The organism is Nitrospira calida (assembly GCF_976986435.1).
This window is the reverse complement of the sequence record NZ_OZ335950.1, coordinates 2788154-2845824: the sequence shown is the minus strand read 5'-3', so window position 1 is coordinate 2845824 and position 57671 is coordinate 2788154. Positions and strand designations below refer to the sequence as shown.

At 57.8% G+C, this 57671-nt stretch carries 54 protein-coding genes (1 of these 54 cut by a window edge); 41 read left to right on the top strand and 13 right to left on the bottom strand.

Annotated elements, in window-relative coordinates; translation table 11 throughout:
- The 9 genes from ACWHTU_RS14010 to ACWHTU_RS13970 form a co-directional block, all read left to right on the top strand.
- Positions 1–593 carry the 3' portion of a molybdenum cofactor guanylyltransferase gene (locus ACWHTU_RS14010; RefSeq protein ID WP_447859995.1) on the top strand. The gene continues 61 nt to the left of window position 1, outside the view, so only the last 593 of its 654 coding nucleotides appear in the window; its start codon lies beyond the left edge, outside the window; the stop codon is at positions 591–593.
- 123 nt (positions 594–716) lie between these two features.
- On the top strand, positions 717–1652 hold the full coding sequence (locus ACWHTU_RS14005; RefSeq protein ID WP_447859994.1) for a glycosyltransferase family 9 protein: 936 nt from the start codon (positions 717–719) through the stop codon (positions 1650–1652).
- Between the two features lie 60 nt (positions 1653–1712).
- On the top strand, positions 1713–3467 hold the full coding sequence (gene argS / locus ACWHTU_RS14000) for an arginine--tRNA ligase (RefSeq protein WP_447859993.1): 1755 nt from the start codon (positions 1713–1715) through the stop codon (positions 3465–3467).
- Between the two features lie 27 nt (positions 3468–3494).
- Complete coding sequence (gene tgt, locus ACWHTU_RS13995) at positions 3495–4694, top strand: tRNA guanosine(34) transglycosylase Tgt (RefSeq protein ID WP_447859992.1); 1200 nt, start codon at positions 3495–3497, stop codon at positions 4692–4694.
- The gene (gene yajC / locus ACWHTU_RS13990; protein WP_447859991.1) at positions 4691–5008 is read left to right on the top strand and encodes a preprotein translocase subunit YajC; all 318 of its coding nucleotides are present in this window, start codon (positions 4691–4693) and stop codon (positions 5006–5008) included. The genes tgt and yajC overlap by 4 nt, the downstream gene beginning before the upstream one ends.
- A gap of 36 nt (positions 5009–5044) precedes the next feature.
- Complete coding sequence (gene secD / locus ACWHTU_RS13985) at positions 5045–6688, top strand: protein translocase subunit SecD (protein ID WP_447859990.1); 1644 nt, start codon at positions 5045–5047, stop codon at positions 6686–6688.
- A 17-nt stretch (positions 6689–6705) separates the two neighbouring features.
- On the top strand, positions 6706–7623 hold the full coding sequence (gene secF / locus ACWHTU_RS13980; protein ID WP_447859989.1) for a protein translocase subunit SecF: 918 nt from the start codon (positions 6706–6708) through the stop codon (positions 7621–7623).
- A gap of 91 nt (positions 7624–7714) precedes the next feature.
- On the top strand, positions 7715–10894 hold the full coding sequence (locus ACWHTU_RS13975) for a PAS domain S-box protein (RefSeq protein WP_447859988.1): 3180 nt from the start codon (positions 7715–7717) through the stop codon (positions 10892–10894).
- Positions 10891–12342 carry a sigma-54-dependent transcriptional regulator gene (locus tag ACWHTU_RS13970; protein WP_447859987.1) on the top strand — a complete coding sequence of 484 codons (1452 nt, stop codon included), beginning with the start codon at positions 10891–10893 and terminating at the stop codon, positions 12340–12342. The genes ACWHTU_RS13975 and ACWHTU_RS13970 overlap by 4 nt, the downstream gene beginning before the upstream one ends.
- 2 nt (positions 12343–12344) lie before the next feature.
- Here the strand turns inward: ACWHTU_RS13970 and ACWHTU_RS13965 are convergent, their stop codons facing one another.
- The gene (locus ACWHTU_RS13965) at positions 12345–13418 is read right to left on the bottom strand and encodes a WD40 repeat domain-containing protein (protein ID WP_447863369.1); all 1074 of its coding nucleotides are present in this window, start codon (positions 13416–13418) and stop codon (positions 12345–12347) included.
- A 247-nt stretch (positions 13419–13665) separates the two neighbouring features.
- Here ACWHTU_RS13965 and ACWHTU_RS13960 point away from each other — a divergent pair, with 247 nt between their 5' ends.
- The 14 genes from ACWHTU_RS13960 to ACWHTU_RS13895 all read left to right on the top strand — a co-directional run bounded on the left by ACWHTU_RS13960 (position 13666) and on the right by ACWHTU_RS13895 (position 27486).
- Entirely contained in the window at positions 13666–14667 is a 1002-nt protein-coding gene (locus ACWHTU_RS13960) for a hypothetical protein (protein WP_447859986.1), read from the top strand.
- 42 nt (positions 14668–14709) lie between these two features.
- Positions 14710–15321 carry a 4Fe-4S dicluster domain-containing protein gene (locus ACWHTU_RS13955; RefSeq protein WP_447863368.1) on the top strand — a complete coding sequence of 204 codons (612 nt, stop codon included), beginning with the start codon at positions 14710–14712 and terminating at the stop codon, positions 15319–15321.
- A gap of 222 nt (positions 15322–15543) precedes the next feature.
- Complete coding sequence (locus ACWHTU_RS13950; RefSeq protein WP_447859984.1) at positions 15544–16506, top strand: TorD/DmsD family molecular chaperone; 963 nt, start codon at positions 15544–15546, stop codon at positions 16504–16506.
- A gap of 94 nt (positions 16507–16600) precedes the next feature.
- A complete protein-coding gene (locus ACWHTU_RS13945; protein ID WP_447859983.1) occupies positions 16601–17554 on the top strand; it encodes an ethylbenzene dehydrogenase-related protein in 954 nt (317 codons plus the stop codon).
- 12 nt (positions 17555–17566) lie between these two features.
- Positions 17567–17755: a hypothetical protein gene (locus ACWHTU_RS13940; protein WP_447859982.1), complete on the top strand. Its 189-nt coding sequence runs from the start codon at positions 17567–17569 to the stop codon at positions 17753–17755.
- Positions 17756–18169: 414 nt separating this feature from the next.
- Entirely contained in the window at positions 18170–19663 is a 1494-nt protein-coding gene (locus tag ACWHTU_RS13935) for a B12-binding domain-containing radical SAM protein (protein ID WP_447859981.1), read from the top strand.
- Positions 19664–19763: 100 nt separating this feature from the next.
- Positions 19764–20882 (top strand): hypothetical protein, encoded by a 1119-nt coding sequence (locus tag ACWHTU_RS13930; RefSeq protein ID WP_447859979.1) that lies wholly within the window; start codon positions 19764–19766, stop codon positions 20880–20882.
- A 24-nt stretch (positions 20883–20906) separates the two neighbouring features.
- Complete coding sequence (locus ACWHTU_RS13925) at positions 20907–21719, top strand: tetratricopeptide repeat protein (protein ID WP_447859978.1); 813 nt, start codon at positions 20907–20909, stop codon at positions 21717–21719.
- 28 nt (positions 21720–21747) lie between these two features.
- Positions 21748–22035 (top strand): twin-arginine translocase TatA/TatE family subunit, encoded by a 288-nt coding sequence (gene tatA / locus ACWHTU_RS13920; protein WP_447859977.1) that lies wholly within the window; start codon positions 21748–21750, stop codon positions 22033–22035.
- Positions 22036–22080: 45 nt separating this feature from the next.
- Positions 22081–23337 (top strand): NHL domain-containing protein, encoded by a 1257-nt coding sequence (locus ACWHTU_RS13915; RefSeq protein WP_447859976.1) that lies wholly within the window; start codon positions 22081–22083, stop codon positions 23335–23337.
- 91 nt (positions 23338–23428) lie between these two features.
- Positions 23429–24250, top strand: coding sequence for an ethylbenzene dehydrogenase-related protein (locus tag ACWHTU_RS13910; protein WP_447859975.1), 822 nt, complete (start codon positions 23429–23431; stop codon positions 24248–24250).
- 160 nt (positions 24251–24410) lie between these two features.
- Positions 24411–24833, top strand: a complete 423-nt coding sequence (locus ACWHTU_RS13905) for a hypothetical protein (protein WP_447859974.1) — start codon at positions 24411–24413, stop codon at positions 24831–24833.
- Between the two features lie 34 nt (positions 24834–24867).
- On the top strand, positions 24868–26172 hold the full coding sequence (locus ACWHTU_RS13900) for a multiheme c-type cytochrome (protein ID WP_447859973.1): 1305 nt from the start codon (positions 24868–24870) through the stop codon (positions 26170–26172).
- 69 nt (positions 26173–26241) lie between these two features.
- Positions 26242–27486 carry a multiheme c-type cytochrome gene (locus ACWHTU_RS13895; protein WP_447859972.1) on the top strand — a complete coding sequence of 415 codons (1245 nt, stop codon included), beginning with the start codon at positions 26242–26244 and terminating at the stop codon, positions 27484–27486.
- Positions 27487–27494: 8 nt separating this feature from the next.
- Here ACWHTU_RS13895 and ACWHTU_RS13890 read toward each other — a convergent pair whose 3' ends face one another.
- Positions 27495–27749, bottom strand: a complete 255-nt coding sequence (locus tag ACWHTU_RS13890) for a hypothetical protein (RefSeq protein WP_447859971.1) — start codon at positions 27747–27749, stop codon at positions 27495–27497.
- Positions 27750–27995: 246 nt separating this feature from the next.
- On the opposite strand from ACWHTU_RS13890, the gene ACWHTU_RS13885 reads away from it, so the two are divergent.
- The 5 genes from ACWHTU_RS13885 (at position 27996) to ACWHTU_RS13865 (ending at position 36129) form a co-directional block, all read left to right on the top strand.
- Positions 27996–30056, top strand: coding sequence for a sodium-translocating pyrophosphatase (locus ACWHTU_RS13885; protein ID WP_447859970.1), 2061 nt, complete (start codon positions 27996–27998; stop codon positions 30054–30056).
- 137 nt (positions 30057–30193) lie between these two features.
- Positions 30194–30394, top strand: a complete 201-nt coding sequence (locus ACWHTU_RS13880; RefSeq protein ID WP_447859969.1) for a ubiquitin-like protein Pup — start codon at positions 30194–30196, stop codon at positions 30392–30394.
- Positions 30395–30665: 271 nt separating this feature from the next.
- On the top strand, positions 30666–32369 hold the full coding sequence (gene recJ, locus ACWHTU_RS13875; RefSeq protein WP_447859968.1) for a single-stranded-DNA-specific exonuclease RecJ: 1704 nt from the start codon (positions 30666–30668) through the stop codon (positions 32367–32369).
- A gap of 8 nt (positions 32370–32377) precedes the next feature.
- On the top strand, positions 32378–34558 hold the full coding sequence (locus ACWHTU_RS13870; protein ID WP_447859967.1) for a RelA/SpoT family protein: 2181 nt from the start codon (positions 32378–32380) through the stop codon (positions 34556–34558).
- A 59-nt stretch (positions 34559–34617) separates the two neighbouring features.
- On the top strand, positions 34618–36129 hold the full coding sequence (locus ACWHTU_RS13865; RefSeq protein WP_447859966.1) for a cyclic nucleotide-binding domain-containing protein: 1512 nt from the start codon (positions 34618–34620) through the stop codon (positions 36127–36129).
- A 17-nt stretch (positions 36130–36146) separates the two neighbouring features.
- On the opposite strand, the gene ACWHTU_RS13860 is transcribed toward ACWHTU_RS13865, so the two are convergent.
- The gene (locus ACWHTU_RS13860) at positions 36147–36653 is read right to left on the bottom strand and encodes a DUF192 domain-containing protein (RefSeq protein ID WP_447859965.1); all 507 of its coding nucleotides are present in this window, start codon (positions 36651–36653) and stop codon (positions 36147–36149) included.
- Between the two features lie 132 nt (positions 36654–36785).
- Between ACWHTU_RS13860 and ACWHTU_RS13855 the strand changes: the two genes are divergently transcribed.
- A complete protein-coding gene (locus tag ACWHTU_RS13855; protein ID WP_447859964.1) occupies positions 36786–36971 on the top strand; it encodes a hypothetical protein in 186 nt (61 codons plus the stop codon).
- A 132-nt stretch (positions 36972–37103) separates the two neighbouring features.
- Complete coding sequence (locus tag ACWHTU_RS13850) at positions 37104–37706, top strand: flavodoxin family protein (RefSeq protein WP_447859963.1); 603 nt, start codon at positions 37104–37106, stop codon at positions 37704–37706.
- A 123-nt stretch (positions 37707–37829) separates the two neighbouring features.
- Here ACWHTU_RS13850 and ACWHTU_RS13845 read toward each other — a convergent pair whose 3' ends face one another.
- Positions 37830–38042, bottom strand: a complete 213-nt coding sequence (locus ACWHTU_RS13845) for a (2Fe-2S)-binding protein (RefSeq protein ID WP_447859962.1) — start codon at positions 38040–38042, stop codon at positions 37830–37832.
- Between the two features lie 174 nt (positions 38043–38216).
- Entirely contained in the window at positions 38217–40034 is a 1818-nt protein-coding gene (locus tag ACWHTU_RS13840) for a M3 family oligoendopeptidase (protein WP_447859961.1), read from the bottom strand.
- A gap of 136 nt (positions 40035–40170) precedes the next feature.
- On the opposite strand from ACWHTU_RS13840, the gene ACWHTU_RS13835 reads away from it, so the two are divergent.
- On the top strand, positions 40171–40512 hold the full coding sequence (locus ACWHTU_RS13835) for a hypothetical protein (RefSeq protein WP_447859960.1): 342 nt from the start codon (positions 40171–40173) through the stop codon (positions 40510–40512).
- A 51-nt stretch (positions 40513–40563) separates the two neighbouring features.
- On the top strand, positions 40564–41421 hold the full coding sequence (locus ACWHTU_RS13830; RefSeq protein WP_447859959.1) for a hypothetical protein: 858 nt from the start codon (positions 40564–40566) through the stop codon (positions 41419–41421).
- Between the two features lie 20 nt (positions 41422–41441).
- Here the strand turns inward: ACWHTU_RS13830 and ACWHTU_RS13825 are convergent, their stop codons facing one another.
- Entirely contained in the window at positions 41442–41756 is a 315-nt protein-coding gene (locus ACWHTU_RS13825; protein WP_447859958.1) for a tetratricopeptide repeat protein, read from the bottom strand.
- Between the two features lie 122 nt (positions 41757–41878).
- Here ACWHTU_RS13825 and ACWHTU_RS13820 point away from each other — a divergent pair, with 122 nt between their 5' ends.
- From ACWHTU_RS13820 to ACWHTU_RS13795, 6 genes are all read left to right on the top strand, one after another.
- Complete coding sequence (locus tag ACWHTU_RS13820; RefSeq protein ID WP_447859957.1) at positions 41879–42823, top strand: histone deacetylase family protein; 945 nt, start codon at positions 41879–41881, stop codon at positions 42821–42823.
- Positions 42820–44109, top strand: coding sequence for a hypothetical protein (locus tag ACWHTU_RS13815; RefSeq protein WP_447859956.1), 1290 nt, complete (start codon positions 42820–42822; stop codon positions 44107–44109). Before ACWHTU_RS13820 ends, ACWHTU_RS13815 begins: the two co-directional genes overlap by 4 nt.
- A 31-nt stretch (positions 44110–44140) precedes the next feature.
- Complete coding sequence (locus ACWHTU_RS13810) at positions 44141–45019, top strand: sulfurtransferase (RefSeq protein WP_447859955.1); 879 nt, start codon at positions 44141–44143, stop codon at positions 45017–45019.
- Positions 45020–45128: 109 nt separating this feature from the next.
- Positions 45129–45482: a small metal-binding protein SmbP gene (smbP, locus tag ACWHTU_RS13805; protein WP_447859954.1), complete on the top strand. Its 354-nt coding sequence runs from the start codon at positions 45129–45131 to the stop codon at positions 45480–45482.
- Between the two features lie 108 nt (positions 45483–45590).
- Entirely contained in the window at positions 45591–46382 is a 792-nt protein-coding gene (locus ACWHTU_RS13800; protein ID WP_447859953.1) for a nitrilase-related carbon-nitrogen hydrolase, read from the top strand.
- A gap of 46 nt (positions 46383–46428) precedes the next feature.
- The gene (locus ACWHTU_RS13795; protein WP_447859952.1) at positions 46429–47007 is read left to right on the top strand and encodes a YqgE/AlgH family protein; all 579 of its coding nucleotides are present in this window, start codon (positions 46429–46431) and stop codon (positions 47005–47007) included.
- 77 nt (positions 47008–47084) lie between these two features.
- On the opposite strand, the gene uvrA is transcribed toward ACWHTU_RS13795, so the two are convergent.
- The 6 genes from uvrA to ACWHTU_RS13765 form a co-directional block, all read right to left on the bottom strand.
- On the bottom strand, positions 47085–49970 hold the full coding sequence (gene uvrA, locus ACWHTU_RS13790; RefSeq protein WP_447859951.1) for an excinuclease ABC subunit UvrA: 2886 nt from the start codon (positions 49968–49970) through the stop codon (positions 47085–47087).
- Positions 49971–50260: 290 nt separating this feature from the next.
- Positions 50261–50533, bottom strand: a complete 273-nt coding sequence (locus ACWHTU_RS13785) for a hypothetical protein (protein ID WP_447859950.1) — start codon at positions 50531–50533, stop codon at positions 50261–50263.
- A 259-nt stretch (positions 50534–50792) separates the two neighbouring features.
- The gene (locus tag ACWHTU_RS13780) at positions 50793–51131 is read right to left on the bottom strand and encodes a DUF3147 domain-containing protein (protein WP_447859949.1); all 339 of its coding nucleotides are present in this window, start codon (positions 51129–51131) and stop codon (positions 50793–50795) included.
- A 171-nt stretch (positions 51132–51302) separates the two neighbouring features.
- Positions 51303–52316, bottom strand: coding sequence for a ribonuclease Z (locus ACWHTU_RS13775; RefSeq protein WP_447859948.1), 1014 nt, complete (start codon positions 52314–52316; stop codon positions 51303–51305).
- 81 nt (positions 52317–52397) lie between these two features.
- On the bottom strand, positions 52398–53030 hold the full coding sequence (locus ACWHTU_RS13770; RefSeq protein ID WP_447859947.1) for a CPBP family glutamic-type intramembrane protease: 633 nt from the start codon (positions 53028–53030) through the stop codon (positions 52398–52400).
- Positions 53031–53130: 100 nt separating this feature from the next.
- Positions 53131–54690, bottom strand: a complete 1560-nt coding sequence (locus ACWHTU_RS13765; RefSeq protein WP_447859946.1) for a TolC family protein — start codon at positions 54688–54690, stop codon at positions 53131–53133.
- A 108-nt stretch (positions 54691–54798) separates the two neighbouring features.
- Here ACWHTU_RS13765 and ACWHTU_RS13760 point away from each other — a divergent pair, with 108 nt between their 5' ends.
- Entirely contained in the window at positions 54799–55185 is a 387-nt protein-coding gene (locus ACWHTU_RS13760; protein WP_447859945.1) for a hypothetical protein, read from the top strand.
- 14 nt (positions 55186–55199) lie between these two features.
- On the opposite strand, the gene ACWHTU_RS13755 is transcribed toward ACWHTU_RS13760, so the two are convergent.
- Positions 55200–56735: a M28 family peptidase gene (locus tag ACWHTU_RS13755; RefSeq protein ID WP_447859944.1), complete on the bottom strand. Its 1536-nt coding sequence runs from the start codon at positions 56733–56735 to the stop codon at positions 55200–55202.
- 288 nt (positions 56736–57023) lie between these two features.
- Here ACWHTU_RS13755 and ACWHTU_RS13750 point away from each other — a divergent pair, with 288 nt between their 5' ends.
- Together ACWHTU_RS13750 and ACWHTU_RS13745 are read left to right on the top strand one after the other, a co-directional pair.
- Complete coding sequence (locus ACWHTU_RS13750; protein ID WP_447859943.1) at positions 57024–57323, top strand: hypothetical protein; 300 nt, start codon at positions 57024–57026, stop codon at positions 57321–57323.
- A gap of 121 nt (positions 57324–57444) precedes the next feature.
- Complete coding sequence (locus ACWHTU_RS13745) at positions 57445–57618, top strand: hypothetical protein (RefSeq protein ID WP_447859942.1); 174 nt, start codon at positions 57445–57447, stop codon at positions 57616–57618.
- The last annotated feature ends 53 nt before the right edge of the window (positions 57619–57671 follow it).

The following is a 57671-nucleotide window of genomic DNA, read 5'->3' as shown; positions in this document are numbered from 1 at the left end:
GGAAAAGCCGACGCATGGGATGCGACAAGCGATTCCTCGAGGTCGGCGGGAAAACCCTGCTTGACCATGTTTTGGAGACCATGGGAGCGCTCTTTGCCGAGATTATCCTTGTACTTTCGGAGGAAACGCCGGTTTTGAAGCGGTTGCGTTGGCGCACGGTGACCGACTTGATTCCGCAATCCGGAAGCCTGGGCGGGCTTTACACAGGGCTATATTGTGCGACCTATCCCCGTGTGTTCGCTGCTGCTTGCGATATGCCGTTTCTTAACGACAAGGTAATTCGTTATATGGCGGCCTTGAATGAGGGTGCGGACGTCGTCATGGCTCGCCTGACGACGGGACTTCAACCCATGCATGCGCTGTACTCGAAGCGTTGTCTTGGTCCGCTCGAGGCAATGGCCCGTGCAGGCAATCTGAAAATGCAAAGCCTGGTCTCCTTAACAGAGCTGAACGTGCGGCTGGTTCAAGAGGACGAACTCATTGGGCTCGATCCACACTTGTTGTCGTTTCAGAACGTCAACACGCCAGCTGACCTGGAAGCTGCAAGGGCGCTCTTCACGGAACGTCAACTCAGGCAATCCGGACAAAGCTAAACACAAGGTTCGCCCGTGCTTCGGACAATTCTTTTGGTGCATCCTGGGGGGCTCGGAGATGTGATTCTGGCTTTGCCCGCCATTCGTGCCTTGAGGAGGGCTTACCCGGGGCATGCATGCGGAATGCTGACCTGCCGCGAGGTGGGAAATCTGTACTGTCGGGCTGGCGAGGTCGACCGGAGTTTCTCGCTTGAATCGAGTTTCTTGGCACAGCTGTTCGCCGGACCGGAATTCGTCACTCCGGATTTTCAAGACTGGTTGGTCCGATGTGACGAGGCGGTGTGTTGGATGAGCGATACGACCGGCTGTGTCAGGTCTACGCTCCAGGCTTTCGGCGTTCGCCGTGTGATCGTTCAGTCTCCTCGAGTATCCGATCATCCGCCGATGCACCAGAGTGATCGATTACTCCGCGCCATTCGGTTGGATTTTGTGGAAGGTGTTGCCGGGGAAAGAAATGACAGGAAATTGAATCTTCCCCATGATGTCATTGAAGGCGCACGTAAATGGCTCAAAGAGGCGGGCGTTCGCGACGGTCATCCGGTCGTCGCGGTTCATCCCGGGAGCGGCAGCCGACATAAATGCTGCCAGCCGGCCGTACTTGCAAAGATCGTGGATTTATTAGCAGCGGATGCGAAGGTTCCGATCTTGATCCAGGGACCGGCGGATGCGGACATGGTCAGGTTAGTGTGCAATCAAGTTTCAAAACCGCTTGAGGTTATCCGGAACCTTGATCTGCTCACGGTTGCCGGAATTCTTGCACAGGCCGTTCTTTATATCGGTCATGATTCCGGCATCACCCACTTGGCTGCCGCTCTTGGTGCTCCGACCGTTGCGCTGTTCGGTCCGACGGACAGACAGCGGTGGGCGCCTCGAGGATCCAATGTAAAAGTCATTACCGGCAATGCCTGTCAGTGTCGAACATGGGAAACCGTTCAACAGTGCACGCGTAAACCCTGTCTTGAGATTTCTGCGGAGCGGGTTATTGCGACGTGCATGGACCTCTTGAGCGGTCTTCCCTCGACGACTAAGCCTGCGCCGCTGCCTTGTCACGTCTTGTAAGGTGTGCTAGATTGCCAGTTTGGTTTTTCCTTGATTCTTGCCGGGTTAGAGGATTCCGACGTGCCCCTTGATATTGTCAGACGGAAGGTACAGAGGGCGCTTAGCGATGCGCTCTTTGAAGCGAAACGCAAAGGACTGCTGAAAGGAGACTCTTTCCCAGCCATTACGCTTGAGGCGCCAAAGCGACCCGAGTGGGGGGATTTGGCATCGACTGTCGCCATGACGCTCGCCGCATCCGAGCAGCGCATGCCACAAGATATCGCCCAAATTATCGTCGACAATATCCCGCAACGTGAAGCTCTCTTTGAACGGATTGACGTTGTCCGTCCGGGGTTTCTCAATCTCACTGTCAAGCGGGACGTGTGGCTGCAAGTGCTGGCGGAGATCGAAGAACAAGGAGAGGCCTATGGTTCCACCGATCTGGGTCAAGGACGCCAGGTGCTTGTCGAGTATGTCAGTGCCAATCCGACGGGACCGCTGCATGTCGGTCATGGTCGAGGAGCAGCAATCGGACAGGCGATTGTGAATCTTTTGCGGGCGACAGGTCATCGCGTCGTGAGCGAATACTACATCAATGACGCAGGACGGCAGATGAAACTGCTAGGAGCCTCGGTTTATGCCCGCTATGGAGAACTGTGCGGCCGGATCATGAGATTTCCCGAGGACGGCTACCAAGGAGCCTACATCCAAACGGTAGCAACCCATGTGAAGGAACAAATTGGAACGACCTTGCTCGATCTGCCGGCCGACCTCGCCGAAGAGCGAATCAAGGACTTGGCCTATCGTGAACTCTTAGGCTGGATTCGAAAAGATCTTGAGGCGTTTGGAATCGCCTTTGAGTCGTGGTTTAGCGAAGCTGCGTTGTTGTCGGCCGGCGCAGTGGAAAAGGTCCTGCAAGAACTGCGAGAGAGAGATCTGCTCTTCGAGAAGGACGGGGCTTGGTGGTTCCGTTCATCCAAATTTGGCGACGAAAAGGACCGGGTGGTCAGAAAACAGGACGGAGAATATACGTACCTAGCCGCAGACATGGCGTATCATCGTGACAAGCTCGCTCGGGGATACGACCTGCTGGTCGACGTATGGGGCGCCGATCATCACGGCTATATTCCACGTATGCAGGCCGTCCTCGAAGCCTTTGGCTATCCGAAGGATCGCCTACGGGTTGTCCTCGTGCAGATGGTAAACCTCCTGAGAGGCGGGCGCAAGGTGGAAATGTCAAAGCGCGCCGGCGAGTTCATCACCCTGCGCGAGGTGATTGACGAGGTTGGGGCGGATGCCGCAAAGTTTTATTTTCTGATGCGCCGGCCCGATACGCATCTGGATTTCGATCTGGAACTGGCGAAGCAGCAAACCGCGGATAATCCCGTGTACTATGTGCAGTATGCCCACGCCAGGATCGCAAGTCTGTTTCGGGTGGCCACTTCGCGGGGCGTTCCAATACCGCATCCGAGCCGGGCGGAATTGGGACTCTTACGCGACTCGGACGAATTGGGTTTGATCCGTAAGCTGTCGGCCTATCCGTCCGTTGTTCAGGGCAGCGCGGTGGCCTTGGAGCCTCATCGTCTCACGTTCTATCTGCAAGAACTGGCCGGTCTCCTACACAACTTTTACTACAAGCACCGTATCCTCGCTTCCTCGGATGAGGGCGAAGCGCAGGATGATGGAGCGAAATGTGACAGCGATTCAGCGTCGCGACAGCGTGAGCGGGTGACGCCGGAACTGACGGCTGCCCGATTAGTGCTTATGCAAGCTGTCCAGCAAGTGCTGCGCAACGGACTGCAGCTTTTGGGCATATCGGCGCCGGACCAGATGTGATCCCCTTCTGCTCGAGCACCTGATGGTATGATCGACTTTGCGGTAATCCGCACGGACATGGGCGGCAAGGCCAGACTCGGTAGGTTGACGACGAGCCGAGGAACTGTGGCGACGCCCGCCTTTATGCCGGTGGGGTCACTGGGCACCGTCAAAGGGGTGGACCCGGATGACCTGCGCCGTCTGGGTTTTGGGCTCATCCTGAACAACGCATACCACCTTTACCTCCGACCGGGCCACCAGGTTGTCGCGGATATGGGTGGACTGCATGCTTTCACCGGATGGTCTGGTGCCATTCTGACGGACAGCGGCGGGTTTCAAATTTTTAGCCTGGCGAAACTTCGCAAGGTCACCGATGAAGGCGTCACGTTCCAATCGCACATTGACGGCTCGCTGCACCATATCACCCCGGAGACGGCAGTCCGCATCCAGGAGGCTTTAGGAGCCGACATTATCATGGCGCTCGACGAATGCGTCGGACTGCCGTCCAGCGTTGAGCTGGTTCAGGAAGCCGTCCGTCGCACCAGCTTGTGGGCCCGTCGCTGTCAAGCAGCCAGACGACGCACCGATCAGGCGCTGTTCGGAATCATCCAGGGAGGGACAGATTCCGCGCTGCGGGTTCAATCCGCGCGAGATCTTGTAGCTCTAGGGTTCGATGGGTATGCAGTGGGAGGGTTGTCGGTCGGCGAAGAAAAAGCTGCTATGTACGACGTGCTCAACGTGACGACGCCCGAATTACCTGCCATGAAGCCCCGGTACCTGATGGGAGTTGGCATGCCGGAAGATTTGGTCGAGGGCGTCGCGCGTGGCATCGACCTGTTCGATTGTGTGGTGCCGTCCAGACATGGTCGGACCGGCTGGTTGTTCACATCTTTCGGACGCGTGGTGATCAAACAGGCGCACTATGCGCGCGATGAGCGACCGATCGATCCAATCTGCCGATGCCCGGTCTGCACCAAGTACTCGCGGGCCTATCTGCATCATCTCTTCAATGTCAAAGAGATGCTGGGCGCTCGACTCAACACCATCCATAACTTGTTCTATTTCGCCGAGCTTATGCGCCAGATCCGTCTCGCCATCGAACAAGGCCGCTTCGCAGCCTTCCGGACGGAGTTCCTCGCCCGCCGCGACCAGTGGCCGGGCGAGGAACAGGTCGACGAAACGGTCGAGGCCCGCGGCGCCAAGACGGCGTGCTCGGTCCAGGTCTATAAGGAGAACCGCAGACGATGACACCGATGGCATGGGCGCAGGGGACTTCCGCGGGTAATTCCGCCGTGAGCGGGCTATTGTCGCTCGTCCCATTTGTGCTGATCTTCGTGATCTTCTATTTCCTGCTTATCCTTCCGCAACAGCGGAAGCAGAAAAAGCTGAAAGCGATGCTGGATTCCCTCAAGAAAGGCGACAAAGTCGTCACCGCGTCGGGTATCTGGGGGACGGTGACGAATTTGGGGAAAGACACCGTGACGCTTCAGATTTCCGACAATACCAAAATCAAGATTCAGAAGGAATTCATTGCCAGGTTGCGGACCGAAGACGAAGACTGAGGAGCGGCCCATGCCACGTGCGAGGTCAGAACGAGGATGAAAAAAGTCAGCGGACGGTTGGCGTTGTTGGCGTTTGTGCTGGTGATGTCGTTTATTTTTTTTCTCCCCTCCTATCAACCCTTGTACCGGCAATTACCCGATTGGTTGAAAACCGTGCTTCCGAACAAGGGGATCACGCTAGGGCTCGATCTGCAGGGAGGTATCCACCTAGTGCTCGAGGTCGAGGAAGACCGGGCGGTGGAGATCGCCGTTGATCGATCGGTCGTGGCTATCCAGGATCTGCTGGTCGAAAAGAAGATCCCCGTGGAGTCGGTCAAGCGGACCGGCTTTGCTCGTCTCTCGTTTTCGTTCCAAAATACGGAGTTAAAGGAACAGATTCAGAAACTGCTCGACGATTTTCCGGCATTTTATGAAGTGGAAAGCGTGGGCGACGCCCACACGGTGGTCTGGGAGCTACGCGAGGGAGAAATCAAGCGTATCAAGGATTCCGCCATCAACCAAGCCTTAGAGACGATCCGTAATCGAATCGACCAGTTCGGTGTGGCGGAGCCGCTGATTCAACGACAAGGCTTGAACCAGATCGTTGTGCAGTTGCCGGGGATTAAGGAGCCGAAACGAGCGAAAGACTTGATCAAGGAAACCGCGCTTCTGGAATTCAAACTGCTGGACGAGGACAGCAAATTGGCTCTTGATCTACCGCAGCGCATTCCCAAGGGCAAGGAGGAGGAAGTTTTAAAACAGTTCGCAGGCAAGATTCCGGAAGGCGATGAGATTCTGTTCGAGCGCGTTGTGGATAAGGACAGTGGGCGAGAATATCGCATTCCGTACCTGGTGAAGAAACGGGTGATGCTCGCTGGAGACGTGCTGAGCGACGCGCGAGTCTCGATCGGCCAATTCAACGATCCTTACGTGTCCGTGACCTTTGACGCCAAGGGCGCCCGGGAATTCGAACGGATCACCGCGGAGAACGTCAAGAAACGCATGGCGATCGTGCTGGATAACACCGTCTATTCTGCTCCCGTCATCCAGGAGCGGATCAGCGGCGGGCGGGCCCAGATCACGGGGGCGTTCACCATGCAGGAGGCAAATGATCTGGCGATCGTGCTCAGAGCCGGGGCATTGCCCGCGCCGCTGAAGATCATTCAGGATCTGACGGTGGGGCCCTCATTGGGACAGGATTCCATCGACAAGGGCATTAAGTCTACGCTGTTGGCCGGCACGATGGTGGTGCTGTTTATGATGGTGTATTACCGGCTTTCGGGCGTCATCGCCGATTTCGCCCTGGCGCTCAATCTCATTTGCTTGATTGGAGCTCTGGCGGCGCTCAATGCGACCTTGACCCTGCCGGGCATCGCCGGGATTATCCTGACGATCGGCATGGGTGTTGACTCCAACGTGCTCATCTTTGAGCGTATCCGCGAGGAACTGCGGCAGGGTAAACCGGTGCGGCTGGCTGTTGACGGCGGATACGACAAGGCGTTGCTGACAATCATTGACTCGCACGTAACCACCTTGATCACCGGGTTTGCGCTCTTTTTGTTCGGCACCGGACCGATCAAGGGCTTTGCCGTCACGTTGTGTTTGGGCATCGCGATCAATCTGTTTACCGCATTGGTCGGAACTAAAGTGATCTTCGATATCATCAATCAGCGTCGGAAAGTCGAGCACCTTAGCATTTAGTTTGAGAAGGAGCCGGCATGTTTGAAATTTTGGGCAAGACGAATATCGACTTCATGGGCAAGCGACGGATCGCCTTCATGTTTTCCGGTATCATGGTGCTCTTGGGGCTGGTGGCGGTCATCCAGATCGGCCGGGGAGCTGCGAATCTGGGGATCGATTTCGCCGGCGGAACGGCGGTGCAATTGAAATTCGACCAGCCAATCCGGATCGACCAAGCAAGGAAAGCGCTGGAGGCCCATGGGTTGGGCGACGCCGAGTTGCAGGAGTTCGTCCAGGAAAACAAGCTGTTGATCCGAGTGAAGACTTCCACGACGATTGAGGAGAAAGTCGCTGAACGGGTTATGACGGTGTTCAGCCAGGAATTCCCGGCGAACCGCTTCGTTGTGGACTCTAGCACGGAGATCGGGCCAACGGTCGGGAAGAAACTGCAGCAGGACGCGTTGATCGCGATCCTTATCTCCTTTGCCGGAATCGTTATGTATATCGCGGCACGGTTTGAGTTGCGGTTCGGCGTCGCCGCAGCCTTGGCGACTTTCCACGACGTGCTGGCGGTGCTGGGCGCATTTTATGTGCTCGACAAAGAAATCACGTTGCTCGTCGTGACGGCATTGCTCACGCTGGCCGGCTATTCACTTACCGATACCGTCGTCGTATTTGACCGCATCAGGGAAAACCTCCGGTTTCGCCGTCGCGACGACATCGCGACGGTCATCAACAACGGGATCAATCAGGTGTTGAGCCGGACCATTGTGACCAGCCTGACGGTGGTATTGGTGTTAATTCCTCTGGTTCTGACGGGCGGCGAGGTGCTTCACGACTTTTCTCTCGCATTATTATGGGGCGTGATCTTCGGGACCTACTCGTCGGTGTTTGTGGCTAGCCCGCTGCTTCTGATTTGGCCCGGAGGCCCAGGTCGGCTGTTGAAGCGGGCTTGAGCCGCCGCCCACATGGGGGGACTCGTTTTGCGCGTTTCCGGAATGGTAGATTGACATGCCTCTGTCGCCTGATTAGCCCCCCTAGGTTCACATGGAGTTCTGGGGTCGGTCACGGAGTCTCCAACGGAAGATCATCGCGGCCATCGTGATGGTCGGCCTTCTCCCCCTTTCCTTATCCCTTGCCCTGACATACATTGAGGAGCGACGTGCGCTTCGCGAGGCGATCGGCGCGAATTTCAAAGAACTGGCCGTGGAAGCGGCCCGTCGGATCGAGCTCCAAATCACCCGCGGGATCAACGAAGCTCAACAGTTGGCCACTACGCCGTTTCTCCGGACGGCGGTGACGGAGTCCAATCGGACCTATGCGGGCAAGGACGAGCGCACTGTCCAGTCGATGATCCGCGACTGGCAGCAACGGTGGCGCGCGCGCGACCGGCGCAGCGAGTTTCCGATCTTCATCAACCGCATTGTGACCAATTATTTGATCCGTTGGCACGACATCCGAAAAGCAGACTATGTGGGCATTTTTGTCACGGACAACCGTGGTGCACTGGTGATCAGCTCCATTCCGCAGGTGGAGTACTACTATGGGAAAAGCCTGTGGTGGCAGGCTGTCGTCAAAAAGGGGCAAGGCCGGGTCTACGTCAGTGACATGTATTTCGATCCTTCCTTCGGAACCCATGTGCTCAATGTGTCGGCGCCGATTTTGGATGATGAACAGCACGAAACCATCGGGGCCGTGACGGTCCTTTTGCGGCGGGACACGTTGTTTCATGCCATCTCCGAGGTGACCGTCGGGTCGACGGGCCACGCGATGTTGATGAGTTCTGAAGGGACCCCACTAATCTGCCCGGTTCTCGCTCCGGAGGAGCATACGGTGACACCTGAGCTGGTCGCCGCGATCGGGCGAGGAAAAGCCGGATGGGCCATTGCGCGCGATGATTCACACGGCGGTCGCAATTCGTTGGTCGGCTTCGCGCCAATCCGGCTAGGTGAGAGCCTTGCGCCGGATAGCCTGGGTGGCAAACGCTGGATCACGTTCGTGCGGCAAGATCCCGAGGAAACCTATGCTCCGCTCGACGAGCTTTTGATGAAGGTCACGCTTTACGGATTCTTCGTGCTGGCTGTGTTGTTGGCGACTGGCGTCACAGTCGCGCGACGGATCTCGAAGCCCATTCGAATCTTGCACGAAGGCGTGCAGGAGATCGGCAGCGGCCGGCTGGATCAGCGACTGAATCTCAGGACAAGGGACGAAATTCAGGACTTGGCGGAGGCCTTCAACGCGATGGCCGCCAACCTGCAGCATTCGTTCAACCAGATTGAGCAGCGAATGGCGGAAGTCAGACAGCTCGAAGAGAAATATCGCGATCTGATTGAGAACTCGCCGGAAATGATCTGTCAATTGAACAAGGTTGGCCAATTCGTGCATGTGAACAAGACCGGCCTTGAAAAGCTTGGGTATACCCTGGATGAGATGTTGACCATGCGGCTGTGGGATTTGGTGCCCCGAGGGCGGGAATCAGAAATCCTGGGGTATCTCGAACGCCTGATGGCCCAGGGTCGCGGCTCGATTGAGACGGTGTTCCTGGCAAGGGACGGGCGGCCTATCGATGTGGAGATCCATGCGACGGCGTTGTTCGACACCGAGAGCGGCGGGCTCATCCACTCGCGGGCCTTCGTCCGCGACGTCACCGAGCGCCGACAGTTAGAGCAACAGGTCCAGCGGTACACGACGCAATTGGAGCAGGAAGTCGCTGAGCGCACCCGCCAGCTTTCCGCGTCCCAGGCCCGCTATAAAGCGCTGTTCGATCTGGTGGCGGATTCCGTGTTCATGGTCGATCCCACTGGATGTATCGTCGCGGTGAACAAACGGGAGGAGCAGGCGTTGGGATATACGGAGGAAGCGGTTGTGGGCCGGAACATTTTGGAAATTGTGCTTCCGGCTCATCACGAGGAAATGCGGAAGTTGATTGACAAGATCGTGGCCGGCCAGCGACGCGTGCCGACGCAGGAGATCGCCGTCTTCGACCATTCTCGTCGCGCGACACCGGTCGAGATGGATCTGATGCGGGTGGAAGGTGATGCGGAGCCATTGGTCATGGTTCAGCTTCGCGATATCACCGATCGAAAGCGACTAGAACGACAGTTGGAAGAGTATCGAGAGGAACTTGAACTCAAAGTGCGCGAGCGGACACGGGAGATCGAAGAGACCAAGCAGTATCTGGAAAACCTCCTCGAGAACGCGAATGATGTCATCTATACCCTGGATTCGGAGCAGCGGTTCACTTACGTTAACAGCAAGGTCGAAGCGTGGGGGTATCGGAAAGAAGATCTCATCGGTCGGCCGTACCTGTCCTTGCTGTCCAAACGGCACCGGGGACGCCGACTCAAAAGCACGCTGGATATCGGCACCAAGCAGGTCTATGAAGTCGAAGTCCTTACCCGGACGGGAGACACTCGGACAGTGATGGTCAGTGTATCGCCTCTCTACGATTCGGACGGCGGCATTCTGGGTGTCCTGGGCATCGCGCGCGATATGACAGAGACGAAGAAGCTTGAACGGCAGATCCTCAGCTCCGAGAAGCTGGCATCGGTGGGCAAGCTGGCGGCCGGTGTCGCGCACGAAATCAACAACCCGCTGGGAGGTATCCTGAACTGTTTGTACAACCTTCGGAAAGGGAACTTACCCCCGGCCAGGCAGGAGGAGTATCTGGCTTCGATGGAGGACGGGTTGCGCCGCGTGCAGAAAATCGTCAGACAACTGTTGGATTTCTCGCAGCAGCATGAGCCGGAACTGTCCCGGACCGATATCAATCAAGTCATCGAGCGGGTGCTCGTGCTCACCAATCACACCTTCGTCACAAATCGCATTGTGTTGGAAACGGACCTCGGTCGTAACCTGCCGGACCTCATGGTCGACCGCCATATGATTGAACAAGTGCTGATGAATCTGATCCTGAACGCGGTGCAGGCCATGAAAGGCGGCGGGGTGCTCACGATCCGAACGCGCATTGATGAGGGACTCTGCCTGATCGAGATCAAGGACACTGGGTGCGGTATTCCTGGGTCTGTGTTGCCCAAGATTTTCGACCCCTTCTTCACCACGAAGGGAGAAGGGGAAGGAACCGGCCTGGGGCTGTCCGTCAGCCTCGGCATCGTCGAGCGACATGGAGGGAAGATTCTTGTCGAGAGTGAGGTCGGAAAAGGCACGACCTTTACCCTTTGCTTGCCTGTTGCGAGGGAGCGGGTGGCAATCGGGAGACCGTTGTGAAGCCTCTTAGCCTACTCATCGTGGATGACGAACCGCTGATGCGGCTTTCCATGAGCGACGCCTTGAAGGCCGTTGGATACGATGTTCAGGCGGCGTCCAGCGGGACCGAGGGCGTCGAGGCCGTCCAGAAACGGCAGTTCGACATCGTCATTACCGATTTGCGCTTGCCTGGCACGGACGGTTTGACGCTGTTGCAGACATGTAAGCAGGTTTCGCCCCGAACGGAAGTTGTCGTGATCACTGCACATAGTTCGGTCGAAACGGCGGTCGGCGCGATGAAATTGGGGGCGTACGACTACATCACCAAGCCCTTTCAGATGGACGAGTTGCTGCTCATCGTCGATCGACTGGCCAAGGTGCTGGCGCTTCGTCAGGAGAATCTGCAGTTAAAAGAGGAGTTGGCCGGCAAGTTCAGTTTCCAGGGGATCCTGGGCAAGAACGAGCGGATGCGCGCGGTGTTGGAAAAGATCAAATTGGTGGCCGGAACGGATTCCACCGTCTTGATCGTCGGTGAAAGCGGGACCGGCAAAGAATTGGTTGCCAATGCGATCCACCACATTAGTCCGCGAAAAGATCATGCCCTGATCAAGGTCAGTTGCGCGGCTCTGCCGGAGACCCTGCTGGAAGCGGAATTATTCGGCCATGAGAAGGGAGCCTTCACCGGAGCGCTCCGACAACGTCGCGGGCGGTTCGAGCTGGCCAACAAAGGAACCTTGTTCCTGGACGAGATTGGCGAGATTTCTCCGGTGGTACAGGTCAAATTGCTGCGGGTCCTGCAGGAGCGGCAATTCGAGAGGGTGGGGGGGAACGAGACGATTGAAGTGGACGTCCGTCTGGTGTGCGCGACACAAAAGGATTTGAAGAAGGAAGTTGCGGCCGGCCGTTTTCGCGAGGACTTGTTTTATCGGCTGAATGTCGTGCAAGTGGTTTTGCCTCCGTTGCGGGAGCGTCAGGAAGACATTCTGTTGATCGCCGAACATGTGCTCCACACGAGGTCCGCCCATATGAACAAGGACCTCAAGGGATTTTCACAGGCGGCCCGCGAACTGCTCTTGCGCTATTCCTATCCTGGCAATGTGCGCGAATTGGAGAACATGGTCGAACGAGCCGTTGCGTTGGGGCGCGCGCAGGAGGAGATTCAGCCATGGGATCTTTGTGGCTTCCAATCTTGTCCCTACCTTGGCGGGTCGCCCCAGGACTCATGCGGTTTTTGCAGTGAAGGTCTGACAGGGGCAGCGCGGAAAGAAGCACCGACTTGCTCTTTGTCGATGGCGAGAGAACGGTTCGAACGGGAATACATCGTCTCCGTGCTGGATCGGGTTGGGGGGAGCAGAACCGAAGCTGCCAAAATTCTAGGGCTTTCGCGGAAGGCGCTGTGGGAGAAATGCAAACGGTACGGCATACCCTCGGGGAGGAACGGTGCAGAACCGGAGTCCGACGAGGACTGAGCTTATTCCGTCGGTTCTGGACCCCCTTCCCACAGTTTGACAGTCCGGTCCCAGGAAGCACTGGCGAGGCGCAATCCATCGACAGAAAAGCATACGGACCGGACGTAGCCGGTATGCCCTTTCAGCGTCTTGAAGTGCCGCCCCGAGGCGATATCCCACAGCTTGATGGTATGGTCATCACTTGCGCTCGCCAACACTTTCCCGTCCGGCGAGACGGCCAGCGACCGAACCCAGCCACTGTGACCTTTCAGTGTTCTCAGTTCAGTCACTTGCGGCATGGCGAAGAATTTGATGGTCGTATCCCGGCTGCCGGTGATGAGGGTCTTCCCATCCGGCGTGAAGGTCATGGCACCGATCCAATAGTCCATCGGCTTTTGGAAGCCGCCGTCGTCCTCGAAAAAATACCCGCGTGCTTCCGGAGAGTCTTCTTCATCTTCCCTCCAGTGGCCGTTGTGAACGATTTTTTCCTCCCCGCTTGGCAAGACCTCCCAGACCTTGATCTTGCCGATATCGCTGCCGCTGGCCAAATGAACACCGTCAGGCGAGAAAGCGACGCAAACTGACCAATGGTGGTCATACGGATCCTTCCCCAGGAGCGTCATCAACTCGGTGCCGGTCGTGACTTCCCAGATCTTGATGTCCTTGTTATGACTTCCGCGGGCTAGCATCAGGCCGTCCGGAGAGAGGGAGAGGCTGCAGACGTTGTGGTCGTAGCGGGTGAAGAGGAGCTTCAAAGGTTCGCCGGTCCTGGGATTCCACAGGCGGATCGTTCGGTCATCGCTGCCGGTGGCGAGAATTTGACCGTCTGGCGTAAATACCGCCGCTCTGATGTCATGGGTATGGCCGCGCAACGACCGGAGCAGTCGTCCGGTTTCGATATCCCAGATACGCACCATGCGGTCGACTCCACCGGAAGCCAAGGTCTGGCCATCAGGCGAGAAGGCAACTGTCCAGACTCCGTGGGAATGCCCGCGAAAGGTTCGGACTTCGCGCGCGCCTGCTTTCCAATACTCAAGCAGGTCGACTTTCGGCTGTTGACCTTCGGCTTGTTCAGATGCGAGACCTGCTTGTGACATCTGGGCATGCAGAGCTTGATCAGGCATGGGTACTGTTTTCACTCCTTGCTGGCTCTGGGTTACCTACGCGCAAATTGCAAAAGGGTTTTCCGGGCGAGTATAATTTTAAATCCAGTTAAAAATAAATGGTAAGAGATGCCATGCGGACAAGTCAAGGGAGCCGGTGGCATTGATTGTGAGAATATTCGGTCTTCCCGAATTACGTGGTTCGCGGTCCCAACTCTAGCTCTAGCCGTCGAGGTATCCGATGGAAATCCGATTTCAACCCGCCCTGCTCCAGGAAGTGATCGATTCATTCATCGAAAAGACCGAACGAGAAGGCGATCCCACCTATTATAAGGAGTTCCACGAGCTTGCCGACCCGATCTATGAGAAATTCTCGCTCGATGATCGGGAACCGGAGTTCAAGAAACTTTATCAATATCTTTTCGGTGTTTGGGGGTTCTCGGACATAATTCGCGACGCGTTCGACGAGTTCCCTGAGTTGAAGAAAAAAATCGGCATTGTCCTGGTCAAGGGGGTGTTGAAGGAGGATCAGGAAGGAGTCGACATCCTGAGAAAGTGGGGTTCCGTCGAGCATGAATTGGCCAAGCAGTTTGAGGAGAAGGGCCTAAAAGGCGTCGGTATCAAACTCATTCCGCGTCGATTCTACGATCCCGCGTTGACCCGTTATTGCCGACATGAATTGACCCACATCTCCGACATGCTGGACCCGGCGTTCAACTATGATCCGGATACCAAGGTCGGGCAGAATCCCGGCGAGGAAGCGCTGATTCTTCATCGCTACCGGGTTCTGTGGTGTTTAAGCATTGACAGCCGCCTCGAGGCTGCGGGCAAAGAGCCGATGCTTACCAAAGAAGACCGGTATAAGGAGTTCCGTTCGTGGTACCGGAAGATTCCGCCCGCCCAGCTCAAATCGGTATTCGAAGGCCTGTGGCAGACGCAGTTCTTTACCCACTCCGAGTTGGTGGAAATGGCAACAGATACGCTGCGGGTCATGGACCGAGCGGTCGAAGTCGAGGGCGGCGAGGTGCCCGAAACGCAGAACAAAATCATGCTGATGCCTGGCTTTCCATGCCCGCTATGCCGCTTTCCAACGTACTCCTGGGTCGAGGACTTGGAGAATAAGGTTGAGAAGTATGTCTTGGACTATATTCGAGAGAATCATCCCGGTTGGGATACGGAATTCGGCGCTTGCGACCGCTGTGTCGAAGTCTACAAGCTTCGCGCCGATGGGGTGATGGGATAATCAATCGGGATAATCAATCATTCATTGGAGGATGTTCAGCCGATGGCCTCAGAACCACAGTACGGTCGACGGCAGTTTCTGAAAGACTCCCTCATTTCCGTAGCTAGGGCTGCTCATGAGTTCGTTAAGCACAAGGACGCGCCTCGGGAGAAGGGCGAGCCTCCTCCCCGGATGGATTGGCTCAGACCGCCGGGAGCGATCGAGGAGGCCATCTTCCTTGAGCGCTGTACGCGCTGTGGCGACTGCGCGAAAGCCTGCCCTTATGGAAGCATCGAATTCGACCGACAGAACGGCACACCCGTCGTATTTCCTGATCAAATCCCTTGTTATCTGTGCGAGGATTTTCCCTGTATCACTGCCTGCTCAACGGATGCCTTGCTACCTCTCGCAGGGCGAGAATATGTCAAAATGGGGCAGGCCGTGGTGGCGCACGGTGATTGCACGGCCGGACAAGGATGTCATGCTTGCGTTTCAAAGTGTCCGATGGATGCGTTGCAAATGGATTTCAAGTCGATGCGTCTCGTGGTCTCAAGCGACCGGTGTGTCGGTTGTGGGATTTGCGAATCCGTGTGTAAGACCGTCAACGACAGGATCGCCATCAAGGTTTCTCCCGCGCGATGGCTGACAAAAGGCTGTTCTCACGCGGGGTTATAAGGTGCCCGGTTAGCTGCGAGAGGGGAGATCAGAGCTCGTGGCTAGCACAGAGAAACGTTAAAAACAGGCAGTCAGGTAGCGAGGGGGATGGCCGAGATCACGCTTGACTTCGCATTGGCCTTTACCTATGATACGCCAGCCTGTGCCAGAAGTTCGAAGTTTTAAACCGAAAAGTTTCGGCTCATACGACGGTTTGAAGCATCGGACTGAGGAGGGGTAGTGATGACGGCTAAGCAATCTCAAATGAAACAGCCAGAAAGCTCTACGGCGGTCATTCCCAGAACAGAAGTCGTAAAAGATACTCCAGCGGTCGAACGGGCTTTGAACCGCAGCAAGATCTACCTCCTGATCTCCTGGAGTATGTTGTATCCGGAAGACGATGAGTTTCTCGATTATCTCCAGAGCGGGGAGTTCGTGGAAGACGGCCGCTTGGCCTTGGAGAGCCTTCGTTCGGCACTTGACGGTAACGGTGGAGAGCGTGCGAAGCAGAAGATTGCGGCATTGCTCAAGCATTTCGACTCGATCGAAAAATGGATTGCGGCGGAGTGCATCAACTGGCAACTCAGCGATCTGCAGGGCGAGCATCGTCGGGTATTCAGCAATGTCATCACCCTCGATTGTCCTCCCTATGAGACCCTCTTTGGAAATGATCACGTGTTTGCACAGTCTCATGTCATGGGGGATATCGCCGGCTTTTATAAAGCCTTCGGCGTCGAGCTTTCGAGAGATATCCACGAGCGACTTGACCATCTGAGCGTGGAACTCGAGTTCATGCACTTTTTGGCGTACAAGGAGAGTTACTCCCGCTGCCACGACGGCGCGGATAAAACCCAGATTGTCGTCGACGCCCAGAAGAAGTTTGTGAAGAATCATATTGGTCGTTGGGTGCCCCTCTTCTGCCGGATGTTAGCCAGGAAGGCTGATTCGGGATTCTTCAAGTTGATGGCAGATGTCACGACCGACTGGATGGATTTCGAAGTAGCTTTTCTCGGCGTGAATCCGCAACCCTACTCTGAAACCGATTACCGTCCTGCGACGTTCAGTGCTCCCGAAGGTCAAACATACGAGTGCGGCGCGCAGGATCAGGGGAACGAGTTGAGCATGTTACTTAACGAAGTTGGCGCCCAGACATTTTTGGAAAAGGAAGAGAAAAAGGAGGAGAGTGGGCCGGTTGGAACAGCATAGGGGCCTCGCAGTCTTTACTTGTTAAGATTGAGCCGGTCGAGCAGTAATGCGCCGTCGTTTTTTTAATCTTTTAATGAGAGGAGGGCATATTCATATGAGACTGGTGCAGACACGCAACAAGCGTTTGGTGTTTGGCATTCTTCTCTCTGCTCTGGTCGTTGGCGCGATGCTGACGATTGGGCAAGTGCCGCTGGCGGTCAGCCAACCGGTCACGATCCCAGTGAAGGCCATTAAGGGCCCTATCCCTATGGACGGTGCCAATCCGATCTGGGAAGGTGTGCCGGGTGTTGTCGTGCCTTTGAGTGGGCAGACGATCACCACCCCGATGCATCCGAATATCTCGGTCAAGTCGGTGTTCGTCAAGGCTGTCACTAACGGTAAGGAAATCGGTTTCCGCCTCGATTGGGCTGACCAGACCAAGAACGATACCACGATCGGCCCCCAAGACTTCAGAGATCAGGCGGCGATTCAATTCCCGGTGAATCCTTCTGGTGCGCCTCCGTTCCAGTGCATGGGGCAGTCGGGAGGCACTGTGAACATCTGGCGGTGGAATGCTGAGTGGCAGAAGGACTTGGGTAAGGATAGCGCCGGGATTTGGGACGTGGACGATCAATATCCCGGGATTTTCTGGGATTACTATTTTGAAGAACCAGCCGGCGGTGTCACCTACCCGGACCGGATCGGTCGAAGCCTCGGGCCCTTCAATCCGGGCATCTGGTCGGGGAATATCATGTCGGATCCGACGTTGCGCGTGAGTTCCGTGGAAGATCTCAATGCCAACGGATTCAGCACGCTGACTACGCAGGCGCATCAGGATGTGATCGGTAATGGCGTGTGGGAACCGGCCGGTTCGGTAAAGGGTGGATGCTGCACGGGTCCGACGTGGCGTATTGTTGTTAAGCGGGCCCTGGAGACCAGTGATCCCAATGATGTGCAGTTCAAGCCTGGCATGTCTGTCCCTGTGGCTTTTGCAGTTTGGGACGGCGCCAATGTGGAGAGAAACGGTATGAAGGGCATCTCCACTTGGTTCACGCTAAAGCTCCCGTGATCGATCGGGTGCATGATTGAGGCGTTGTCCGGGCTGGACCGGTTATCGCCTCAAACTAATTGGTTTAAGAAAAGCCCGGAGTCCGCCTTCCATCACTTGTCTGACGTGGCGGCTCAGGGCTTTTCTGTTTTTCCAGCCTTGTGGTTACGTTTTTCCCTTTCGGATCAACAAAGACTATTATTTGGTGTAAGGCTTGAATAAAGGGACATAGTCCTACAGGGTTGCTTTTGCTAAATCACGGGGTGTATAAAATTTGATGAATCACTGAGGCGCACCGCTAATTCTCGGAATCTTCTGTAGAATTCGGATCGGCAAGAAAGGCCGCTCATGAAGATCTTGTTACTGTTCCCGCCGACCTGGCATCCCTCCCAGCCTTACTTGAGTCTGCCATCCCTCACGGGATTTCTTGCACAGGCAGGGGTTCGGAACGTCTCGCAGCGCGACCTAGGTATCGAACTGCTTGATATCATGCTGACGCGGGCGTACGGCGAGGAAATTTACCGACGCTTGATAGAGAAGGTCAGAGATCTTGAGCGAAAACGAGAAGGAGAAACCGGTGCGTCGAGCACGGAGCATTATGCACGGCTTGTCGAATCGCTCGACCGCTTCCCGTATTTGATCGATCGGATCGAGCTCGCCAAGGAAACGTTGCGAGGAGAAGGATTTTACGATCTCGATCAGTACCGAGACAGTCTTTTCCTGATCGATAAATGGCTCGAGTTGGTCTCGTCACTCTACTTTCCCACCCGTATCACCGTCGTGGACAACCAATTTAGCTCCTATTCAATCTATTCATCAAAAGATTTGCTGAAAGTGATTCGTGACGAGGAGCAGAATCCTTACATCAGCCTGTTTCGCGAGAAGTGCCTACCGTCGATTCTTGCTGGCCAGCCGGAGCTGGTCGGAGTGTCCATCACGGCTACGTCTCAAATCGTGCCCGGTCTGACTCTTTGTCGACTGATCAAAGAGGCCAATCCAGATATTCATCTGACAATCGGAGGCAGCATCTTTACGCGCCTGGTCGACAACCTGCGGCGATGTCCAGGGCTTTTCGATCTCACCGACGACTTCGTGGTGTTCGAAGGTGAAACGGCTCTCCTTGAATTGGTTAATCAGATGGAGGGCAAGCGCGATTTCAGCAAGGTGCCCAATTTGATTTACCGCCAAAACGGCAAGATCACGGTCAACCAGCCTTTTTATTCAGAAAACATCAACCGGTTGCCAGCGCCTAATTACGACGGGTTCCCACTCGGCCGCTATCTATCGCCGGAACCGGTGCTGCCGGTCCAGTTCTCCCGCGGATGCTACTATAAGGATTGTGCGTTTTGCGCGCTGACTCTGGATCACCAGAACTTCAGGCAGAAAGATCCTGGCAAAACGGTCGATGAGCTGGCTTGGCTCAAACAGCGGTATGGCGCAGGCTTTTTCTTCTTCACGGACGAGTGCTTTGCGCTGTCGCCTACGAAACGGTTGTGCCAACAGATGATCGATCGAAATCTTAACGTTCAGTGGACTTGTGAGATGAGGTTCGAAAAGAATCTCTCACGCGATCTCCTCATACTGATGCGGGACGCCGGCTGTTTGAAAATCGTGTTTGGACTGGAATCCTTCAATCAACGAGTCATGGATTTCATGAAAAAAGGGATCAAGCAAGAGAGTGTCCGGCGCATTACTAACGACTGCGTGGACTTGGGCATTGCCGTCCACTGCTACATCATCGTGGGCTTCCCGACCGAGCGCGAAGAAGAGGCGCTGGAAACCATGAATTTCATTGTGGAAAACAAAAAGCTGCATAGTTCGTTCGGTTTTTCATGCCAGCCGTGCTTGTTCGATTTGGAGAAGGAAGCGCCGATCATGAGTGATCCGGGCAGCTACGGGATCAGGCGAATCATGCGCCCGGCCGCTGAAGATTTGAGCTTGGGATTCTTCTATGAAGTTCAGGAAGGAATGACCCCCGATCAGGCGGAGCGAGTGTACCAATACATCTATGAAAAAATCAGCGAGGTGGTGTGCGAATTACCATTTAACTATTCAATGGCCGATGGACTTCTGTACATCGCTCGCGCGAAGGCTCAAGCAGACCGAGTTCCTCAGCCGGCTGGCTCTTGAGCCTAAATTGCGGTAATTGACGCTATTTTCCCCATCCGGCTATAATCGTTTTTCTTCCGACGGGACGGTCGGCGCAAGAGCAGGAGGTCCGGTTTTAGCTATGGTCGGAGAAACGGCTGTTGAGAAAAGCGGACGGATTGAGGAGCAAGGTCTGCTTTTCGAATACACGATCCGTCTGGCGTTGCTGGCCGGTCTGCTCGAACTGGTGTTGTATCGGTTGGTTTCTCGCCTCGGCATGCACTTGAGTAAGGTGTTTGCTCAACACGAGTCGGTTCGGCTCATTTTTAAAGCCCTTTCCTCGATCGGATTTGCCCTGTTGAACACGGTGTCGTTGCTCGTGTTTCTGGCTCTCCTGGTTCTGCTTGCGAACAAAATCGCCGGTAAGCGCTGGGTTGCTGGGATCGATAAATTCACGGTCCCGGCGGTCATGCTTGTGCTACTTTTGACGATCGGATTCCTCATCGTACCGCCAGCGATGTTCGGGTCGGTGGTGTACAATTTGGTTGCATTTGCGGTGATTACATTGTTGACGGCGGAGTACCTTCTTTCACATCAGTCTCCGTCCCGGTTGGCGTTCGGCCTCTGTTTCTTTCTCGGGATCTCCGGTTGGTTCTATTATCAGACCCTCTCGACCGGCTTTGGCTGGCTTGGCATCTTGACACCGCCTCCGCTCGTTCACGAGATCAACCGGGCCGGTGAGGCGCTTATGGTGTTGGCCAGCATTCTTGTCTTTTGGGCCTATGGAGGTGGCGTGTCCTTCCACACAAAAAACCGCCGCCTGCGTCGGCGAGCACTGTGGTTCTGGAGTGTTGCTTGCACGCTCTTTGCCGCGTTGTTATTTATGGATTACGCGCTCAGCCTATACAATCCAGCGGTGGCGGAAACTGTGAGGAAGGCCGGTGAGGGCATCAGTTGGATTTTCCAGATGGGCATGGGCTATACATTTTATTTGCCCTTTGCTTTCTATGTAACCGGCTTGCTGTGTTGGTCATACGCTGTGATCAAATTGCTTTTCATGGGTCGCATGGCCGGCTATGGGTTGGGGTTTTTGTTCATTGCCGGCTACGCGCTGCAGCTTTCACACCTAACTTTGATGGTGATTTTAGGCCTGATGCTTCTTAATCTGGACAAGCGACGGGTGGTTGCCATGGACGAGAATCCTGCTACCGAGTCCCGGCTGGCCACTGCTCCCCCGGCACTTGTCAGCGGACGGACTTAAATGAAGAAAGCCTGGTGAATACCTATGGATGAACAGAAAACGATGCCTACGCCGGATCCGGGAGGAGCGACGGTCGAAGAGGGTGAGCGTCCGCTAACGCCGGATGAGGAAATCGCGGAACTTGAAAAGCTGTTGGCGACCGAGCCCGACGACTTTCAAGCGCGTTGTCGGCTGGGAGAGTTGTACTTCAGCAAGGGGCGGTTGGACGACGCGCTCACCGAGGTGAAGAAATCCATCGAGATGGCTGAAGGTTTGCGGGCCGAGATGAACCGATCGTTGGCCATGTATTACTCTAATCTTGGAACAATCTATGCCACCAAAGGCATGATGGAAGAAGCCGAAACACAATTCAAGCAGGCGCTCGAAATTCATGGCAGTGATGTGCTTGCTCTCTTCAATCTCGGTCGCGTTTACGCCGAAAAGCGGCAGTACATGGAGGCCAAGAAGTATTTCGAGAAATTGGTGGAAATCACACCCGACGATCCGATTGCGTGGTACAACCTTGCGGGAGTGTACGTGGAACTTGATAACCCCCAGATTTCGGATTACAACACGATGGACATGGCGATGCAGTGCTATCTCCGCGTATTGGAGCTCGATCCGAAACATCTCGAATCGAGCTTCAAGCTCATGGAAATCGCGCTGAATCACAAGAAAACCGACCTGGCGATCAAGGTCATGGAAAGCGCGGTCGAGCATAATCCGGACGAGCCGCTCGCCTATTACAATCTGATCAGCGTCTACGACAAGTGTAAGATGTTCGAACAGGCGGAGCAGGCTAGGCAGCGGTTGAAGGAACGGTTTGCAAAGCGGTCGAAGGACACGACGACAGCGTGAATGAATCCTCACGAAGGAGACCTCCATCATGTTTGGAAGCATCGGGTTCACGGAACTAATTCTGATCCTGTTCATCGTGTTGATTATTTTCGGGGCTGGGAAATTGCCTCAACTGGGCGAGGGGCTGGGGAAGGCGATCAAGGGCTTCAAGAAATCCGTTCACGAAGCTGACCAAATTGAAGCCGAAGCGCAGGCGCAGGCTCAGCAGGCTGCTGTTCTGCAGTCCCAACCGGCTCCGCAGCCGGCTCAGCCCGCTGCCGACGCTCCGGTGGCCGAACAGCCTGCCGCAACCGTCACGCCTCCGTCTCATGCGTAGGCAGTAAAACAGCGAGGCTGGGAAGGCGTACTGGTAGGACGTGTGATGGAAACTGACGTTCACCAATTGGCCGTTGGATACATCGAAACGTTTGCCGGAAACGGCAAGGCGCGTAGCACTGGAGACGGCAAGAAAGCCGTGAAGGCCGGGATTCCTCTTCCTCACCACGCCGCGTTGGATAAAGAAGAGAAGTGGCTGTACTTTGCCGAATCCGGTTCGGATCGTGTCCGGCGCATCAATTTGCTCGAAGGCACGGTGCACAACTATGCAGGCATTGGCGAAACCTGCTACAGCGGCGATTCAGGTCCCTGCAGCGAAGCCGGCCTTTATCTGCCGCTTGATGTGGCGTTTGATTCCCGAAACGATCTGTACATCTGCGACTCCGGCAGCAACCGGATTCGAAAAGTCGACCATGAAAGCGGAATCATTACGACCGTGGTCGGCACTGGCCAGCACGGGTTCAACGGAGACGGTCCGGCTCTGGAGGTCAATCTGACCTGGCCTGCCGCTATCGCGTTCGACGCGGATGATGTGATGTATATTGCGGATACGCAGGCTCACCGTATCCGTCGATATGATCCCCGGACCGGAATGGTGACGACCATTGCCGGTACCTGGTCGGCCGAAGATGACGCACGAGAACAACCGCTTGTCGCCAAGAACCTTGTTGTCCTTTCCGGCGATGCCATCGGGATTGATTTTAGTGATGATCACGGCTGGTTGATGCCGGTCTGTTCGGACGGTCTGGACCTTTCGCCTTATTTGGACGACGGGAAACCGGCCCTTGAAGCGAAGTTGTACGACATTGTCGGAATTGCCGTGGACGGTGAGGGGCATGTCTATATAGTGGATAAGGGAAGCAATCGGGTGCGCAAGATTGACCGATACACGGGCGTCATCTCCACGGTCGCCGGAGTATGCCGCTACGGCTTCGATGGGGACGGCAAGCCGGCAAACAGATCGATGTTGCATGCTCCTGAAGCAGTGGTGTTCGATCTCTGGGGCAATATGTATATCTCCGATACGATGAATCATCGCGTTCGCAGAGTAGATGCGAAAACCGGGATCCTGACCACGGTCGCAGGCAACGGTGACAGCGGCTATGAAGACAAGAACATGGGCGGATGCGGCGCGGCTCGGTTCGTGGCAAAAGAAGCGGCGGGTGCGCTCAAGCACGGGGACGGGCTACTGGCCATCGATGCAGTCGTGAATTCTCCCGTCGGCTTGGCGCTCGATTCTCAGGGTTACTTGTACATCTGTGAGCGAGGCGAGAACAAGATCCGGCGTATGCGATTGTGGTAGAGTTCAAACGGGTAGGTTCCTCGGGAGCGACGGTTTCGGTCGTCTATCCCGAGCCGTTCATTTACGGTTGCGAGACGGAACAATGGCGCACATGGCCAGATTGCGGACCGCCCGACCTTTCGGATTGTTTTTCCTGTGTCTGATCCTGATAAGCGCGTTTGTGCTAGGTGGCCTGGGCATTCCTATCGTGAGTTCCGAGGGGATGATTATCCGCTCCCATTTGATTGACGGCGAGATTCCCACCACCCCGGAAGATCCGACGTGGAACAAGATACCGCCGATGACGTTGCCGCTCAGCGGCCAGATCATTACGCGGCCGGTATGGCCCGAGCCGACCGCGAGGGCGCTGGTGGTGCGCTCGGTGCATAATGGAAAGGATATCGCCTTTTTGTTGGAGTGGCAGGACAACACTAAGAACGACCGACTCACGCCTGGCACGTTCCGAGACGGGGTTGCGGTCGGGTTGCCGCTTGGAGACGCCCCAGCTTTCTTCTGCATGGGCCAATTGGATCATTACATCAATATCTGGCATTGGAAAGCTGACTGGCAGAGCGATATCGATCGCCGGGCCGCTAGGGCCGCGGAGAAACAAAGTGGCGAAGTGCGACGGTTTGAAGTCATTCCGAGACGGGTATCGTCAGTGGAGGACCTGATCGGCGGCGGATTCAGTACTTTGACAACCAAGGAGAAGCAAGGGCGTGTCCAAGGAAAGGCGACATGGAAGGACGGGGTATGGCATGTCGTGATCTTCCGTCCGCTTTCGACGGAAGAGCAGGAAAACGAAGCTAAGCTGATTCCTGGCCGGATGCAAGCCATTGCGTTTGCTGTTTGGAATGGGGAGAACAAGGAGCGGAACGGGCAAAAAGCAGTGGCTCCATGGTTTCAGTTGTCGATTGATCCGGTGAAGCTATAGCCATCCTTGGGGTCGGTCCTCAAACGACAGAACCGATGAACGGATTACCGTCACGTTTCCGGAATCGCGCATAAGCATTGGAGTGAACAACTTGGAGGTTGGCGGGACCACCAATCGGTCGGCTGGACAAAGAGCCCTCCTCCGCGGCAGGGCTTTTTTTATGTTCATCTGCTTGGTCGCAGCTTGGTTGGGTGCCAGTTTTACTTCCCCTCTGCTGAATGCTGCGACCGATGGAGAGATGACCGAGGAAGAAGCGCTTAAAATCGGCGAAGAATTCGGCGTCGTGGTCGGACAGGTCGACGAGGAGATTCAAAAGGAATTGAAATTGCAGAAACCCGAAGGAGTGGTGGTCTTTGAAGTGATCGGCGGGACTCCAGCGGATCTGGCCGGTATCAAAGTGCGGGCGGTCATCAAGGAAATCGATAAGGTGGAGGTCCGGACCTTGAAGGATTTTGGTCTTGCCCTCAAGCGCGCCATTCCAACCTGCAACTTCACGGTCGGCACCTACGAACCAGCCGATCCCGATAACCAAGGCGTCGGGGGCATTCTCAATTTTCATTTTGTTGGCTGCAAGCGGGATTGACGCCGGACAGCGATCGGCGGTCGGAGAGTGCGGCATGCGACTGATGCAGAAGTTGGTGGTGGGTATTCTGCTAGCGCTTGTCCTCGGAGTGAACGCATTCTACCACGGAAAGGCTGTGGCGCAGAAAGTCGATGGACAGGCTCCCGAAGCGTCTAGCGACTGGGTGGCCGAGATCGAGAAGATTTTCATCCGTTCAGAAGATTGCAAGCAATGTCATGACCGGCATTTCGAGGAATGGAAGGGCATGCGCGAGCAGACGCCTGATCTGAAAACATTCGGACGAGTTGATGCGGCGCTGTTACACGGCACCTCGTTTGAGTCGCCGGTGTTCAGAACGGTGTTGGGGCTGTGGATGCAGACTAACCCGACGGCTGAGGAGCGCGCCCGGTGTCTGTCATGTCATGCGCCTGCAGTCACGGTGTTTCCACAACACGCCGACAAGATCGTCAACCAGATTCTCTCGGGCAAGGTGGAAGTGGAAGGCATCGGATGCGCCTCGTGCCATTTGATCAATTCGACGGAGAAGAACCCAGGTTCGCCGCCGACGTTCAAGGTTCAACCGGGGAAAGTGCTCTACGGGCCGTATGCGGATCCGGAAGAGAACCTGGTCCACCCGGCCAGTCAATCCGATCTCTACAGAGGGGCCAATTACTGCGCCGCCTGCCATTTCGACAAAGTCAAGGACGTGACACGGCGCGATCTTCCTGGCGAAATTCTTCAAGGCACCATTTGTCAGGATTGCCATATGGAACCATCCACCGGCAGCTCGACCTCCAAGCGTGGCGCCATGACGAGGGCGATCGGCCGCCACTGGTTCAGAGGCGTGGTGATTCCCGGCATCCTGCTTAAGAACCGGAACTTACAGGCCGAATGGATGCCCCGGGTGGATATCGAAGCCACCAAGTCCTCGACAGCCGTAGAAGGAACGGTTCTGGTGAGGGTCGGAAGCCTGCCGCACAGTTTTCCGGATGGAGACCCGGTCCTGAAGCAATTCTTTTTGACGATCACCGTCAAGGATGCCAAAGGGCTAGTGTTAGCTGAGGGGGTCAAGAAATTCGGATTGCCTTATGAGCAGATATTACGTGGGCCGATTCCCGATCCTTTCGTCAAGGGAGGCACGACCAGGCGGGTGCCGTTTTCGCTGACGATTCAAGGCGGGTCGGCGCCGGCCAGCGTGGAAGCGGTGTTGACCTACGCGCTGATTCCCGAGCCGACGCCCGCGCTGAAAGAGCGCTACCTCGCGACCTTGACCAACGACCAGGACCGGGCGACGGCCGTCAAAATCATCGAGGAATACACGCAGCCTCGCGTGCTGACGTTCCGGACAAAGTCACTTTAGTTCGCGTTGCGTCCGGCACGGCTGGAAGAGAAGTCCCACGAGCTTCCCGAGCAGGAAAGGGGGATCACGGTGAGTCCAACCAGAAGCGCAGGGCGGCTGGGTGCCGCCGGCGCGGTGTTACTGAGCGTCATCGTGGCCAGCAATGCGCCCGATGTGAGTGTGGCGCAGGATTCCGTCAAAGCACAGGCGGCCATCGAGAAGGTGTTCCCCCATTCCAACAAGTGCAAACGCTGCCACGAGCGAGTCTTTGAGGAGTGGGAGACGTCTCCACTCTCACGCTCCATCCATTCTCCGGCCTTCCGGGCGGCACTGGACGAATACCTCAAATTCTCCGGAGGCAAGGACAAAGCACTGTGCTTCCGTTGCCACGCCCCGCACGTGCGGGAGTTTGCGGATGCGGCGCAGATGTTCATCACGCAGGTGCAATCCGGAGATCCGACCATCGACGGGGTCGGCTGCGCCCAATGCCATCTGATCAAACAGGTCGATCGGAGCAGCCCTCTGCCATTCCCTAAGTACGAACCGGGGAAAACGCTTTATGGACCCTACAAGGATTTCGTTCAAAATCTGGCGCACCAATCCATGGAATTGGATTTGTTCCGCAAATCCGATCTCTGCCTGAACTGCCATCAGGCTGTTCCCACCGCGGCGAACCTCGGCAAGAGTAACGACCTACTGGGCAACTGGGATCAGAGCAAGGCGGTCAAATCGGGAAAGGAATGCCAAACCTGCCATATGCCGGAGCAGATCGGCGAATCCGCCAACGGCGAGAGCAAGCGAAAGGTTGCCAATCACACCTTTCCGGGCCGGATCGGGAAACTCCGTCAAGAGGCCGCCAAACTTGACGTGTCTGCGGATGTCAAGGGCGACAAGACTGTCGTCAAGGTGACCGTGCAGAGCCTCGTGCCACACAATCTGCCGACGACCCACCCCGCCTGGGCAAGCGTGGTGCTCGATTTTGTGATCAAAGGCAAGAATCTCAAAACCGTCTTTAGCGATCAGCGGGTTTATGGACGGACGTATGCGGATGCCAAAGGCGAGAAAACGGTGTTCGATTTCAAGGCGGTCAAGGTGTTGGAAGACACGGTTCTGAAACCGGAAGAGACCCGCGTGGAAACGTTTACCTTCCCGACGCCTAAGGACACCAAAAGCTTCGACATCGAGGTCGCGCTGAGCTACGCGCCGGTGACCGGCCCACCGGAGTTCTTGCAGCGAATTGAGGCGGAATCGCCCAAGGGCGCTCAGGACCCGGTCTTCCAACCGATCCCGATCGTTAGGTTGACGCGGAACATCCCGCTGGTGAAAATCGACTGAGCAGGCATTCAGTCGGCGACGATCGACGATCCGGGCGATTTCATTTTAAAAATCTGAATAGCCGAGTAAATGTTCTTGGCGGGTTGGTTGAGGATCAAGCGCGAATTGGTGATGTGAGTATCGATCAGTTCGTAGGGCCCTCCACTGTAGTAAATCTCACAGTCGTCCAGCGTGCAGTTCTTGAACACATGGTTGTCGAGCGACAGCTTGTGCTGCTTGAAGGTCTGTCCCTCCACGACGATATAATTCGGCTCGATTCCCATCGAATGGCCCCTCCGAAACGCGCACTATAACAGACTTTCTCTTCGTCTCGCAAACGGTCGGGTTTTCCCCGTTGTTCTTGATCATTTGACGCGCTCTGTATAGAATGACGCCGCTTTTTCGTACTTCCTTCGACGGACAATCGCCCCCGTCCGAATCGGCAGCGTATCCTCAGCGGTGAATGCTCTCCGTCGACGACGCGGATTGGAGCGGGAATCTCATGACCCCAAAACCAGGAGGAACATTCGGTGGACAGTGCATCGGCAGTCGTGATCTTCGCCATCGCCGCCGCGGCGGCCGGAATCGCTTACGGGCTCTATTTGACAATTTGGGTGTTCAGACTCCCAGCGGGTAATGCCGAGATGCAGCGGATCGCGCAGGCTATTCAAGAAGGCGCTGCGGCATATCTGAATCGGCAATATCGTACGGTCGGTATGGTTGCGGCGGCGTTGTTCATCGTATTATGGGCAGCCGGATCCTGGTCCGACAAGTTTGGCCTCCTCACGGCGATCGGCTTTCTGATCGGCGCGGCGGCGTCGGCGACGGCCGGCTATGTGGGGATGAACATTGCGGTCCGAGCGAACGTGCGAACGGCACAGGCAGCCCATAGCGGCCTGAATGCCGCCTTAACCGTTGCGTTTCGCGGCGGGGCAGTCACGGGATTGCTGTTGATCGGATTGGGCTTGCTGGCTGTGACTGGTTTCTACGCGATCGCGTCAGGGATCGCCGGGCAGGAAAAAGCGGTGCACGCGCTGCTGAGCCTCGGCTTCGGCGGAAGTCTTATTTCCGTCTTTGCCAGGGTTGGCGGAGGAATTTACACCAAGGCAGCAGACGTGGGTGCGGATCTCGTCGGGAAAGTTGAAGCGGGCATTCCTGAAGACGATCCACGTAATCCGGCGGTCATCGCCGACAATGTGGGTGACAATGTAGGCGACTGCGCGGGTATGGCGGCGGATCTCTTTGAGACTTATGCTGTGACGACGGTGGCAGCCATGGCGCTGGCGTTCACCATGTTCAAGGGACAGACCGAGCCGATCCTCTATCCGCTTGCGCTGGGCGCGATGACGATTTTAGCGACGATCATCGGGATCCTTTTCGTCAGAGTCGGCCCAGGAGGCGGCATTATGTCGGCGCTGTATAAGGGATTGTTCGTAGCCGGTGGGATCGCGGCAATCGCGTTTTATCCGATCACCGTCAAGCTGATGGACGGGGTGAGCGGGGTGAGCGGGGCAAGCTACTATGTGGCGGCGTTGTTGGGGCTCGTGGTCACCCTAGCGATGGTCTTCATCACCGACTACTACACATCCAAAAGCTTCTCACCGGTTCAGGAAATCGCCAAAGCCAGCGAAACAGGCCACGCGACCAACATCATCGCCGGTCTGGCGATCGGCATGCAAGCGACGGCCTGGCCGGTTGTCGTCATCGCCACCGCGATTTTGGCGAGCTACTGGGTCTGCGGCGGCCAGGCAGCCGGCGGACTGTACGGCGTGGCCATCGCGGCAGTGTCCATGCTATCAATGGCGGGGATCGTGGTCGCGATCGACGCGTTTGGGCCGATCACCGACAATGCGGGCGGCATTGCGGAAATGGCCCATCTCGGCAAGGAGGTGCGCAACATTACCGATCCGCTCGATGCGGTGGGGAACACCACCAAGGCAGTGACCAAGGGGTATGCCATCGGGTCGGCTGGTTTGGCGGCGGTGGTGCTCTTCGCGGAGTACGCCCGAGCAGTGGAGGCAGGCAGCCAGTCCACCAGTAGCTTCGATCTTTCGAATCCATCCGTCTTGGTCGGGTTGTTTCTGGGCGGCATGTTGCCGTTCCTCTTCGGTGCGTTGTGTATGAAAGCGGTCGGACAGGCCGGCGGTCTGGTGGTCGAGGAGGTGCGCCGACAATTCCGGACGATCAAAGGCATTATGGAAGGGACAGCCAAGCCCGAATACGGTACATGCGTCGATATCGTCACCCAAGCCGCGATCCGCAAGATGATGGTGCCCGGTCTGATTCCTGTGATTTCCCCGATTCTGGTCGGTGCGATCCTGGGCCCTCAGGCGCTTGGCGGGGTCTTGGTCGGCAGCATCGTCACCGGACTGTTTGTCGCCATTTCGATGACGAGCGGCGGCGGAGCCTGGGATAACGCAAAGAAGTACATAGAAGAACAAGGCAAGAAAGGCAGCGAAACGCACAAGGCCGCGGTGACCGGCGACACAGTGGGTGATCCTTACAAAGATACGGCCGGACCGGCGATCAATCCAATGATCAAAGTCATCAACATCGTGGCGTTGTTGATCGTGGCTCTGCTCGTGCACTGATGGAAACGAGACGAACACGTTGAGAGGCAGGGAGCGGCTTGACGGATTGAACAACGCTGGAGTATGGTGGGTTCTAGCATGTATCTTGCCCGGAACGGCGTCCGGCGCCGTTCCGCGGAAATGCGGGAGGTGCTCCTATGGAGAAACAAGAGAGGAGGCCGGAATCCACCAAAAGGGAACCGCAGGCCAAGGACGAAGTCAAACCCAATCCTAAAGTCGTCGAGGCCGGCAAGAAACTCAAAGAAGATATCGACAAACTAGTGGATGAGATTGACGACGTGCTTGAGGAAAACGCGGAGGAGTTCGTGAAGAACTACGTCCAGAAAGGAGGGGAATAACCCGCCCGCTCTAGACAACGCCCTGCCGTCGCTTTCCGCTATCCGCCCACTTGATCCGACCTCATTCTGGCCGACCGTTCCGTTCTTTGGAGTGATTGCCGCGCGTCGGGTATCCCCGATGTATGGATACGCAGTAGACCGGAGACTTCCCCTAGTTTGCGCTGCAAGTCGGTTTGACAAAGTGTCCGGGTCTCTATACTATTCCTGTGCTATTCTCTTTAGTTCTCAGAGGGTTGCGAAAGGGAAACCGGTTCGCTTTGGGAGGTGCGCGATGCGGCAGAAGCGGTGGGTGGTCAGAGACGTCTGCCAGACACAGCGGGCCGCGTTGGCCCACGCACTCTCGATCTCTCCCGTGACTGCATCCGTGCTTCTCGCTCGTGGCGTGACAACGCCTCAAGAGGCCAGCCGTTGGCTCTCATCCAGAGTGCAGGCGCCTCACGATCCTTTTCTCCTGCCCGATATGGAACGGGTGGTGGATCGGCTGCATCGGGCAGCGGTGAACGGCGAAAGGGTCTGTTTTTACGGCGACTATGATGTCGATGGTATCGTGGCCACAAGTCTGTATCTGACCTTTTTTCAGTCGCTTGGCGGGGCCGCGCTGGTTTACATTCCCCACCGTCTTCGAGAAGGCTATGGACTCAACGAGCCAGCGCTGCACCGACTCCGGCAGGAGGGCATAGGGCTGGTGGTGACGTCGGACTGTGGAACCACTGCGCATCGTGAAATTGCAACAGCCCGGGCGTTGGGGTTGGACATCATCGTAACCGACCACCATCAAACCGATGGAGCGATGCCGCCGGCGCTGGCCGTCCTTAATCCTCATCGGAACGATTCATGCTATCCCTTCAAAGGATTATGTTCCGGGGCGCTTGCTTGGAAGGTCGCGCAGGCCTATGGGTGGAAATACGGCGGCAGCGATACGGCGCTTGAGTCCATGATGGACCTGGTGGCCCTCTCGACCGTGGCGGACGTCGTGCCGTTGCAAGACGAAAACCGCGGGTTTGTCCGGGAAGGGCTGGCTCAAATGACGCGCGGCGCTCGCTGCGGTATCAGAGCGCTCAAGCTGGTGGCCGGTATCGATCGGGATTGTACCGCCGATATCGTCGCCTTTCGGCTTGCGCCTCGTGTCAACGCGGCAGGAAGGTTGGCCCATGCGCTTACGAGCGTCCGGTTATTGACGACGCAATCTGAACTTGAAGCGAAGCAATTGGCCGAGGAGCTTGAACGGCTCAACCGGGAACGCCAACAGATTGAAGAACGCATGATGGCCGAGGCAATGGCTTTGGTCGATGAAACAACCGATAGGCCGGCCCTGGTGCTCGCCTCACCGAACTGGCACCTCGGCGTGGTCGGGATCGTCGCAGCCCGTTTGGTTGAGCGTTTCCATCGTCCCGCGATCGTGATCGCCATGGACAGGCGGGGTGTGGGCAAAGGGTCCGCCAGAACGGTGCCGGGCTTCGATCTCTATCAGGCGCTCGCCGCGTGTCGCGATCTGCTGGACGGATTCGGCGGCCATCCGAGCGCAGCCGGGTTGACCATCAGAGAAGCGCATCTTTCTGCCTTCCGTGAACGATTCTGCGAGCTTGTGGCCGACTGGTTGGGAAACGAGCCGCAGCACCCGGCTCTCCATGTGGATGCCGAGGTTCAGCTGAATGACGTCGATGTGCGACTGGTGCGGGAGTTAGGCTCGCTCCATCCGTTCGGTGCGGGAAATCCGGAGCCGACGCTGGCCGTGCGGAACTTGGCGATTCTGGACGCGCGGGTCGTGGGTGAGGGGCATCTCAAGCTAACCGTTCGTCAAGGGACGTCCTTTCCCTTCGACAGCATCGGATTCCGCATGGGGTCACTGGCCGATCTCGGTCTTTCACCTCGACAGCCTGTCGATTTGGCCTTTGTGCCAGAGCTCAATCGATGGAACGGGCTGGACCGCATTCAGTTGCGGATCAGGGATCTCAGGGCCAGTCAGACGATGTGAGCGAAACAATGCCGTTTGAGACAATTACCGATATCGAACAGTTGATCGAACGGCTGAAAGGATATCACGCCGACGTGGATTTGTCGCTCGTTCGGAGGGCCTACGAGTTTTCCGCGAAAGCACACGAAGGCCAAACACGGCGATCCGGCGAGCCGTATCTCCATCACCCGCTGGCCGTGGCTGGGGTGCTGACCTCGCTCAAGACTGACGTGGCTGCCGTGGTTGCCGGCCTGCTTCATGACACGCTCGAAGATACTTTGGCGACTCCCGAAGAATTGGAGCGGGAATTCGGCAAGGAAGTGGTCCATCTGGTCGACGGTGTGACCAAGATCGGAAAGATTTCCTTCCGAAACTATGAAGAGAAACAGGCCGAAAACTTTCGCAAGATGGTGCTTTCGATGGCGGACGACATCCGCGTCGTCCTGATCAAGCTTGCGGATCGGCTTCATAACATGCGGACGCTGGAATACTTAAGCGAGTCCAAACGTCGGCAGATCGCTCAGGAGACATTGGAGATCTACGCACCCTTGGCCAACCGGCTCGGAATCGGCTGGATCAAGAACGAACTGGAAGACCTGTGTCTCAAACACCTCAAACCCGATGTGTACGAGATGCTCCGGGTACGGGTGGCCAAACGCGATGAGGATCGCCAGCAATACATCGACGAAGTCATCCGGCTCGTGAAGAAGGCCATGGCGGACGCCGGCCTGCCAGGCGAGGTCTACGGCAGGCCGAAACACCTCTACGGCATCTATCAGAAGATGGAGAAACAATCGATCTCGTTTGAGGAAGTCTACGATCTGACGGCGCTCCGCATCATCACCGATACCAAAATGAACTGTTATGCGCTGTTGGGCGTGATCCACTCGCTCTGGCGTCCCGTTCCGGGCCGGTTCAAAGACTACATCGCGATCCCGAAATCCAACCTGTACCAGTCACTCCATACAACGGTGGTCGGACCGAAGGGGGAGCACGTGGAATTTCAGATCCGCACCGAAGAAATGCATCGCGTGGCGGAGTACGGGATTGCAGCGCATTGGCGATACAAGGAACAGGGTCGGATCGACGAGCGCGACAGCAAGGTTTTTAGTTGGTTGCGGCAGTTCGTGGAATGGCATCAGGATCTGCCGGACAATCGGCAGTTTATGGACTCCGTCAAGCTGGACCTGTTCCACGATGTCGTATATGTCTTTACCCCGAAAGGCATGGTGAAGGAGCTGCCGAAAGGTTCGACGCCCGTCGACTTCGCCTATGCCATCCATACGGAAATCGGAGATCACTGCGTCGGCGCCAAAGTCAACGGCAAAATTGTTCCGCTCAAACATCAGTTGACCAGCGGAGACACCGTCGAGATCCTCACCTCGCCCAATCAAACACCCCACAAAGATTGGCTCAAGTTTGTCCGCACGTCGCGTGCTAAGACGAAGATCAAGCATTGGCTCAAAGCCGAAGAACAAAAGCGCAGCATCGAGATCGGCCGGCGGCTGCTGGAGGCGGAGTTCCGTCGGCACGGTTTGGCGCCGGCTCAGATGCTCAAGTCGGAACAGTTGTCGGAAGTGGCCCGGCAAGCGGGGTTTGAAACGACGGATGAGCTAGCTGCTGCGATTGGATACGGCCGCCTGGCGACCGCCCAGGTCGTCAGCAAGCTGCTTCCGGTTCCCACGGAGACCGAGGTCCCCGCGCTGCCGGGAGTGTCAGCGGCGCCAAAGACGGTCGTCGGGAAAACAGAGGAGAAGGGGGTCAAGGTCAAGGGCGCACGGGATCTACTTATGCAGCTTTCCCGCTGCTGCAACCCGGTTCCCGGCGACCGCATTCTCGGCTACATTACCCGCGGCCGAGGATTGACGATCCATACGGTCGATTGTCCTAATCTCGAAGCGCTGGATTACGATAGGGACCGGTTGGTGGAAGTGGAGTGGGATACCGCCGCGACCGGCACGCATGCGGTCAAGGTTTCCGTCATCGCTGTGGACAAAACCGGCGTATTGGCCAATGTCTCTTCCTCGATTGCGGAATGCCAGGCCAACATCAGCCGAGCCGAAATCACGACCCGCGAAGATCGGAAGGCAGTGCTGGATTTCGTGATCGAGGTCAGCGATACCGCCCATCTCGGTCGGGTGCTGAAAGCCATCGAGCGAGTGGACGGTGTCATTACTGCCAGACGCGTCCGAGCTTGGCAGGAGCGGTGACCTGCGCCAGTTAACCTTGGGTTTGATTCCTGATCGGAACCCGTTGGGCTGAGGCAACCATGAACCTCGGCTTTCTCCTCGTCAAAATCGTGCTCACAACTGCCGGCCTGATCGCAGTCGTCGTTGGTCTTGCCTACCTCGCACGCAGGCGGGAGAAGAGGCTTCCCCCGGCGGTCTTTATCGGTGCCGGCATCACGGCCGTCCTGGCTGATGCGGCGCTGGTGTTCACCAGCGGTGTTGCACCTTCGCCTCCGGAGGCCGTTCTCAACTGGATAGAAGTGGGGGCTTACTGCGGCGCCTCGTTTCTGTTGTTGAAAGCGATCGATGTGTTCATCATCGGGGATTACCTGATTGGTCGGAAGGGGACCTACATTCCCGATGTCGTGCGGACGCTGATTCTCTTCACGGGGCTGACGGCCGCCACACTGGTCATCCTACGGTTAGTGATGAACATCAACGTCATCGCGCTGGTGGCCCTGCCTACGGTCGCCACCGCGGTAGTGGGTGTCGCGCTCCGGGACACGCTGGTGCGGTTTTTTTCTGGGATCGCGTTGGGCAAGATGGTGCGGGTGGGCGATTGGATTTCCGTGCTCGATCGGGAAGGACTGGTGACGGACATCGGATTCGGCCATGTCACACTACTGACGCGAGAGCAGGATTATGTCGCGTTGCCCAACAACACGGTGATTCAAGCCGGGCTGATTAATTACAGTCGTCCCACGACGGTGCACATCTGCTCCGTCACGGTCGAAGCCGCCTATCGAACACCTCCCAGCCAGGTGTGTGCCGTGCTGGTCGAAACGGTCTTGGCGGTGGAGGGAGTCTTGTCCGAACCCAGGCCAGTCGCGTTGGTATCCTCGTTCAACGATTCCGGCGTACAATATCGTGTGCGATTTGCGGTCAACGATTATTCCCTGCACCAGTCGATCGAGAGTCAGGTGCGGGCCTATGTATGGAACGCGTTTCAACGGAACGGCATCGAGATTCCATTTCCCCAGCGGGTGGTTCACACTCAGACCGGAACCGCGCCCGAACAAATGTCACGGCAGTCGGACCAGATTGTCAGCCACCTCGCCGCGGTGGATTTTCTGGCAGTGTTGGCTCCCGAACAAATTGAGGTTCTCGCCCGAGACGCAACGATCCAGAGATATTTGCCCGGCGAGTGTGTAGTTCGGCAGGGTGAAGCCGGCCAGGAACTCTACGTCATTTTGGAGGGAACTGCCGACGTTCGCATCCGACAAGACGGCCGAAGCCTGACGGTAGCCACGCTGCAGAAGGGTCAGTTTTTCGGAGAAATGTCGTTGTTGACCGGCGAACCCCGTACGGCGACCGTCGTGGCGAGGACGCCGCTACGGGTCGTGGCCGTCGGCAAACAAGGATTGAGTCGGGTAGCGCAGGAAGATGGTCGAGTGATCGATCTGATCGGCGAAGTGGTTGCGCGCCGCCAACTGGCAACCGCCGTTGCCAAAGAACAACTTGCCAAGGAAGGCGTCACCATCGCGGTGGTGAATCAGACGCGCTCGCTCACCGAGCGCATTCGGCGGTTTCTGTGGGGTGGAACGCCCGCGTAATCCGCCGGCCTGTCCCTTCAAGGGAACTGTAGCGTGGCGCCACGCTGCAGCTTCAAGACATCGGCCATCCCGCCGGCGATTTCCAGTACATACATCGCGTCTTCGGTCGGTTGGTACTGGGGGCAGGCGTCGTCGGTGCGCGTGCAGATGGGTACGTTCCGCTCGATGTGAACGATGCGTTTTTTGCTGTCCAGCCAAATGATATCCAGCGGGATCTTGGTGTTCTTCATCCAGAAGGTCCACGGCTTTGGCTCAGTGAACGTAAACAGCATACCCCGATCTTTGGCTAGGCTGTTTCGAAACATCAGTCCACGCGCTCGCTTCTCGGTCGTATCGGCGAGCTCCGCATAGATGACGACGCCGACCGGCGTTTTCACAGGAATGAGACCTTCTTCCGCGGAAACTCGGGAGAGAACAGCCCATGCGGCGACGCTGGCGATTGCCAAGAAGGGAAAGATGGCCAGGTTCAACGCGAGAATGCCCTGACGGTGGCGACTCAGCGAACTGGAATGAGGGATACGCATGGACGCATCGTAGTCGGCGCGTCTTTCGACTGTCAAGGTCACGACCGGCGCCGCGCCCTCTCTTGCAATCTTGTCAGTACCTATGCCATGTTGTTTTTTACGCTGACATAACTCCTACGAAGGGGGAGCGGCATGAAGGCAAAGCGCAGGGTCATCTATAAAAAAGGCGTGTTTGTCTGTCCCAAGTGCAACCAGTCCTACGTCCAGGAAAAATGGCTCGAGGAGTGGCGGATTCGTTGCCATAAGTGCGATTACCGCGGCTCATTGACTGAGATTTCCGTCGAAGAACACATGGACGAAGAAATCGTCCGGTATTAGTCGAATCCTGGTCGATGCGGTCAACCTCGCCGTCGGTTGCCAACGGCGCGCGTGCCTGTCTCATCCCCCACCTGTCGCGTTCCTGTTTTCCGTGCTTGTTCGATCGATCGCAGTTACTGAGGAGGAGTCCGTATGCGCCTCACAGTCGGATTCATCGTCTTCTTGATGGTTGCCGTCGCTCTCGGCGGTCGCGTCGAGTCGGCGGAGACAGCGCTATCACCGGTTAAGGTGCTGATCGCATATCATTCCCTGAGTGGGAACACAGAGAAGATGGCCGAAGCGGTTGCCGAAGGAGCGAGGAGTGTCCCGGGAACGCTGGTCGTGCTGAAACGCGTGGGACTGGTCACTGGCGATGATCTGTTTTCCTCTGACGCCGTCGTCGTCGGTTCCCCTGTCTATTGGTCAAATATGGCTGGAGAGGTGAAGACGTTCTTCGACAACTGGCAGCTGAAGTTCGGCGTCTTTCCGGAGTTCAAGATGCGCAACAAGATCGGGGCGGCCTTTGCAACCGGCGGGCAGATTTCATCGGGTAAGGAAGTCACGATGCTGACCATTTTGGCTGCGATGCTGGGCAACCAGATGATCGTGGTCAGCGGGGGTGGGGCGTTCGGCGCCTCAGCGACGACCGAAGGGGAAAGTCCGGGTATCGATCAGAACGAACTCGCCGACGCAAGAGTGCTCGGCCGACGCGTCGCCGAGGTCGCAGCGATTGTGAAACGGGGAATGGTGCAATAACCCATGGCCCTTTGGCCGTTTCCCGGGTCTTCTCACTGAGCGGACGACAGCGACTTTTCCTCGGTTTCCGCAGTGAAGTGGAGCGGCCGGTGTGGACGACAAGCTGCCTCTCTCCCCGGCGGGCTAGGAAGCCGGCGTCGCCGAATTGCGACGGGGAGTGGTGAGATGGCTTGTTGCCAGAGAAACGAATTCGTGGATGTTCTTGGCGCAGCGACCGCAGCAGCCGTTCTTCTTCAGGCCAAAGGTTTCGATTAACTGGCAGGGTGTGACCGCGCCGGCTCGCCCGGCTGCCCGTACATCCGATTCGGTAAGCCCTTTGCAGAGACAGACATACATCGATGTGAGCCTCACGACAGGTAAAGCACCGATAGAAAAACGATTATGATAACCGTTATCAACCAATCAAACTTTACAACCTTTTCCCCTTTCCGTCAAGAGGGTGCTTGAGTTGTGCTCGAGCCGGGGATCAACGCGGGAACGGCGGAGCTATTCAGCTCTCAGTCGTCAAAACTATGGGGCGGTTCTGGCAAGCTGCTCAATCATCTCTTTGATTGTTTCAAACCCCGCCTGCCAAAAGACTTCAGATGTCATGTCGACACCCACCTCCGAGAGGATATCCTGGGGACTCCTGGATCCTCCAGCCTCTAAGAGAGCCAGGTAGCGCGGGATGAAGGCGGAGCCTTGCTCCTTGTACATCCGATAGAGCGCCAAGACCAGCAAGTTGCCGAAACTGTACGCATAGCAATAAAAGGGGCTGGCGAACAGATGGGGAATAGTCAACCATTCCCAGCGAAATTCGGCTGGGACACGCACAGCCCTGCCGAACTGTTGTCGCAAGCTTTCCAGGTAGGAGGCAGCCAAGTCTCTGACGGTGGCGCTCTTGGCGATCATCTCGTGGGCGGTTTGCTCGAACAGGACAAAGTACGCCTGTCGAAGAACAGTGGCATAGAGGTCGTCTAGTTGTGACAACAACAGACTTTGCCGGACCGCCTTGTCTCGCTCCTGCGACAGCAGAGCATCCGACAGAATCCGTTCGCCGAACACTGAGGCGGTTTCCGCCAGCGGCAAGGTGGCATGGAACGCCAACGCGGAATGGCGGGACGCCATCATCCCGTGGACCGCATGGCCTAACTCATGGGCCATGGTGGCGATATCGCGAGCTTCTCCCGTAAAGTTCAGCAAGACATAGGGGGTGAGTCCCGGCACCACGCTGTAGCAGTATGCCCCGCTCAGTTTGCCGGGCCTCGTCTTCGCATCGATATGGCGATCGCGGAACACGCGTTCGGCAAGGTCGGCCAGCGTTGGCGAGAAGGCGCGATAAGCGTCCAGTACGATCCGGACGGCGTCGGGGTAGCGATACCGCTTCTGGTGGATCCGATGCGGAGCGTAAATGTGGTAACGGGTCATCGGCTTGATCTTGCAGATGCGGGCCTTCAGCCGGAAATACTCTTGGAAGACGACGGCGTTCTTGGCGCAGACCGACAGCAGTGCGGTGACGGCAGCATCGGGCACATCATTCCCCAGATTCCGGCTGGCGATCGGCGTGGCGAACTTGCGGAGTTGCAGATTTTCGGTCTTCCAATCATTCACCAGTGTCTTATAGATTTCGCCGATCAGGTCATGACTGGCCGCGAAAACACGGTAAAGCTCCCGGTATGCAGCTTCCCTCAAGCGGGGGAGAGAGCTTCGTACATAGGCCATCAACTCCTCTCGGTTGAGCGTCCTGCGTCTGCCCTTGATGGTTAACGTGAAAGTGAACCCATTGGTCACCACCTCATAGAGAGTATTCAACGCACTTCGGCCGGTGATGTTTTTCAGGTTGATAATTTTCTCCTCCGGCTCTGACAGCGTGTGCGGGGTAAAACGTCTGATGGTTTGGAGGTAATAGCGATAGTCTCCGGAGCTAGCCAGCAGCCGGGCGGCGTTCGTTTCATCCACGCCCTGCCACCAGAGTTCGAAGAAAAGCAAGCGATTTTGGAGCGCCGCCAACCGTTCTTCCACCTTGGTCTTAAACGACCGGGCGGTCAAGTTCTTCGTGTCCTCGGAAAACCAGAGATAGGCATAGGCGCCCAGCTTCGATGAGTCTGTAGCAATTTCCTCATCAAGACGAAGCACTTCGAGGAAGGCTTCGTTCGACATGGCGGGATTCAGCCGATCGCGCCAGGATTCAAAAGCAGTCACCTTGCGGTCCAACTCGGCGATGAGCCGGTCGAAATCTCGAAGCGGGTGTTCGACAAGGTGCGACAAGTCCCACCGATCCGGAATCTGTCGCCAACCCGAATGTTTGGTTTTGGTTGACGTCGGCGTACGCGCGGCGGCAAGAGGCATGAAGGATTCCCTCACCAATCGTTGAAGGCGGCGACATGTATCATAGCCGAAGCGCAACCAGAAATCTCGACTGCAATCAGCCGATGAACGCCGGTGGACCACCTCGCCGGAAGCCGCATTGACAGAGTCGGCGGCGATGCTAAAATCGTCGGCTGGGAACGGCCGCTGTTCCATGACGGAGCAGGAAATCAACCGTGCTGTCCAATATGTGACGGCCAGCACCTCGTATGCGCGGGAAACCGTGGCGGAAGTTATCCGCACGGGATTGAGCGAACTGTCGTCGCTGGCAATGCAGACCTCGTGCCGGTTCGAGCGTCAAGCCTTGTTAGAATATGTCTGTCAATGGACGATCAAGCGGACCGGACAACCCGAGCCGGTGGTGCGCGAAATTCTGAGCTGTGCTGGCCGGTGGCTGGACGAGCTGTATGAGACGATCGTCGCAGAGCATCCGGAATGGTTGGGCACTCAAGACACGTAAGCGATAGAGTGCTCCTCAAGGACCGGCGGCAGGGTTTCTGGGGACACCGCAATGCGTCGTGTTCGATGGAGGTGGAACCGGGGTCATCCGCCGCAACGCGCTGACGTCGCTTGGCAGCCAGGCCGAACGTTTCGTCCCACATGGGCCGGTCGGCTTCCCAAAGAGATCGAGGCCCGCTGGACGTCCTTGCACCGGTCGTGCGCCGACTTCGCCAGCCGGGCCCGATTGACGCGACTGATCGATCGGCTGACAAGCGCCGACCGCGGGGTCCGGGAATCGGCCTTGGCGGAGTTGGAATTGGCAACCTTGCTGATCCGCGCCAATGCTTCAGTGGCGTTCTTGCCCGAGTCGCAGGCTAGAACCGCCGATCTGGAGTGTGTGGTAGGGCAAGAACGTATGTTCGTCGAGGTGACGGCGATGGCGGGTCGCGCGTTCCGACACCGGCCAGCCCTGTCTCTTGCGCGGCAGGATCGCGAGACTGCAAGGGGACAAGAAGGGAATGAGGACGGGAAGAAGCTGATCGACCGCGTTCTGGCCAGAGTGGCGCAGAAGGCCAAGCAGTTGGCCGACTATCATGCGCCGGTGCTTCTGGCTGTGTCGGTTCCCCGCAGCGATGCGAAATTACGGAGGGAGCAGCGACAGAAGGTCGAGGAAGTCGATCTGAAGTTGCTGGCCGGCACCGTGACCCTTTTCCTGTCCAAGCTGCCCCAGCTCAGCGCCGTGTTATTGTCGTTGTGGGAAGTCGAACCGATGGTCTCGCGATCCGGCATCCGGCTGGCCAACGTCCTAGTGGTGGAGCGGTCGTGTCGACAGTCGATGTCCCCGAGGGTGCGCGTGCTAATCACCAATCCATGGGCGGGGTTTCCTATGAGCGAGGTCCAGCGTGAGACCTTGGCGCGCTTGTTGTAAATTCTGCAGATGGGCAGAGATCAGCGAAAACTTTCCTTCAGCAGAGTCAGATTCTTGGTGACCATGGCCTCGCCGTTCGCAGTGGAGACCTCGATTCCCTGGTCACAGATGCTGCGGCAGTCCTCGATCCGTCCCAGCTTCGCGAGCGACTGGGCTAGTGCATAATAGGCGGCAGAGTACGTCGGCTTCACCTTCAGGCAACGTTCCAGCGCCTTGACGGCTTCGTCCCAGTTCTGATCCTCCATGTAAGCCTTTCCTAACCCGAACCAGGCGACCTCGTCGTTTGGGTCGATCGCCAGCACTTTCTTAAGCGGTTCAATGCGCGGATTGGCCATCGGCTGTCCCTTTCTTACTTATCGCGACCCGCGAGAAGCGGCAACGACCGTATCACGCCTTTGCCCTCGTTGTCTATCGTATTTCCGGCGTGTTACGATCGTGATCGAGTTACGCGTATCTTATGGGACGTACCGGCTTCATCTATCATCCGGCTTACCTGAACCACGATATGGGACCGGGACACCCGGAAAGTCCGGAGCGCCTCAGGACCATCGTAGAGAGGCTCGAATCCACCGGCACGATGAGGAAACTGGTCCGCATCGAACCGGTCACTGCCCCCGATGAATGGATCTTGCAGGTCCATACGGCCGACTACGTGGCGGATCTGAAATCACGAGCGCCCACGAGCGGCCGGGTGTCTCTCGACCCGGACACTTCGATGTCGCCGGGTTCGCTGGCCGCCGCCTATCTGGCGGCGGGAGGTGCGCTCGCTGCGGCCGATGCGATCATGGCTGGGCAGGTGGAGCACGCCTTTTGCGCCGTCAGGCCGCCGGGCCACCATGCGGAAAGCAATCGGGCGATGGGGTTCTGCCTGTTCAACAATGTGGCGATCGCCGCTCGCTACCTCCAGCGTAAACACGGTCTCGGTCGCGTACTGATTGTCGATTGGGATGTGCATCACGGCAACGGAACGCAGCACAGTTTTTACGACGATCCGTCGGTGCTGTTCTTTAGTACCCATCAATTTCCCCATTATCCTGGCACCGGCCGCGCGACGGAGCGAGGGAAGGGACCGGGGGAAGGCTTTACCATCAACGTGCCCCTGGCGGCTGGGGAAGGCGATCAGGAATATTTCGATGTGTTTCAGCGGGTACTGGTTCCCGCGGCCGACGCGTTCAGGCCGGACTTCGTCCTCATCTCGGCCGGGTTCGATGCACACAAGGATGATCCGCTCGCCGGTATGGGCTTGACCGAGGAGGGGTACGCCGGATTGACCAGAATCGTTGCCGCGATCGCGCGCCGCCACAGCCGCAAACGGATTCTCTCCTGCCTCGAAGGCGGGTACAATCTCGCCGCGCTTTCCGCCTCGGTCGAACGTCATCTGCTCACGCTGTTGGAGGTATGAAGAACGCCAAAACGATCGTCCTGACCGTGGTCGGCGCCGCCGCGCTGATTTATGTTTATTACACCGAAGTGAAACCGGTGGTGATCTTCGGGCTGCGATCGGACTATGCGCGGGCGATTCCTTACCAGAAGGTCCCCGAGGGCCTTGAGAGCCTGCAAGCGGAATCCTGCGGGACCTGCCACCGCGAAATCTACGAGGAATGGAAAACGAGCATTCACGCCTATGCCTATCGGGACCCGTTTTTTCAGGCCTACTGGAAGAAAGATGGCAACATCTGGATCTGTCTGAACTGCCATACGCCGTTAGAGAATCAGCAGCCGATGTTGATCAAAGAGATCCCGCGCGGGCGGGTGGAGAAGGCGGTCCAAGAGCCGAACCCTCGGTACGATCCCGAATATCAACAGGAAGCTGTCACGTGCGCTGCCTGTCATGTCCGGAACGGTGTCATCCTGGGCCCGTTCGACGATTCCGTCGCACCGCATCCGACGCAATTCGATCCGAACTTTCGCACCGCGCAGGTCTGCTATCGGTGCCATAACGTCGTGTCGGGACCGGCGCAGTTCTATCGTGTCGGTCCCTGCGGGACGTATGCGGAATATGAGGGAAAGTATTTCATGCAGGAACGGGGGTTCATCTGCCAGAGCTGTCACATGCCAGAAGTAGACCGGCCGGCGGCGGACGGAGGGCCGATCCGGCGTGGGCGTCGGCACCTGTGGCGCGGGGGGCATGATCCGGACATGATCAGGCGGGCGGTGGCGATTCAGGTCAAGGCCGATCCGCCCTCCCCTAAACCTGGTGATCGCGTCCGTTTCACGTTGACGTTGATCAACGCCGGAGCCGGCCATAAGATTCCTACCGGCGACCCGGACCGCCACTTTACCGTTGAATTTCTAGTCGAAAACGGCACGGGGCAAGTGCTGGACCGGCAGGTGACGACCATGGGCCGGTGGATTCTCTGGCAGCCTGTGATCATCGAGGTGTACGATAATCGGCTCCTGCCCCTGGCCGGTCGGGACTATACCTATGAATATCGGGTTCCCGCCGGATCCGAGCGGCTGACGCTGAAAACCCGAGTGCGGTACCACATTCTGACGGACGGGCAACACGAGATGTTGCGGAAAAAATACGGGTTGACGGCAGATGACCCGTATGCGTTTACCATTTATGAGCGTGACTTCCCGCTTTCAGGAAACTTGGCAGCGGTGCTGAGCCATGAGAGCCGTCAGTTGTCAGCTTTCGTTCGTCAGTCTCAGTCAAAGAGCTGTCTCCTGAATGCTCAAGGCTAACGAGGATCGAAGAGACTCACGAGGAACAAGTATGACGCATCCTTGGTTGATCGACACGGAAACCCTCTACCAGAACCTGGGCCGTTCCGGACTTGTCATCATCGACGTGCGCGGCCGGGCGGCTTACGAATTCGGCGGCCACATCCCTGGTGCGGTCCATTCCACGTGGCACGAGTATAGCGATCCCAACGCGGTCGCCAAGGGGCTGCTGGACCCCGATCTGTCCCGGATCGAGCAGAAACTCCGTGCGTTGGGTATCGACAACGACAGCGATGTGGTGATCTATTCGAATCCGTTTGACAACTGGGGGGACGAAGGCCGGATGTTCTGGATGCTGCAATATCTTGGCCATCAGAACCTCAAAATCCTGGACGGAGGATGGGTGAAGTGGACCCAGGAAGGACGGCCGTTCGAGCACGGACGGGTCAAACCGCGACTTGGCTCGTTCAATGCGCAACCGGTCCCTGAGCTCATCATCATGAAGGATGAATTGAAACAGATCGTCCGCCGGCCCCATCCGGAGACGATGATCGTCGATGCTCGGAGCCTCGAAGAGTATTTGGGAAAGGAGGTGTCCGGGATCCCTCGGCCCGGCCATATCCCGTCGGCGATCCATGTGCCCTGGAACGGGTTCCTCAATCCGGATGCCACTGTCAAGGATCTGGTCAAGATCAGGGAGTCGCTCGAAGAAAAGGGCTTGCAAGACAGTCATCAGATTGTCTGCTACTGCACCGGCGGCGTCCGGTCGGCATGGCTCTATTTCATCCTCAAACTGGCTGGATATCCCAAGGTGCGCAACTATCCCGGGTCGTGGTGGGAATGGAGCCGGGATTTCGCCTGTCCCGTTGAGAAGGATTTCAAAATGTTGCAGAAAATTCTCGGATACGATGAAGCCAGTAAGCCTTCTTGACACTGCGGAGGGCCGTGTGTATGGTGAATCAAGCGTGGGCAAGAGGTCCGAATAGTGCGGGGTTCACGTTCGGGCTGGGTATCGCACACATCCATCGAGGAGGTCGATTATGCGCAGCTCAATTTTCCGCGGAGCAATGATCGGCGGCGTGATGATGGTGTTCATCTCCGTTCCATTGACGAGTGGGCCAGCGTTGGCGAGCAATAAGCATGTGTCTGAAGCGATCGAACACGCCAAGGAGGCGGTGTCACACGGGAAACAGGGGCACGCGGACGCGCTGGTCAAGCACGCGGAAGGCGCGTTGAAGCATGCCGAGGCCGCGCAGAAAGAAGTGAAAAGCCCCCATCTTGACGAAGGCATCAAGGGATTGAAGGACGCGGTGGAGCACGGCAAAGCGGGCCATGCGGATGTTGCCACCAAGGCGGCGGAAAGCGCGGTGACGCATCTGTCCGAAGTGAAATAGCTATACCAGCCAGCGGCAAGAGGCGAGGGGCTAGAGATACAACACATTCCTTCGCCTCTTGTTGTTTTCTTTTCCTTGCCGCGACCACTGGCCTCATGACGCTTACCCATGAAGGTTGGCTTTTACCAGTTCAATCCGGTGTTCGGCGAGATCAAACGCAATCTCGACCAGGTGGTTGCGCGTCTGCACGAGGTCGAGTGCGACCTCATGGTGCTGCCGGAACTCTTCGCCTCGGGCTACCAATTTGCGTCACAGGAAGAAGTCGAGCGCCTGTCCGAGCCGGTTCCTGACGGAGAGACCACCGCGCGACTCATCGAGGTGGCCCGCAGCCGGGGCATGTACGTGGTGGCAGGTCTCGCGGAACGCGGTGAGCGCGGGTGTTATAATTCAGCGGTAGTGGTCGGACCCTCGGGCTTCCTCGGATGCTATCGGAAAACCCATCTGTTTTTCGAAGAAACCTTGTTCTTTCTCCCAGGCGATACGGGCTTTCGGGTGTGGGATATCGGAGAAGCGAAGGTGGGCGTGCTCATCTGTTTCGACTGGTTCTATCCGGAATCGGCAAGGACCCTGGCGCTAAAAGGGGCCGACATTCTCTGCCATCCGTCCAACTTGGTGCTGCCCCATTGTCCGGACGCCATGGTGACACGCTGTCTGGAGAACCGGGTGTTCAGCATCACGGCCAACCGGATCGGCAGCGAGGCGCGGGGAGGAAAAGACCGACTGACCTTTATCGGCAGCAGCGAAATTGTCGCGCCCAACGGCCGCATTCTTCACCGGGCTTCGCGCGATCGGGAGGAAGTGACGGTGCTGGAGATCGATCCCGCCGAAGCCCGCAAGAAATCTCTCAATCCCTACAACGATCTTTTGCAGGGGCGTCGCCCGGACCTCTACGCCAGGTGACGGGGTGCGCCGTCCAGTGAAGCCAGACACGCAGATGGAAGAACGGATGATACACAGGGTTCCGATGCTGGCCCCACTCGGCAAAGGTATTTTCCTGGTCGCCTCGCCGGCCTTACGTGATCCCAATTTCCGACAGACCGTGGTCCTGCTTTGCGAGCATGGGCCGGAGGGGGCGCTGGGGGTAGTGGTGAACCGGCCGACCGCCGTGCATATCGCGGAAGCCTTGCCGCAGGTGCCGGTCCTCGAAGGGCAGAAGCATGTGCTGTTCGCCGGCGGTCCGGTGCAAACCAATCAGATCATGCTGCTTTACCGGCTGAATCAGGTGCCGGAGAATTCGCACCATATTTTCGATGGCGTTTGCTTGGGCGGAGATCTGGCGGTGTTGGAGCGCATCCTCACGAGCTCGAAGGGCAGCGAGGCCTTTCGCGCCTATCTCGGTTATTCCGGGTGGGGACCCGGCCAACTCGAGCGGGAAATGGAGACCGGCTCCTGGATTACGTTGCCGGCAGATCCCGAGATCGTCTTTGAAAAGGAGCCAGCGATGATTTGGCCCGACATCCTCGCCTCGCTCGGCGAACCGTTCCGCCATTACGCCGATATGCCGTTTGATCCCAGCTTGAATTAAGCTCCCAGCAATTGGACGAGATTCGTTCTCTTGCAGGTCTTGCCCACCGTCGGCCCTTCTTCGGATCAGCACAAAGGTCAGGCCGTTTCTGCAAGAACCTGAGCGAGGAATCGGCCGGTGTGCGAACCGGCTGTCCGCGCAACGTGTTCCGGTCTGCCCTCCGCCACGATTCGCCCGCCCTGCTCGCCTCCCTCCGGGCCTAGGTCGATGATCCAATCGGCCGTTTTGATCACGTCGAGGTTATGCTCGACCACCACGACCGTGTTGCCGGCATCGACCAGTCTATGGAGGACGGCGAGGAACTTTTTCACGTCCTCGAAGTGCAAGCCAGTGGTCGGTTCGTCCATGATGTAGAGCAGATCAGGGGACTGGCTCCGGCCTGAGGCCGATGCCTGTCCCCGGCGGTTCGGACGGGCCCCGGTTCCTCCCAACTCGGCGGCGATCTTCAGCCGCTGCGCTTCGCCGCCGGACAAGGTGGTGGCCGGTTGGCCCAGTCGCAGATAGCCCAGTCCGATCGACGAGAGTAGGTAGAGCTTTTCGGTCAACTTGGGCGAGCCGGAAAAGAACGACTGCGCCTCGTTCACGGTCATGCCCAGCACGTCGTGGATGGTCTTCCCACGGAAGCGAACGCTCAGGACCTCTGGCTTGAACCGCCGGCCGTTGCACTCCTCACAGGTCGCATAAATGTCTTCGAAGAAATACATTTCGAGCTTCTCGTAGCCGTTGCCTTCGCACCGGTCGCAGCGGCCGCCAGCCGTGTTGAAAGAGAAATGCGCGGCGGTGAGCCCCAGGCGACGGGCGTCCGGCGTGGACGCGAAGAGCGCGCGGATCTCGTCGAAGGCTTTTAAGTACGTGATGGGATTAGAACGCGGGGTGCGGCCGATCGGTTGCTGGTCGATCATCCGGACGCCCTTGAGGTATTCCAGACCCCTGATTGCGCGGAACCGGCCCATCGGCAGCGACTCCACGCGGAACGCGCGGGCCACCGCGCGATAGAGTGTCTCTTTTACCAATGTGCTTTTACCCGATCCCGAGACACCAGTGACACAGACCAGCATCCGCAACGGGATCTTGACCATAAGGTCTTTCAAGTTGTGCTCGCTGGCGCCGGCGAGCACCAAGGTCTTTCCATTCCCGGATCGGCGCGTACGAGGGATCGGAATGGATTCCTCGCCCCGCAGGTATCGTGCGGTGAGCGAGCGGCGGTCCTGCAAAAACGCCTCGTGCGGGGCGGCACACACGACCTCGCCGCCCTTCTCGCCGGACCAGGGGCCGAGTTCGACGATGTGGTCGGCGGCCAGGATCATCTGCCGGTCGTGCTCGACGACCACGACGGTATTGCCGTGGGCGGCCAGCTCTCGCAGGATGCCGGCCAGCGTGGCCGTGTCGCGGGCATGCAGGCCGATCGTCGGTTCGTCCAGCACGTACAGGGTGCCGACCAAACGGGCGCCGAGTTGGTTCGCCAAGGTGATCCGCTGTGCTTCACCGCCCGACAGCGTCTTCGTCTGGCGGGACAGAGTCAGGTAGCCGAGCCCGACACGCAAGAGAAAACCGAGTTTGTCTCTGATCTGGTGCAGAATGTCGTGCGCCACGCGGGCTTCGAAGTCCGAGAGCGTCAATGTGCTGAACCAGGCAGCCGCCTCCTGCACGGTCATCTCGGAAATTTCGTGGATGTTCCGCCCTGCTACTTTGACGTACAGGGCTTCGGGTTTCAGCCTGGTCCCTTCACACGCCTGGCACGGAAAGGGGCTGCGGTAGCGGCTCAAGAACACCCGGACATGCAACTTGTATCGCTTCGTTTCCAGATACTCAAAGAACTGTCGAACGCCTTCGAGCTTGTCATCGCCTTCCCATAGAAGCCTGCGTACCTCGTCCGGGAGCTTGTGATAGGGCGTCGACAGGTTCACGCCGCGCCGCTTCAGGGCCAGCAGCATCTGATTCTGCCACCAGTCCGTGCCGGGTTTCGTCCAGGGTTCGATGGCACCCTCGGCCAGCGAGCGCGTGCGATCCGGAACGACCAAATCTTCATCGTAGCGGAGGATGTTCCCGAAGCCCTTGCATTCCGGACAGGCGCCCAAAGGATGGTTGAAGGAAAAGAGGACCGGCCTGAGCGGCTCGAACGTGCGGCCGCACCGCTGGCAGCGGAAATGCGTGCTATAGGTCTGCGAACCCTGCCCGATCACGTCCACGCGACAAAGTCCCTCGCCTTCCTGAAACGCCGTCTCGATCGCTTCGATCAGTCGATTGCGGTTGTCGGGCCTGATCACCAGCCGGTCGAGAACGACATGGAGGTTAGCTTTCCTTTCGCTTCGACCCTCTCCCTTGCGCGGGAGAGGGTTGGAGTGAGGGGGACGTGGAATCATAACGCCCGGCAGCAGGTCCACCATCTCGTCGCCCCATTTGAGCCTGGTGAAGCCTCGTCGCAGCAGGGACTCCACCAGGGTACGGTCATGTCCCGGCCCCAGGTCATTGATCGGGAACAGAATCATAGCCCGGGCATCGGGGAAACGAACGAGGAGATCGTCCGTGACGGAGCCGGGATGAAACCCGCGGGCCTCTTCGTGGCAATCGGGACAGACCGGCCGCCCGACCTTGGCGAATAGCAAGCGGAGCAAATCGGCAATCTCGGTCGCTGTGCCGACCGTCGAGCGAGCTGTACGAACCGGGTTCTTCTGCTCGATCGCGATGGCCGGGCGGACGTTGATCAGACGATCGACGTCTGGACGATCCACCTTCTCCAGGAACATGCGGGCGTAGGTCGAAAGCGATTCCACATAGCGCCACTGGCCTTCGGCGAAGAGGGTCTCGAATGCAAGCGACGACTTGCCCGAGCCGGACACGCCGGTAATGACCGTGACCGCGTTGTGCGGGATGCGGAGCGAGATGTTCTTGAGGTTGTTCTGCCGTGCGCCTTCGACGATCAGGTCGCTAAAGGCATGATGTGAATTCGGGGTCTCAGACACAGAGAAAGCCCTCGAATTGTTTGAATTCAACATCCTAGCAAGCGTCCACAGCCGACGCAACCGACGCCGGATGTGCGAGAAAGATCAGGTGAGAATAACGGGCCGCAGGCTCGTGAATGACTGCTGGCTCTTTGAGCGCGGCCGGGCTAGACTGTCTGAGAACGTCTAAACCAGCCCTTGCAGGCTGTGAGTATCTGCAACTCGGCAGACAGTTAGCCGACCTCCTGGAGTCCAGCCTTGATGGGCAGTCGACTGAAGCCCTACGGGCACTGGCGCGGTCCTATGATCCGTCAGCCGGCGAAGCCTGCATCAACGCCAAGGTATTCCTGTTTCACAAATACCTCGTCGTCCGTGCCTGCATCGACGCTCTTCCAGCGCGTCACATTGAAGGCGTCGTCGGCGGGTTGTTCGCGGTTCTGAATGAGCGGGCCACGCACCTGAACATCGGCCAGGAGCGGCTGGCGGCGATGGAACAGATGTGGCTTGATCGCGCACATGAATTCGACCCGCCCTTTTCTCTGGACCGCCAGGAGCTTATGGCGGAATCGCCCGATGCCCTGCATTGGCAACGGACGCTTGCGCGGTTTTGCCGGAATGTGAGCGGAACAGCCGGGCCGACCGGCTCAGGGCCGTCCACGGAGCTCCTCTCTTTATGAAGCCGGCAACTCCGTGACGCACACCCTCGGCACCTTTTTGGAAGCCCTCGAAGAAATCAGCCGACTCCACTTCCGGGATGACGGGTGGGATTTGCTTGCTCTGCCCAGTTCGTCTTGGATCTGCCTGTCTGGAGAAGGTGACCGCCCTTCCTTCCACGTGGATCGGTCATCGCAGTGCCAGCTTAAGCAGCCAGACACAGCACATGTAGAGGGTGAGCGAGCCGGCCATGGCGGGCCAGAAGCCGAGGCGTTGGATGCCGAGGATAAGAAAGCCAACGTAGACGAGCCAGGCGGGCACCAACCAGAGGAGGTGCTTGGCGTAAATTTCCGCGGGTTCGTTCCCGCCGTTGAGGTAGATCAGTACGATCGTGACGCCGGTGATGGCCGGAAAGGTGCTGACGAAGGCCGCCAAGAAGCCTCGCCCTTGCGCCCCGAGGTAAGTGGATAGCGTCACCAACAAACCGCCCAGCACAAAATACAGTCCGTATTTTGCCAGTTCGCTCATCTAATTTAATTCCTCTCCTTCTTCAAAGGGTAACGGTCCAAGCACGGTCTGATTCATTTGCGGATACGGCCGATCCGAGGGGCCCCTTGAGCTGTTGCAAGCGAAGAAGCGCGAGGGATGCCCGGCAGGTCGGAGGCAGGTCCCGCTCCTGACACCTGTGACTTTCCTAACTCATCCTTTAAACGCCTCCATCGCTTCTCGCACAATCTCCTTGCCCATGCCCGTGTAACGCGGCGAAAAATGAAAGACGACCAGTTCCCGCACGTCGGCTTTCCTGGCCATCAGCCCCGCTTGGCGGGCGGTGAGGTGGTACCGCTCGTAAGCTTTGTCGGCGTCGCGATCCAAATAAGGCGCCTCGCAATAAAACACGTCCGCGCCGCGGGCCAAGTCCACGATCTTGGCTTCATTTTCATCATCGTACCGGGCATCCACGACGTAGGCAATCTTCTGGCCGCGTGTAATGGTCAGAAACCGTTCGCGCACCTCTCCCAGCACGAACTCCAGGTCCTGGCGATGGTGCTCGAAATACAAGGTCGCGGTGAATCGGAAGTCGTCGGGTTTGCCCTGCCAGAGGTATTGCTTGACGTCTTTCAACCAGGAGCCGACCGGCAGGCCGGCGTCATGCAAGCGCTGCTTATTGACGTTGATGTGAAACTGTTCTTGCAGAGCGTAGCCGAACGAGGGGACGCGATGGTTCAACGGAACAGCGAGTACCGTGAACATCGGGTCTTCGAGCACCGGGAAGGCGCCGGTTCCCCCCGTCTGACGAGGCTGTGGCGGGTCTTCATGCCGGGCGAACCCGTCCGTGGCGAAAAAGGCGGCTTGTTTGATTTCGCACGGGTGAAACTCTCGGACGGTGATGGAGAGAGGGGACCCGTTCACCAAATTCCAGGTATAGCCGGTGAGCTTGCCGTGGACGTTGGCGATAAGCCCCGGCGGACCGTACAGCCGCAGGGTCTTGCCGCGCCCCAGCGCGACCCGCAGGAGCTTGTCGAAGCCGATAAAGTGGTCCATATGGGTGTGAGAGACGAAGATGTCGTTGGCTCGCAGCAGGCGTGTGGGCCCCAGCGCGGCGTTCTCCCCGAGATCAAAGAGCAGCGCGCGTTTGGACCAGCGGACTTCGACGAACACGCCGGGGTCGCCGAAAACATCGTTGACGAGATAGCTGGAAAACGAGGGATTCATCGGAATGGAGTCATTGAATCATCGAATCATTGATCCATGAAAGACCGTGACGCAATCGCCCATGAGCGACCGAGGCAATTGTTACGTAAGCGCTGCCCTGACGGCGAGGTACATCACCAGGACCTCGGTTGCATGGGCAACGATCGTCGCATAGAGATTTCGCATACGGATCCAGATCGTTCCCCAAACGAGACCGTCCCAGACCGCGATCCAATGGAGGTAATGAAAGGTTGCCACCAGGAAGGGGTCAAAGGCAAACGTCAGCGCGCTGGCCATGGTCGCCGCCGCCGGAGCGAATCGGTCGGCGTGCGCGCCGAGCGCGGTGTTCCCGAGCGCCAACAGGCGGCCCAGTACGAATCCGCGGAAGTTCAGCTCGACGAAAACCGCGATGAGAACAATGGTCCACGGTACCATCAGCGCGACGGGGACCTTGGCATGCGGTGTGTCCTTAAGGAACGCGATGTCTTGGCCGAGCCAGGGAGTCAGGCGCAGGATGACCAGCGTGTTCACGGCGCCGAGCAGCAACCCGGTGACCAGGCCCCAACGGACGCCTTCCGGGAAACGATCGATCTTCAGCCCCAGGCGTTCGACGACGCCGGTGTTCCGAAAGCTCCATGCGATTAGCGCGAGGTAGGCGAGGGCTTGTGGAAGAAATTGAAACCGCGTGTCCCGTTGAAGTTCCGCCGGCAGGGTGTAGAACAGCGCAGTAGCCATGACGGGGAGGAGCGCCAGAGCCGCGGTCCGCTCAGCGGCCGGCGACGTGTCCGAGCCCTGGCCGCCAGCTGCGCTTTCGGCGGTCGCCCGCACAAGACCGCTACTGCAGTTCGATGTGATAGCGTTCCAGCGTCGTCGCCTTGTGGCGCGCCAAATTGGACAGCGACTTGTTGTAGTCCACGATCGCCCGCAATTCATTTGCCTGCGCGGTGGCCAAATCCCGCTGGAAGTCCAACACGAAGCGAGTGGTGCTCAAGCCGACCTTCAACCGTTCCAACTCGGCCTGTAGTTGCTTTTCCGCCATGATGCGGGCCGAGCGGGTCGTCTCGATCCGTTTGAAGTCCGTCTGCACGCGGCGTACGGCTTCGCGCACGCCGACGATGATCTGCTGCCGCACGCTCTGCAGCGACGCCTGGGCGTTTCTGGCTTCAAGTTGGCGTTTGTTGTAGGTGCTCCAGGCGGAGCGGTTGCCCAAAGGGTAACTCAGCACCAGGCCGGCACCGTAGTTGTAGAAATCGCCGCTGAAATTTTTGCTGACGGAATCCGGATAGTCGTTGCCCAATCCCGCCAATCCCATCGTGCCCTGGAATGAGAGGGTCGGGAGAAGCTGATTCTTGGCGAACTTGATGTTCAATTCGCTGGTCTCGACGTTCTTGCTCGCTTGAACGATCTCGGGCCGTCGCTCGATGGCCACATCGATCGCCTCCTGCAGGCTGATCGGCTCCAACGTGGTGACCGGCTGGTCGACCGGCACCAAACGGACGTCCTGCCGCAGTTCTTCTTCCGAGGGATTGAGCAGCCGGCGCAGTTGATCTTCCTGATCGCGGATGGCTTTTTCGGCGATCAGGATCTGTTCGACTCGGGACGCGACCGCCGCTTCCGCCTGCAGGACATCCACGATCGACATTACCCCGGCTTTCGCCTTGGCGCGATTGCTTGCGAGCAGTTCCTCGGCCGCCTTCAACGCGGCCTGCGCGACCTTGAGATTTTCATTGGCGAAGACGAGTTCCCAGTACGTTTGCTCGACGGTCGCCAGTACGGTCATGACCCGATCCCGAAAGACGTGCTCCTCGACCGTTGCGTTGTTCTGGGCGATCTTGATGAAGGTCTTGTTGACCTCCACGCCGGCGTTGCGGAGCAGCGGTTGCGTGAACGTGAGCGCCAGCCCGCCGGTATAGGCCGGGTTGAAGAGAAAGCCGGTCGCGACGTTGGCGTTGACGTTGCTTCGCTGCGGGCTGTAATTGAGGTCAAGGTTTCCACCGGTTAAGAGGTTTTGAGTCAAGTCGACAGTGACCGAATGGCTGCGTTGGTCGAAGGTGGTGATTTCGTTCAAGAAGAATCCCGTGCCGCCGAAAACCGGCCGGTTCAGCGGATTGACAACCCGGTTGTATTGACCGTTCAGGCTGAAAGTGGGATCGAACTTCGCCTGCTCAATGATGATGTCGCTGAGACGGCTCTCCTTCGTCTGCCGGCTGATGGTGATGTCCAAGTTATTTTGCAACGCCCGCAGCGCGGCATCGGCTAGTGAAACGGCTTCGCGCCGTTCCGATGGCGCCGATGGCGCCGCCGGTTGTGGCATTGTGCTCCATGCATCTAAGGGCATGAACGTCCAGCAGGTCAGGATGGCTCCGATCAGCACTTCGGTGCGATGTGTGTTCATAAAGCCTCCTTGATCTGGATTCGAAAGAGACCCCATACTATAATGCGTTAAAAAGAAAGTGTCATCGGTGAACTCGGCTCACGGAGGCGGTGACGAAGGGAACATGCGATGGGAATCCTGACCTGGCTGGCGGCAGTTTTGCTGGCAATGTTTCCGCTCCTTGCGAAGGCGCAGACGGTGTCGGGCGTGCGTTCCTTCGATGGCGGCGTGGGCGTGCTGTTTTCCTTGACCGGGCCTGGGAGTTTGTACCTGGATAACCAAGGGACCCAGGGCTATCTCTACAATCCGGGCAACAACTTTCAATCCTTCAACTTCCGCAATCCCACGACCGGCCAGGCCTGGAGCGGCGCCGTTACGACCTTGGGCCCGCAGCTCTCCATCGGACTGATTCAGGGGGCGAACCAAGTTGGGGCGCCGATCGTGCTGCCGGGGCCTCCGCGGCAACCTCCACCACTTCCGCCGATCCAATCCACCCTGCTCGATGAGATTCCGTAATTTCCGGCCCCCGCCTATCGCCCCTTGTCTTGTGCCGTTAGCCTTTCTTGGTTGGCCAATCCCCAAGTCAGCGCCAACACGTACCGGGTTGCCGTCCGGAGCAAGTCGGGCTGAATGGTGTCCGCCGTATCGGACGGTTGATGGAAGTGCGGGTGGACTCCGCCGGTGACCACAGTGACCGTTGGGATACCGGCTTCTTTGAACGGCACATGATCACCTCCCGGAAAGAACCCGAACAGATCCACGTGGTCGGTCAATCCTGCCACCTGGCCAGCCCTGGCCACGACCGACTTGTCGAGTCCGGTGACGCCGACGGTAAGCCGGCCATTGCCGATGCCGGCGTGATCGACGTTGATCATGGCGACGGTGCGCTGCAGGGGGAAGACCGGCCGGCTGACGTACAGCGTGGATCCGAGCAGCCCCTGTTCTTCTCCGCTGAACGAGGCGAAGAGGATCGAGCGCTTGGGTTGCAATCCTGATTGGGCCAGAACCCGCGCGACCTCCAGCAACACCGCAGTGCCGGATGCGTTGTCGTCTGCGCCGGCGAACAACAGCCCGGCCTGCCGGCCAAAGTGGTCGCGATGCGCGCCGAGAATGACGATCTCGTCTTTCAGAATAGGGTCGTGGCCGGGCAGCAGGAACAGAAAATTGTAGAGCGTGCCGGGCGCCCGCCGACTGATCCACTTCATGCGGACCAGCGCGCGTGTCACAAACGACCGAGGGGTCGGATCGCGGTTCAACGCTTCCTGCAGCTCGCGCAGTGTCTTGCCATCCGATCCCTGGCCGGCGACCAGCCGTTCCGCCACCTCCGTGCCGATCCACGCGCCGGGCAACACCTGCTCTCCCTCGGTTGCTCCGTAAAAGGCGCTGGGCCTTCCCGAGAGGCCGCGCCGCGCTTCATAGGCGCTCAGAATCGGGCCTGTCGCTGTGAGATAGGCGATCGCGCCTTTCTGCCGCGCGGTCCGTTCCTTGTCGGCATGCGTCGCGTGGTGGGGATAACGTTCCGGTTTCCCGCGCAAAAACAGGACAACCTTGTTGCTGACGTCCAGCTCGGCGTAGTCGTCGTACCCGCAATCCGGGTCGGAGATGCCGTAACCGACGAATACCAGCGGAGCGGCGGCGTCGATGGACGGGGAATCCAACACGGGGAGATAGTCCGAGCCGGGGCGGAGTGGAAAGGTCTGATCGCCGAGCGAAAACTGGAGCAGCGGGCTGTCTTCAATCTGTGTCACCGTGACCGGTCTGGTCATGGTTGGAACGGGCTCGGCGGATTGTGTTGCCGCGGAGGTCGCGCGCGGCGGCTCGAGACTCATCGCCTGGAATTGGCTTGCCAGGTACAGACCGGACAAGAAGTCTTCAGGCGAGCCGGTCTGTCGGCCATTGAATTCTTCGCTGCTGAGCTTGGCGACTTCGGCCAGAAGGCGCTCACCCGAAACACGATCGAGCGCTTTAGCGAGCGCGCCGCTGTCGGCCTCGGCTCCGGCCGGCGCGATGTCCATGCCGGCTGCCAGCAGCCACAGGGTTGCAAAACCGACGAGCGTGACCTTCATCCCTTTCCCCCGTTGCGTAGGTTCGCGCCGGGAGGGTACCATGCCGGACACGGACTTCCAAGGTAATCCAATGGCGGCGGAGTGACTGCCGAGATCTTCCGAACCAAACTCTGACCGTCCTGGAGTACCCGCAAGGCGAGCGACCGGGTCGGATCCCAGTGGCTGCCGCCGGCAAAGTTGCCGTGACAAGCCGACCGTCTGCGCCTGTCACGGATTCATCTGTTCCAGGCTGGTGACCGAGTGAGCGGAGTGGCGATCGTTGCTGGAAGCAAAATCAGGGGCTGAGCCATGAGCGAGCCGAGGCAAGGCTTATACGATCATCTCTATGAGCGGTACGTCCAGAGGCGCGATACGCATCAGGGGTATGAGTTTCAGCAGGCGCCAGTCGGCAATGTGCCGCCGCCCACTGTCAACTTCAAAGAGCGGCTCAAATGGTGGACGTGGGATCGTTGGAAGCGTCTGCGACGGGTCCGACAAGAACGAGATCGGCTGCAGCAGGAGATTCTTCGGATCAAGGAGTCGTCGCGACGGTCGGCGTCCGGGGCGGAAGGCGAGACGAGCGAGATCCGTTCGGATGGTCCGTCTTGAGGGGGGTTAAGATCTTTCGTCGCATCGAGAGAGGAGCGTGCTACAGCCGCCGGGGGGCACAACCTGATACGGATGTGGCGATTCTGTGCGGACCATGGCGGGAGGGATGGAGAAAAACGAAGTGAGCGTTGCACCGGGACGCGGCGCCAGGTATCGCGGTCGGGGCGCAGCCGTGACCATCATCTTGATGGTGACCTTGCTTGTGGGAAGCGTGACCGCGCCGCTCGCGCACGTCATCCGAGCGGAGAGCCCGAAGGAAAAGGCGGAGAATCTCACCCAACAGGACGAGAACTAGCTTTTCAAACTTTGGAACTTCGATTAACGGTGGAGGGGAGCACACCGCTGAGC

Coding starts and splice junctions, on each gene's coding strand:
- ACWHTU_RS13850 (WP_447859963.1), top strand. CDS start 37,104: ATGCGCCTCACAGTCGGATTCATCGTCTTCTTGATGGTTGCCGTCGCT.
- ACWHTU_RS13940 (WP_447859982.1), top strand. CDS start 17,567: ATGATTGAGGCGTTGTCCGGGCTGGACCGGTTATCGCCTCAAACTAAT.
- ACWHTU_RS13830 (WP_447859959.1), top strand. CDS start 40,564: ATGCGTCGTGTTCGATGGAGGTGGAACCGGGGTCATCCGCCGCAACGC.
- ACWHTU_RS13845 (WP_447859962.1), bottom strand. CDS start 38,042: ATGTATGTCTGTCTCTGCAAAGGGCTTACCGAATCGGATGTACGGGCA.
- ACWHTU_RS14005 (WP_447859994.1), top strand. CDS start 717: ATGCTGACCTGCCGCGAGGTGGGAAATCTGTACTGTCGGGCTGGCGAG.
- ACWHTU_RS13820 (WP_447859957.1), top strand. CDS start 41,879: ATGGGACGTACCGGCTTCATCTATCATCCGGCTTACCTGAACCACGAT.
- ACWHTU_RS13975 (WP_447859988.1), top strand. CDS start 7,715: ATGGAGTTCTGGGGTCGGTCACGGAGTCTCCAACGGAAGATCATCGCG.
- ACWHTU_RS13955 (WP_447863368.1), top strand. CDS start 14,710: ATGGCCTCAGAACCACAGTACGGTCGACGGCAGTTTCTGAAAGACTCC.
- ACWHTU_RS13880 (WP_447859969.1), top strand. CDS start 30,194: ATGGAGAAACAAGAGAGGAGGCCGGAATCCACCAAAAGGGAACCGCAG.
- ACWHTU_RS13840 (WP_447859961.1), bottom strand. CDS start 40,034: ATGCCTCTTGCCGCCGCGCGTACGCCGACGTCAACCAAAACCAAACAT.
- ACWHTU_RS13870 (WP_447859967.1), top strand. CDS start 32,378: ATGCCGTTTGAGACAATTACCGATATCGAACAGTTGATCGAACGGCTG.
- ACWHTU_RS13910 (WP_447859975.1), top strand. CDS start 23,429: ATGGCCAGATTGCGGACCGCCCGACCTTTCGGATTGTTTTTCCTGTGT.
- ACWHTU_RS13945 (WP_447859983.1), top strand. CDS start 16,601: ATGAGACTGGTGCAGACACGCAACAAGCGTTTGGTGTTTGGCATTCTT.
- ACWHTU_RS13785 (WP_447859950.1), bottom strand. CDS start 50,533: ATGCAGGGCATCGGGCGATTCCGCCATAAGCTCCTGGCGGTCCAGAGA.
- ACWHTU_RS13780 (WP_447859949.1), bottom strand. CDS start 51,131: ATGAGCGAACTGGCAAAATACGGACTGTATTTTGTGCTGGGCGGTTTG.
- tatA (WP_447859977.1), top strand. CDS start 21,748: ATGTTTGGAAGCATCGGGTTCACGGAACTAATTCTGATCCTGTTCATC.
- ACWHTU_RS13755 (WP_447859944.1), bottom strand. CDS start 56,735: ATGAAGGTCACGCTCGTCGGTTTTGCAACCCTGTGGCTGCTGGCAGCC.
- secF (WP_447859989.1), top strand. CDS start 6,706: ATGTTTGAAATTTTGGGCAAGACGAATATCGACTTCATGGGCAAGCGA.
- recJ (WP_447859968.1), top strand. CDS start 30,666: ATGCGGCAGAAGCGGTGGGTGGTCAGAGACGTCTGCCAGACACAGCGG.
- ACWHTU_RS13795 (WP_447859952.1), top strand. CDS start 46,429: ATGATACACAGGGTTCCGATGCTGGCCCCACTCGGCAAAGGTATTTTC.
- ACWHTU_RS13825 (WP_447859958.1), bottom strand. CDS start 41,756: ATGGCCAATCCGCGCATTGAACCGCTTAAGAAAGTGCTGGCGATCGAC.
- ACWHTU_RS13760 (WP_447859945.1), top strand. CDS start 54,799: ATGGGAATCCTGACCTGGCTGGCGGCAGTTTTGCTGGCAATGTTTCCG.
- secD (WP_447859990.1), top strand. CDS start 5,045: ATGAAAAAAGTCAGCGGACGGTTGGCGTTGTTGGCGTTTGTGCTGGTG.
- ACWHTU_RS13930 (WP_447859979.1), top strand. CDS start 19,764: ATGGTCGGAGAAACGGCTGTTGAGAAAAGCGGACGGATTGAGGAGCAA.
- yajC (WP_447859991.1), top strand. CDS start 4,691: ATGACACCGATGGCATGGGCGCAGGGGACTTCCGCGGGTAATTCCGCC.
- ACWHTU_RS13965 (WP_447863369.1), bottom strand. CDS start 13,418: ATGTCACAAGCAGGTCTCGCATCTGAACAAGCCGAAGGTCAACAGCCG.
- ACWHTU_RS13950 (WP_447859984.1), top strand. CDS start 15,544: ATGACGGCTAAGCAATCTCAAATGAAACAGCCAGAAAGCTCTACGGCG.
- ACWHTU_RS13810 (WP_447859955.1), top strand. CDS start 44,141: ATGACGCATCCTTGGTTGATCGACACGGAAACCCTCTACCAGAACCTG.
- ACWHTU_RS13900 (WP_447859973.1), top strand. CDS start 24,868: ATGCGACTGATGCAGAAGTTGGTGGTGGGTATTCTGCTAGCGCTTGTC.
- ACWHTU_RS13865 (WP_447859966.1), top strand. CDS start 34,618: ATGAACCTCGGCTTTCTCCTCGTCAAAATCGTGCTCACAACTGCCGGC.
- ACWHTU_RS13855 (WP_447859964.1), top strand. CDS start 36,786: ATGAAGGCAAAGCGCAGGGTCATCTATAAAAAAGGCGTGTTTGTCTGT.
- ACWHTU_RS13750 (WP_447859943.1), top strand. CDS start 57,024: ATGAGCGAGCCGAGGCAAGGCTTATACGATCATCTCTATGAGCGGTAC.
- ACWHTU_RS13835 (WP_447859960.1), top strand. CDS start 40,171: ATGCTAAAATCGTCGGCTGGGAACGGCCGCTGTTCCATGACGGAGCAG.
- ACWHTU_RS13770 (WP_447859947.1), bottom strand. CDS start 53,030: ATGGCTACTGCGCTGTTCTACACCCTGCCGGCGGAACTTCAACGGGAC.
- ACWHTU_RS13775 (WP_447859948.1), bottom strand. CDS start 52,316: ATGAATCCCTCGTTTTCCAGCTATCTCGTCAACGATGTTTTCGGCGAC.
- ACWHTU_RS13960 (WP_447859986.1), top strand. CDS start 13,666: ATGGAAATCCGATTTCAACCCGCCCTGCTCCAGGAAGTGATCGATTCA.
- ACWHTU_RS13765 (WP_447859946.1), bottom strand. CDS start 54,690: ATGAACACACATCGCACCGAAGTGCTGATCGGAGCCATCCTGACCTGC.
- ACWHTU_RS13800 (WP_447859953.1), top strand. CDS start 45,591: ATGAAGGTTGGCTTTTACCAGTTCAATCCGGTGTTCGGCGAGATCAAA.
- ACWHTU_RS13925 (WP_447859978.1), top strand. CDS start 20,907: ATGGATGAACAGAAAACGATGCCTACGCCGGATCCGGGAGGAGCGACG.
- ACWHTU_RS13890 (WP_447859971.1), bottom strand. CDS start 27,749: ATGGGAATCGAGCCGAATTATATCGTCGTGGAGGGACAGACCTTCAAG.
- ACWHTU_RS13905 (WP_447859974.1), top strand. CDS start 24,411: ATGTTCATCTGCTTGGTCGCAGCTTGGTTGGGTGCCAGTTTTACTTCC.
- ACWHTU_RS13915 (WP_447859976.1), top strand. CDS start 22,081: ATGGAAACTGACGTTCACCAATTGGCCGTTGGATACATCGAAACGTTT.
- ACWHTU_RS13860 (WP_447859965.1), bottom strand. CDS start 36,653: ATGCGTATCCCTCATTCCAGTTCGCTGAGTCGCCACCGTCAGGGCATT.
- smbP (WP_447859954.1), top strand. CDS start 45,129: ATGCGCAGCTCAATTTTCCGCGGAGCAATGATCGGCGGCGTGATGATG.
- tgt (WP_447859992.1), top strand. CDS start 3,495: ATGATCGACTTTGCGGTAATCCGCACGGACATGGGCGGCAAGGCCAGA.
- ACWHTU_RS13815 (WP_447859956.1), top strand. CDS start 42,820: ATGAAGAACGCCAAAACGATCGTCCTGACCGTGGTCGGCGCCGCCGCG.